The 57671-nt window shown below is 71.1% G+C and carries 47 protein-coding genes (2 of these 47 only partly in view); 18 read left to right on the top strand and 29 right to left on the bottom strand.

Annotated features, from left to right (window positions below; genetic code table 11):
* Positions 1-271, bottom strand: partial view of an ankyrin repeat domain-containing protein gene (locus EV139_RS01290; RefSeq protein WP_237465641.1) — the beginning only. Its footprint begins 350 nt before the window's first position; 271 of the gene's 621 nt are visible here — the first part of the coding sequence; its start codon is at positions 269-271; its stop codon lies beyond the left edge, outside the window.
* 294 nt (positions 272-565) lie between these two features.
* Between EV139_RS01290 and EV139_RS01285 the strand changes: the two genes are divergently transcribed.
* The 3 genes from EV139_RS01285 to EV139_RS01275 all read left to right on the top strand — a co-directional run bounded on the left by EV139_RS01285 (position 566) and on the right by EV139_RS01275 (position 3550).
* A complete protein-coding gene (locus EV139_RS01285; RefSeq protein ID WP_130452506.1) occupies positions 566-1834 on the top strand; it encodes a sensor histidine kinase in 1269 nt (422 codons plus the stop codon).
* Positions 1831-2472 (top strand): response regulator, encoded by a 642-nt coding sequence (locus EV139_RS01280; RefSeq protein ID WP_130452505.1) that lies wholly within the window; start codon positions 1831-1833, stop codon positions 2470-2472. The genes EV139_RS01285 and EV139_RS01280 overlap by 4 nt, the downstream gene beginning before the upstream one ends.
* Before the next feature lie 106 nt (positions 2473-2578).
* Positions 2579-3550 (top strand): ankyrin repeat domain-containing protein, encoded by a 972-nt coding sequence (locus tag EV139_RS01275; protein ID WP_130452504.1) that lies wholly within the window; start codon positions 2579-2581, stop codon positions 3548-3550.
* 38 nt (positions 3551-3588) lie between these two features.
* Here EV139_RS01275 and EV139_RS01270 read toward each other — a convergent pair whose 3' ends face one another.
* A complete protein-coding gene (locus EV139_RS01270; RefSeq protein WP_130452503.1) occupies positions 3589-6699 on the bottom strand; it encodes an efflux RND transporter permease subunit in 3111 nt (1036 codons plus the stop codon).
* A gap of 143 nt (positions 6700-6842) precedes the next feature.
* Here EV139_RS01270 and EV139_RS01265 point away from each other — a divergent pair, with 143 nt between their 5' ends.
* Complete coding sequence (locus EV139_RS01265; protein ID WP_198677405.1) at positions 6843-7475, top strand: MarR family winged helix-turn-helix transcriptional regulator; 633 nt, start codon at positions 6843-6845, stop codon at positions 7473-7475.
* On the opposite strand, the gene EV139_RS01260 is transcribed toward EV139_RS01265, so the two are convergent.
* On the bottom strand, positions 7472-8872 hold the full coding sequence (locus tag EV139_RS01260) for a PhoH family protein (RefSeq protein ID WP_237465723.1): 1401 nt from the start codon (positions 8870-8872) through the stop codon (positions 7472-7474). The genes EV139_RS01265 and EV139_RS01260 overlap by 4 nt on opposite strands.
* 342 nt (positions 8873-9214) lie before the next feature.
* On the opposite strand from EV139_RS01260, the gene mtnA reads away from it, so the two are divergent.
* The 7 genes from mtnA (at position 9215) to EV139_RS01225 (ending at position 16414) form a co-directional block, all read left to right on the top strand.
* Positions 9215-10264 carry an S-methyl-5-thioribose-1-phosphate isomerase gene (gene mtnA / locus EV139_RS01255; RefSeq protein WP_130452501.1) on the top strand — a complete coding sequence of 350 codons (1050 nt, stop codon included), beginning with the start codon at positions 9215-9217 and terminating at the stop codon, positions 10262-10264.
* A 55-nt stretch (positions 10265-10319) separates the two neighbouring features.
* Positions 10320-11375 (top strand): BMP family ABC transporter substrate-binding protein, encoded by a 1056-nt coding sequence (locus EV139_RS01250; RefSeq protein WP_130452500.1) that lies wholly within the window; start codon positions 10320-10322, stop codon positions 11373-11375.
* 89 nt (positions 11376-11464) lie between these two features.
* Positions 11465-13039 (top strand): ABC transporter ATP-binding protein, encoded by a 1575-nt coding sequence (locus tag EV139_RS01245; RefSeq protein WP_130452499.1) that lies wholly within the window; start codon positions 11465-11467, stop codon positions 13037-13039.
* Complete coding sequence (locus tag EV139_RS01240) at positions 13036-14271, top strand: ABC transporter permease (RefSeq protein WP_130452498.1); 1236 nt, start codon at positions 13036-13038, stop codon at positions 14269-14271. The genes EV139_RS01245 and EV139_RS01240 overlap by 4 nt, the downstream gene beginning before the upstream one ends.
* The gene (locus EV139_RS01235) at positions 14268-15182 is read left to right on the top strand and encodes an ABC transporter permease (protein ID WP_130452497.1); all 915 of its coding nucleotides are present in this window, start codon (positions 14268-14270) and stop codon (positions 15180-15182) included. The genes EV139_RS01240 and EV139_RS01235 overlap by 4 nt, the downstream gene beginning before the upstream one ends.
* Positions 15179-15763 (top strand): cupin domain-containing protein, encoded by a 585-nt coding sequence (locus tag EV139_RS01230; RefSeq protein WP_241988932.1) that lies wholly within the window; start codon positions 15179-15181, stop codon positions 15761-15763. Before EV139_RS01235 ends, EV139_RS01230 begins: the two co-directional genes overlap by 4 nt.
* Before the next feature lie 27 nt (positions 15764-15790).
* Positions 15791-16414, top strand: coding sequence for a TetR/AcrR family transcriptional regulator (locus EV139_RS01225; RefSeq protein ID WP_130452496.1), 624 nt, complete (start codon positions 15791-15793; stop codon positions 16412-16414).
* A 108-nt stretch (positions 16415-16522) separates the two neighbouring features.
* Here EV139_RS01225 and EV139_RS01220 read toward each other — a convergent pair whose 3' ends face one another.
* The 8 genes from EV139_RS01220 to EV139_RS01185 all read right to left on the bottom strand — a co-directional run bounded on the left by EV139_RS01220 (position 16523) and on the right by EV139_RS01185 (position 28209).
* Complete coding sequence (locus EV139_RS01220; protein ID WP_198677404.1) at positions 16523-17689, bottom strand: CPBP family intramembrane glutamic endopeptidase; 1167 nt, start codon at positions 17687-17689, stop codon at positions 16523-16525.
* The gene (locus tag EV139_RS01215) at positions 17686-18858 is read right to left on the bottom strand and encodes a DUF1648 domain-containing protein (protein ID WP_130452495.1); all 1173 of its coding nucleotides are present in this window, start codon (positions 18856-18858) and stop codon (positions 17686-17688) included. The genes EV139_RS01220 and EV139_RS01215 overlap by 4 nt, the downstream gene beginning before the upstream one ends.
* Entirely contained in the window at positions 18855-19286 is a 432-nt protein-coding gene (locus EV139_RS01210; RefSeq protein ID WP_130452494.1) for a GntR family transcriptional regulator, read from the bottom strand. Before EV139_RS01210 ends, EV139_RS01215 begins: the two co-directional genes overlap by 4 nt.
* Positions 19287-19768: 482 nt before the next feature.
* A complete protein-coding gene (locus EV139_RS01205; protein WP_198677403.1) occupies positions 19769-20986 on the bottom strand; it encodes a class C sortase in 1218 nt (405 codons plus the stop codon).
* Between the two features lie 177 nt (positions 20987-21163).
* Positions 21164-22639 (bottom strand): SpaH/EbpB family LPXTG-anchored major pilin, encoded by a 1476-nt coding sequence (locus tag EV139_RS01200; RefSeq protein WP_157992961.1) that lies wholly within the window; start codon positions 22637-22639, stop codon positions 21164-21166.
* Positions 22640-22754: 115 nt separating this feature from the next.
* Positions 22755-25562, bottom strand: a complete 2808-nt coding sequence (locus EV139_RS01195; RefSeq protein ID WP_130452492.1) for an Ig-like domain-containing protein — start codon at positions 25560-25562, stop codon at positions 22755-22757.
* Between the two features lie 246 nt (positions 25563-25808).
* Complete coding sequence (locus EV139_RS01190) at positions 25809-26972, bottom strand: acyl-CoA dehydrogenase family protein (protein WP_130452491.1); 1164 nt, start codon at positions 26970-26972, stop codon at positions 25809-25811.
* A 40-nt stretch (positions 26973-27012) separates the two neighbouring features.
* Positions 27013-28209, bottom strand: coding sequence for a CaiB/BaiF CoA transferase family protein (locus EV139_RS01185; protein WP_130452490.1), 1197 nt, complete (start codon positions 28207-28209; stop codon positions 27013-27015).
* A 110-nt stretch (positions 28210-28319) separates the two neighbouring features.
* Here EV139_RS01185 and EV139_RS01180 point away from each other — a divergent pair, with 110 nt between their 5' ends.
* Positions 28320-29924: a PucR family transcriptional regulator gene (locus EV139_RS01180; RefSeq protein ID WP_130452489.1), complete on the top strand. Its 1605-nt coding sequence runs from the start codon at positions 28320-28322 to the stop codon at positions 29922-29924.
* A gap of 28 nt (positions 29925-29952) precedes the next feature.
* On the opposite strand, the gene EV139_RS01175 is transcribed toward EV139_RS01180, so the two are convergent.
* Both EV139_RS01175 and EV139_RS01170 read right to left on the bottom strand, forming a co-directional pair.
* Complete coding sequence (locus tag EV139_RS01175; RefSeq protein ID WP_237465643.1) at positions 29953-30897, bottom strand: LysR family transcriptional regulator; 945 nt, start codon at positions 30895-30897, stop codon at positions 29953-29955.
* A 2-nt stretch (positions 30898-30899) separates the two neighbouring features.
* Complete coding sequence (locus EV139_RS01170) at positions 30900-32072, bottom strand: MalY/PatB family protein (protein ID WP_157992960.1); 1173 nt, start codon at positions 32070-32072, stop codon at positions 30900-30902.
* Positions 32073-32475: 403 nt separating this feature from the next.
* Between EV139_RS01170 and EV139_RS01165 the strand changes: the two genes are divergently transcribed.
* Genes EV139_RS01165 through EV139_RS01145 form a run of 5 tightly spaced genes read left to right on the top strand, consistent with a single transcriptional unit; the run spans position 32476 to position 38846 of the window.
* Positions 32476-34134, top strand: coding sequence for an ABC transporter substrate-binding protein (locus EV139_RS01165; protein ID WP_130452486.1), 1659 nt, complete (start codon positions 32476-32478; stop codon positions 34132-34134).
* Between the two features lie 5 nt (positions 34135-34139).
* Positions 34140-35129: an ABC transporter permease gene (locus EV139_RS01160; RefSeq protein WP_130452485.1), complete on the top strand. Its 990-nt coding sequence runs from the start codon at positions 34140-34142 to the stop codon at positions 35127-35129.
* Positions 35126-35992, top strand: a complete 867-nt coding sequence (locus EV139_RS01155) for an ABC transporter permease (RefSeq protein WP_130452484.1) — start codon at positions 35126-35128, stop codon at positions 35990-35992. The genes EV139_RS01160 and EV139_RS01155 overlap by 4 nt, the downstream gene beginning before the upstream one ends.
* Positions 35989-37686 (top strand): ATP-binding cassette domain-containing protein, encoded by a 1698-nt coding sequence (locus EV139_RS01150; RefSeq protein ID WP_130452483.1) that lies wholly within the window; start codon positions 35989-35991, stop codon positions 37684-37686. Before EV139_RS01155 ends, EV139_RS01150 begins: the two co-directional genes overlap by 4 nt.
* Positions 37683-38846 (top strand): peptidase C39 family protein, encoded by a 1164-nt coding sequence (locus EV139_RS01145; RefSeq protein WP_130452482.1) that lies wholly within the window; start codon positions 37683-37685, stop codon positions 38844-38846. The genes EV139_RS01150 and EV139_RS01145 overlap by 4 nt, the downstream gene beginning before the upstream one ends.
* Here EV139_RS01145 and EV139_RS01140 read toward each other — a convergent pair.
* The 5 genes from EV139_RS01140 to EV139_RS01120 form a co-directional block, all read right to left on the bottom strand.
* On the bottom strand, positions 38840-39469 hold the full coding sequence (locus tag EV139_RS01140) for a hypothetical protein (RefSeq protein WP_130452481.1): 630 nt from the start codon (positions 39467-39469) through the stop codon (positions 38840-38842). The two genes, EV139_RS01145 and EV139_RS01140, sit on opposite strands and share 7 nt — an antisense overlap.
* Positions 39470-39492: 23 nt before the next feature.
* The gene (locus EV139_RS01135) at positions 39493-40014 is read right to left on the bottom strand and encodes an amino-acid N-acetyltransferase (RefSeq protein ID WP_130452480.1); all 522 of its coding nucleotides are present in this window, start codon (positions 40012-40014) and stop codon (positions 39493-39495) included.
* Between the two features lie 153 nt (positions 40015-40167).
* Positions 40168-41193: a magnesium and cobalt transport protein CorA gene (locus EV139_RS01130; protein WP_130452479.1), complete on the bottom strand. Its 1026-nt coding sequence runs from the start codon at positions 41191-41193 to the stop codon at positions 40168-40170.
* A gap of 258 nt (positions 41194-41451) precedes the next feature.
* A complete protein-coding gene (locus EV139_RS01125) occupies positions 41452-42897 on the bottom strand; it encodes an MFS transporter (RefSeq protein ID WP_130452478.1) in 1446 nt (481 codons plus the stop codon).
* 467 nt (positions 42898-43364) lie between these two features.
* Positions 43365-45893 (bottom strand): ATP-dependent Clp protease ATP-binding subunit, encoded by a 2529-nt coding sequence (locus EV139_RS01120; protein WP_130452477.1) that lies wholly within the window; start codon positions 45891-45893, stop codon positions 43365-43367.
* A 117-nt stretch (positions 45894-46010) separates the two neighbouring features.
* Here EV139_RS01120 and EV139_RS01115 point away from each other — a divergent pair, with 117 nt between their 5' ends.
* Positions 46011-46616 (top strand): histidine phosphatase family protein, encoded by a 606-nt coding sequence (locus EV139_RS01115; protein ID WP_130452476.1) that lies wholly within the window; start codon positions 46011-46013, stop codon positions 46614-46616.
* A gap of 17 nt (positions 46617-46633) precedes the next feature.
* Here EV139_RS01115 and cls read toward each other — a convergent pair whose 3' ends face one another.
* The 11 genes from cls to ftsH form a co-directional block, all read right to left on the bottom strand.
* A complete protein-coding gene (gene cls / locus EV139_RS01110) occupies positions 46634-48115 on the bottom strand; it encodes a cardiolipin synthase (protein ID WP_130452475.1) in 1482 nt (493 codons plus the stop codon).
* Between the two features lie 104 nt (positions 48116-48219).
* Positions 48220-48399 carry a hypothetical protein gene (locus EV139_RS01105; RefSeq protein WP_130452474.1) on the bottom strand — a complete coding sequence of 60 codons (180 nt, stop codon included), beginning with the start codon at positions 48397-48399 and terminating at the stop codon, positions 48220-48222.
* 73 nt (positions 48400-48472) lie between these two features.
* Complete coding sequence (gene lysS, locus EV139_RS01100; RefSeq protein WP_130452473.1) at positions 48473-50041, bottom strand: lysine--tRNA ligase; 1569 nt, start codon at positions 50039-50041, stop codon at positions 48473-48475.
* A gap of 886 nt (positions 50042-50927) precedes the next feature.
* Positions 50928-51662: a DUF2520 domain-containing protein gene (locus EV139_RS01090; protein ID WP_130452472.1), complete on the bottom strand. Its 735-nt coding sequence runs from the start codon at positions 51660-51662 to the stop codon at positions 50928-50930.
* Positions 51659-53689 carry a PH domain-containing protein gene (locus EV139_RS01085; protein WP_241988931.1) on the bottom strand — a complete coding sequence of 677 codons (2031 nt, stop codon included), beginning with the start codon at positions 53687-53689 and terminating at the stop codon, positions 51659-51661. The genes EV139_RS01090 and EV139_RS01085 overlap by 4 nt, the downstream gene beginning before the upstream one ends.
* Entirely contained in the window at positions 53686-54216 is a 531-nt protein-coding gene (locus tag EV139_RS01080; RefSeq protein WP_420029129.1) for a PH domain-containing protein, read from the bottom strand. The genes EV139_RS01085 and EV139_RS01080 overlap by 4 nt, the downstream gene beginning before the upstream one ends.
* A gap of 60 nt (positions 54217-54276) precedes the next feature.
* Positions 54277-54789 carry a DUF3180 family protein gene (locus EV139_RS01075; protein ID WP_130452471.1) on the bottom strand — a complete coding sequence of 171 codons (513 nt, stop codon included), beginning with the start codon at positions 54787-54789 and terminating at the stop codon, positions 54277-54279.
* The gene (gene folK, locus EV139_RS01070) at positions 54776-55348 is read right to left on the bottom strand and encodes a 2-amino-4-hydroxy-6-hydroxymethyldihydropteridine diphosphokinase (protein WP_130452470.1); all 573 of its coding nucleotides are present in this window, start codon (positions 55346-55348) and stop codon (positions 54776-54778) included. Before folK ends, EV139_RS01075 begins: the two co-directional genes overlap by 14 nt.
* Positions 55345-56616, bottom strand: a complete 1272-nt coding sequence (folP, locus tag EV139_RS01065) for a dihydropteroate synthase (protein WP_237465645.1) — start codon at positions 56614-56616, stop codon at positions 55345-55347. Before folP ends, folK begins: the two co-directional genes overlap by 4 nt.
* Entirely contained in the window at positions 56616-57212 is a 597-nt protein-coding gene (folE, locus tag EV139_RS01060; RefSeq protein WP_130452469.1) for a GTP cyclohydrolase I, read from the bottom strand. The genes folP and folE overlap by 1 nt, the downstream gene beginning before the upstream one ends.
* A 5-nt stretch (positions 57213-57217) precedes the next feature.
* Positions 57218-57671 carry the 3' portion of an ATP-dependent zinc metalloprotease FtsH gene (gene ftsH / locus EV139_RS01055; RefSeq protein ID WP_130452468.1) on the bottom strand. Its footprint extends 1775 nt past the window's final position, so the window shows 454 of its 2229 coding nt (coding positions 1776-2229); its start codon lies off the right edge, out of view — the gene reads right to left on this strand; the stop codon is at positions 57218-57220.

The following is a 57671-nucleotide window of genomic DNA, read 5'->3' as shown; positions in this document are numbered from 1 at the left end:
GTCCCTCCGCGCCCGCGTACAGGAAGGCGGAGTCGAGCATGTCGTCTTGAAGGTTCGGATCGGCCCCCGCGTCGAGCAGCGCGATCGCCACCTCGGTGCGGTGCGCCTTCGTCGCCGCGACGAGCGGTGTGCGCCCCTGGTCGCCGCGCGCGTCGATCTCCGCGCCGGCCGCGAGGGCGCGGTCAACTGCGGCACGGTCGTTCGCGGCGACCGCCGCGAAGAGCGCGTCGGTCGCGGCTGCGGGGTCGGGAGTGGCGGGTTCGCGTGACATGGGGACTCGTTCCTTCTGGGCGGTCGGTGGGGCCGGGGCGCTGGCCCCGGACGGCGCCGCGCACCCCGCGAGCAGCGCGAGCGCGGAGAGGGCGGCTGCAGCGATCAGCGCGCGCCGTGGGCGGCGGTCGGCGGGTTCGTGAAACAGGCGCATGCGGTAGCCTTTCGAGCATCAACAGCGGAGCATGACCGGGCGAGAGACCCGGTGCGGGACCATTCTGGCTGCTCATCACCCGCCACGCATCAACGTTTTGGCGGGGTGCACCTCAACCGATTGATTGAGAGGGATCAACGCGTGGTACGTGCGGGAATTGATGCGGGCGACCGGTCACCGGGCCCCCGGAGCGCCACTGCGCAGCCGGGGCTGAGCACCGAGGAGCCGCAGCTCCCCGACGAGTCGCGCTCGCCGCTCGCCCGCTTTGCCTGGACCGTCGATCTCGGCTTCGCGGCGCTGCTCGTCGTGTGCGCCGTGCGCTACTACTCGATCCACCCGCTCGCCGGAACCGGCTTGATCGTGCTGGGGCTCGTCATCGCGTGCGGCGTCGCGTACGCGTTCGGCGCGCTGGGCAAATCGAGTCCGGCGCGCAATCGGGCCGGGGTGCTCATCGCCACGGCGATCTGGTTCCCGCTCGTGCTGCTCGCGCCCTCGTTTGGGTGGACGGCGTTCGCGCTGTTCTTTGCCGTGCACCGCGTGCTACCGCGCGGACTCTCGCAGCTCCTCTCGGCCGCCATCGTGGCCGCGGTGTGCGCGGGCATGTACATCCTCTCGCGCGGCCAGGACCTCGGGCTGGTGCTCGGCCCGCTGCTCGGTGGCCTGGTGCTCGCGGTCTCGTTCGCCCAGCTCGATCAGGCGCTGGAGAATCGGCGCCGCCTCATCCGCACACTCGTCGAGACCCGCTCGCAGCTCGCGCGCACCGAGCGGGAGAGCGGCGCTCTCGCCGAGCGAACCCGAGTCGCGAGCGAGCTGCACGACACCGTGGTGCAGCAGACCGCGACCGCGCTGCTGCTGCTCGAAGCGGCCACGGAGACGCCGGCCCGCATCGACGAGGCCCGCGACGTCCTCCGGGCCTCGCTCAGTGAGACGCGCCACCTGATGCACGGGCTCACGAGCGCGCTGGTGTCGGAGGGGTCGCTTGTGGCCGCGCTGCGGGATCTCTCGGCGGAGCACGCCGCGGCGTTCGTGGTGGTCGGCGAGGAACGCCCCCTGCCCGAGGCGACGGCCCACGCGCTGCTGCGGGTGAGCCAGGAAGCCCTCACGAACGCGGCGAAGCACGCCGACGCACCGCGCACGGCGGTGACCCTCACCTTCTTCGACGGCCTCGTCGGCGTCGACATCGCAGACAACGGTGCCGGGTTCGACCCGGCTGCCCGGGCCGGCGCCTCTGACACGGGGCTCGACTCCCCCGAGCTCGCCGGCTACGGCCTGCGGGCTATGGCCTGGCGGGTGGAGAGCCTCGGCGGCACGTTCACGCTCGAGACCGCTCCCGGATCCGGCACGGTCATCGCGGCGGTGATCCCGGACGGCACCGCGGCGACCGCACCCGAGAACGGAGCACGCCGATGATTCACCTCCTCCTGGTCGATGACCACCCCGTGCTGCGGCACGGGATCCGCAGCCTGCTCGACGGCCAGAGCGACCTCAGCGTGGTGGCCGAGACCGGGGACGCCGAGACCGCGGTCGAGATCGTGCGGCGCGAGCGCGTGGACGTCGCCCTCGTGGATCTCGATCTGGGGCCCGGGGTGCCGGACGGCGCCGCCGCGACGCGCATGATCCTGGGGGCGTCGCCCACGACGCGGGTGATCGCGTTCACCGCGTTCGACTCGGACGCCGACGTGGTGCGCATGGTCGAGGCCGGGGCCACCGGGTACCTCGTGAAAGACAGCCGGCCGGCCGAGCTGTTCAACGCGATCCGGCGGGCGGCCGGGGGGTCTCCGGCAATCGCGGATCCGATCGCCCAGCGCTTGCTCGACCGCCTGCAGCGGCCCGACGCGGCGCTCACCGCGCGCGAGCTCGAGGTGCTTGAGCTCGCCGCCGCCGGCCTGTCAAACCGCGAGCTGGCTCGGGAGCTGCTGGTGAGCGAGGCCACGGTGAAGACGCACCTGCACCACGCGTTTACCAAGCTCGGCGCCGAGAACCGGCAGGCGGCGATCGCGACGGCGATCCATCGGGGGCTCATCAGGATGTCGGGGCCGGGCGCGTAACTGGCGCGGGTGCTGCGAGCAGCGCGGCGCGCGGCGCAGCGAACAGCGCGGCGGCTCAACCGATCGGTTGATTCATCGCCGCCGGTCCGGGGTTAGAGTCCGGTGCATGCACCGATCCCCTCTCCCCCGCGGCGGCTCCCGGCTCGCCGCCCCGCTCGCGCTGCTGCTGGCGCTGACCCTGGCGGGCTGCGCCCCGGAGCCCGCTCCGCCGAGCCCGCCCGCGGCCGCGGCGGACGCCCCCGCGGAGCGCGCCGATGACACGAGCGAGGCGCCCCGCCCGAGCGACGACGCGGAGGACGCGGAGGACGCGGAGGACGCGGAGGACGCGGCCAAGTCCGCGCCGGCTCCCCCGGAGAACCCCGGTTTCGACCAGGCAACGCTCGACGACTTGCTGCGCCAGGCGGCCTGGGCGAACGACCTCGACACCGCCGCCGCGCTCATCGCGTGGGGTGGCGATGTCAACGCAAAGGACGACACGCAGCAGTCCCCCTACCTGATCGCCACGAGCGAGGGGCACCTCGAATTCCTCAGGCTCACCCTTGCGAGCGGGGCAAACGTGCAGGATCTCGACAGCTGGGTGGGCACGGGCCTCATCCGCGCCGCCGAGCGCGGGCACTGGGGCGTGGTGGGCGAGCTGATCCGGGCGGGGGTGCCGCTCGACCACGTGAACCGAGTGGGGTACCAGGCGATCCACGAGGACGTCTGGATGGGCCGGGATGACGCGACCTACCACGCCACCACCCGCGTGCTCTTCGCGGGCGGTGTTGACTTCGAGACGCGCTCGCTCTCCGAGGGGCTCACCCCGCTTGAGATGGCCGATCAGCGCGGCTTTCACGGGCAGGCGCAGGTGATCCGCGCGCTGCTCGCCGAGCCCGTGCCCGCCGATCCAGACGCGGCGCTCCTCGCGGCCGCGGCGGCCGGAAATCCATCTGCGACGGCGGCGGCGCTGCGGGCAGGGGCGGACGGATCGGCCGTCGACGCCACCGGGGCGACCGCGTTCGACCTCGCGACCGCGGGCACCCACGTGCTCACCGCGCAGATCCTCACAGCGCTCGGCCACGGGGGCGCCTCGGACTAGCCGAGGGCCCTCCGCGGCCGAGCACCATCGCCCCGGTGCTACTCGGCTTCGGCCCCCGCGGGTACCCCCGCGACCGCGCGCTGCTCGCGTCCCGCCGCGCGGCGCTCGCGCCGCCCCTCAACGAGTGAGTAGAGCACCGGCACCACGACGAGGGTGAGCACGGTCGAGGAGATCAGCCCGCCGATCACCACGATCGCGAGGTCCTGCGAGATGAAGCCGCTCGACCCGGTGACCCCAATCGCCATCGGGATGAGCGCAAAGATCGTCGCGATCGCGGTCATCAGGATGGGCCGCAGCCGCTGCCTGGCACCGTTGTGCACTGCGTCGGCGACGCTCTGCCCCTGGCGCCGGTACTGGTTGATCAGGTCGATCAGCACGATCGCGTTCGTCACCACGATGCCGATCAGCATCAGCATCCCAATGAGCGCCGAGATCCCGAGCGGCCGACCGCTGATGAGCAACAGCGCGATCGCGCCCGTGGCGGCGAACGGGATCGACACCAGCAGGATCAGTGGTTGGATGAGCGAGCGGAACGTCATCACGAGCAGCACGAACACGATGGCGATCGCGACCAGCATCGCCAGCCCCAGCTGCTCGAACGACTCGGTCTGCTGGGTGGCGAGGCCGCCCAGCTCGGCGGCCGCACCGTCGGTCAGCGCGAGCCCGTCAAGCGCGTCCTGCACCGAGGCGGTCACGGCGCCCAGCTCGCCCTCCGCGGGGGTCAGCGAGATCGTCGCGGTGAGGTCTCCGTCGTTGCGGGTGATCGCGGCGGGCACAGTGACCTCCGCGATCGTCGCGACCGCGCTGAGCGGGGTGAACCCCGCGGCGCCGGGGAGGAGGATCTCGTCGAGCTCCGCGACCGTGGCCGGGGCGTCGGTCCCGGCCAGGTAGATCTTGAGGTCCTTGCCGTCGAGCCCGATCTCGCCGATCGACTGGGGCGAGACGGTGTTCGCGACGAGGCCGAGCACCTGCATTTCGGTGAGCCCCTGCTGCAGCGCCGCCGCCCGGTCGACCACCACGGTCACGATCGGCTGCGCGGGGGCGAGGTCGCTGACGATCTCAGTCGCCAGCGGGGTGCCCTGCACCGCCTCGAGCACCTCGCTCGCCGCGGTTGCGAGCACCGCCTCGCTGGGCGCGGTGACGAGCACGTCCACGGCCCCGCCGAAGCCGCTCATCGCGGCGCTGTCCGTGACCGCGATCTCCCCCGGCGCGTCGAGCTCAGAGACCGCGGCGCGCACGGTGTTCTGCAGCTCCGTCTGGTCGGCGTCCGGATCGGTGGTGATCAGGTAGCTCGCCTCGCCCGATCCGCCGAGCATTGCCATCAGCCCGCCGCCGGAGCCGGCCGTGAGCATCACGTCGTCGATCCCCTCGATGTCGAGGAGCGCCTGCTCGACCGCGACAGCGCCGTCAGACACCGTCTCAAGATCGCTGCCGTCGGGGAACGTCTGCGTCACGCTCAGCGAATTCTGGCCCGTGCTCCCGAGGAAGTCGACCTTCAGTAGCGGCAGCATCCCAACGGTGAGCACCAGCAGGAGCGCGGACGCCACGAGCGTGGTCACCGGTTTCTTGAGCGTTCCGCGCAGCACCGGCTTGTACATCCGCTGCAGCCAGCCGGCGTGCTCGCGCTGCTCGGCTTCGGCGCGCACCAGCTCGGGGTCGACCCGGGTGGTGGGCTGCTTCAGGAACCAGTAGGACAGCACCGGCACGATTGTGAGGGCCACGAGCAGCGACGACAGCATGGCGATCGTCACGGTGAGCGCGAACGGCGAGAAGAGCTCGCCCACCATGCCGCCGACGAGCGCGATCGGCACGAAGACGGCGACCGTCGCGAGGGTCGATGAGGTGATCGCGCCGGCAACCTCGCGCACCCCGGTGAGGATCGCCCGCTCCTTCGGTTCCCCGTACGAGAGGTGCCGCTTGATGTTTTCGATCACCACGATTGAGTCGTCTACCACGCGCCCGATCGCGATCGTGAGCGCGCCGAGCGTGAGCATGTTGAGCGAGCTCCCGCCGAGGTTCAGCCCGATGAACGTCACGAGCACGGACAGCGGGATCGAGATCGCGGTGACGAGCGTGGAGCGCACCGAGAGCAGGAAGACCAGGATCACGATCACGGCGAAGAGCAGGCCGAGCATACCCTCGGTCGCGAGCGCGGAGATCGACTCCTCGATAAACGGGGCCTGGTCGAAGAGCACGGTGAGCTCAACGCTCGGGAACTCGTCCCCGAGCTCGGCGAGCGCCTCGGTGACCCCCGCCGAGACGCTCACGATGTCGGCGTCGGCGGTCGCGGAGATCATGATCGAGAGCGCCTCGACCCCGTTCGTGCGGGTGATCGAGGTCTGCTCCTCCGTGACGACGGCCACGTCGGCGACGTCTCCGAGCGACACGATGGTCCCCGGCTGCGTGGTCGAGGCGAGCGGGAGGGCGCGCAGCGCGTCGAGGCTCTCGATTGCCTCGCCGCCCTGGATCGGCATGAGCACGCCGTCGCCGGAGACGCTGCCGAGCGGGAGCGTCATGCCGTTCGCCTCAAGCACCTGGGAGATCTGCTGCGCGCTCAGGCCGTGCACCGCGAGCTGCGCGGGGTCGGGGGTGATGGTGACGCGCTGCGTCTCCGCACCGGAGACCGTCGCCGCGCGCACCCCTGAGATCGCCTCAAGCTTGGGCACCACCGCATCGTCGAGATGCGTGGAGAGCTCGGCGAGGCTCTGCCCCGAGGACGCGGCGGTGAGGAACATCACCGGCATCGACGACGAGGAGATCGAGGTGACGCTCGGATCCGCGTCCGCGGGGAGGGTCCCTGAGAGCCCGTCGATGGCGCCGGTGAGGCTCGCGGTGAACTCCTTCGCGTCGGTGCCGTACGCGTAGGCCACCGCGAGCGAGGAGACCCCGCTGCTGCTCGTCGCGACCACCGATTCGACGTCTTCGAGGTCGCGCAGCGCCCGCGACAGGGGCTCGCTGACCTGCTCGTCGATCACCTCAGGGCTGGAGCCCGGGATCACCGTGACCACCTGCACCTGGGGCAGCTCGATTGCGGGGATGAGCTCCTGCTTGAGCTGGGTCATGCTGAACACGCCGAACGCGGCGATCATGATGGTGACGAGCGCGATCAGCGCCCGGTTCGCGAGACTAAACCGCGTGGGTTGATGCATGGGAGCTCTCCGTCTGGGTGGTGCGGTGGGCACCGGCGCTCGAACCACGCCGGATTACTTAGCTACACGCAAAGCTTAGCTTTGAGCTAAGGACTTGAGCCTGGACAGGCACTGTGAGCGCCGAGACCGGATACGCTGAGTGCGTGCAGAGCAACGAAGTCACCGAGCGCGCGGCGCTGACCGCGGAGGTCATCGAGCTGCAATCGGCGCTTGAGACCACGGCGTTCCCCGCGCTCGTCAAACCGCTGCTCACCATCAACCTCACGATCCAGCAGCTGAAGATCCTGGCAATCATCGTCACCTCGGACGACGGGAGCACCGGCCACGAGCTGGCCCGCTCGCTCGACGTGTCGATGGCGACGATCTCGGGCATTCTTGATCGGCTCGAGGCGCAGCAGCTCATCACCCGCAACCCCGATCCCCGAGACCTGCGTGTCCGCCGCATCTGGGTCACCGAGGCCGGGCGGCGCAGCGTGCAGAAGCTTATTTCGGCCATGCCGCTGTTTCACGGTCACCCGGTGGCGCGACTCGCGACCGACGACCTGCGCGCACTCACCCAGGGCCTGCGCGCCCTGCTGCGCGTCATGACGGAGCCGCCCGGCGCGGAGCCGAGCGGCGCGGAGCCGGGCGGCGCGGAGCCGGGCGGCGCGGAGCCGAGCGGCACGGAGCACGCATCGGCGGCGGGGTCGGGCCACACGGCCGGCGCAGCCGGGCCGACGAACTCCGGGCCCGGTGACGCACCCGCGTGCGCCCCGGGCCCGAGCCCGCGCGCCTAGTCCGCCAGCAGCTCGGTGACGAGGGCGGCGATGTCGCTGCGCTCGGAGCGCGTGAGCGTGACGTGGCCGAAGAGCGCGTGCCCCTTCAGCTTCTCGATCACGGCGGCGATCCCGTCGTAGCGCCCCACCCGCAGGTTGTCGCGCTGGGCGACATCGTGAGTCAGCACCACGCGCGAGTTCTGCCCGATGCGACTCAGCATGGTGAGCAGCACCCCGCGTTCAAGCGACTGCGCCTCGTCCACGATCACGAACGCGTCGTGCAGCGAGCGCCCGCGAATGTGCGTGAGCGGCAGCACCTCGACCAGGTCGCGCGCCACCACCTCGTCGAGCACGTTCTGCGACACGATCGAGCCGAGGGTGTCGAACACCGCCTGCGCCCACGGATTCATCTTCTCCTGGTGGTCGCCGGGCAGGTAGCCGAGGTCCTGGCCACCCACCGCGTACAGCGGCCGGAACACCATCACCTTGCGGTGCTGCCGCCGTTCGAGCACCGCCTCAAGCCCCGCGGCGAGCGCGAGCGCCGACTTCCCCGTGCCGGCGCTCCCCCCGAGCGACACGATCCCCACCTGGGGGTCGAGCAGGAGGTCGATCGCGAGCCGCTGCTCGGCGCTGCGCCCCGTGACGCCGAACACCTCGCGGTCGCCGCGAACGAGGTGCACGCCACCCGGGCCGTCCACCCGGCCGAGCGCTGATCCGCGGGGGGAATGCAGCACGAGGCCGGTGCCGTGGGGCAGCCCCTCGGCGGCCGGAACCCCGTCGATCCGCTCGTCCTCCCACAGCAGCCGCATCTCCTCCTCCTCTAGTTGAAGCGTCGCGGTTCCCGTGTAGGCGTCGTCGCTCGCGAGCTCCGCGCGGTACTCCTCGGACCCGAGGCCCAGCGCCGACGCCTTGAGTCGCATGGGCAGGTCCTTCGAGACCACGGTCACAGCGACCCCCTCCGCCGACAGGTTCTGCGCGACGGCGAGGATCCGAGTGTCGGTGTCGCCGAGCCGCATCCCGGACGGGAGCGCGTCCATGCTCGTGTGGTTGAGCTCGACGCGGAGCGTACCGCCCGCGTCGCCCACGGGCACCGGGAAGTCGAGGCGGAGGTGCGTGGCGCGCAGCTCGTCGAGGATCCTAAGCGCGCGGCGGGCGAAGTACCCGAGCTCGGGATCGTGCCGCTTGCGCTCGAGCTCGATGACCACCGAGACCGGAAGCACCACCGAGTGCTCGGCGAACCTGAACATGGCGCTCGGATCGCTGAGCAGCACCGACGTGTCAAGCACGTAGGTGCGGAGCGCCTGGTCGAGCCCGGCGATCCGCTCGCGTCCCTCACCACTGACGGGTGTGGGGGTGTTCGCGAGATCTTCAACCGCGCCGGCGGCGCGTGCGGGGGCGTGCGTTGCTGGGTGATTCATCTCGGCCACGATGGCTCCTCTGCCCCGGGGTCCAGGCCCCGGATCAGCGCGACGACCGTTCACTCCAATCGAGGTGGCGGGCCGCCTCGATCGGGCACCCTGCCCGATGGCACACACGCTACGCCGGGGGCACGAGGTCGCGGCGGAGACACGCGAAGGACGCTGGTGAACATTTGGGAACAGTCGCGTGTCAGAACGGCGTCGTACCCACGTCTGACCGGGACCTCCGCGTCGCTCTGCGCCCCCGTCACGTGGTCTGACAAGATTCGGGTATTCTGAATGCTGCGATACCACTATCGGGGGATGGCTCGCAGCCCTCGGTGACAGCAGAAGGAGCACCGCTTGCGCACGATCGATTGGATCGATGGGGGCATTGAACTCATCGATCAGACGCTCCTCCCTCACCGGCTGGAGCAGCGCCGGGTGACGGAGCTGACGGATCTCATCTCGGATATTCAGCGGCTCGCGGTGCGCGGGGCCCCCGCGCTCGGCGTGGCCGGGGCGATGGGCGTGGCGCTCATCGCGGCAAACGTGGCAGCGGCAGACACGAGCGGGGACGCCGCCGCCGCGCGCGCCGAAGTTGTCAGACAATCCCTCCTGCTGCGCGAGGCACGTCCCACCGCGGTCAACCTCTCGTGGGGCGTCGACCGCGCCCTCACCCGACTCGACGAGGGCGCCGCGGCGATCCTCGACGAGGCGCTCGCCATCCGCGACGAGGACATCGCCGCCTGCATCTCCATGGGGCTGCGCGGCGCCGACCTCACGCGCGAGCTCACGGGCAAGGACCCCGTGCGGGTCATGACGATCTGCAACACGGGCGGGCTCGCGACCGTTGAGCGCGGCACCGCGCTCGGCGTGATCCAGACCCTGCTCGAGCAGGGCTCGCTCGCCGAGGCGTTCCCGCTCGAGACCCGGCCGCTGCTGCAGGGCGTCCGCCTCACCGCGTGGGAGCTCCAGCGCATGGGCGCCCCCTTCCGGCTCCTCATCGACTCGGCCGGCCCCTTCCTGCTGTCGCGCGGCATCGCGGACGCGGTGTTCATCGGCGCCGACCGGATCGCGGCAAACGGCGACTCGGCGAACAAGATCGGTTCGTTCTCGCTCGCGCTCGCCGCGAAGCACGCCGGCGTTCCGTTCATCGTGGTCGCCCCCGAGTCGACGGTTGACATGGCCACCGCGAGCGGCTCGGACATCGAGATCGAGGATCGCGGCGTCGCCGAGGTCGCCGGTTTTGGCGGCGTCCGCACCGCCCCCGAGGGCATCGAGGCGGTCAACCCCGCGTTCGATGTGACCCCGTACGAGCTCATCACCGCGATCGTCACCGAGCGACGCGTGATCCGCCCGGGGACGGGCGAGACGCTCGCAACGGTTCCCCTCGAGCCGCTGCGCTCCTAGTCTGTAGTTCATCTTCGTATTTCAACTCCGCCGTCACCTCCGAAAGGAACCCCGAATGTTCTTCACCAAACGCCGCGCCCGCGCGGCCCTCATTGCCGGTGCAGCCGCGAGCGCGCTGCTCCTCACCTCCTGCGCTGGCGGGAGCTCGGATGCAGGATCCGACGCGAGCGCCGAGGGCCCCGCGTTCATCTACATCACGAGCGACCCGATCGGGCAGAACGAGTTCCTGAAGTCGGGCAAGGTCGGCATCGACTCGGTCGCGAAGACCTTCGAGGGCTCGGCAAAGACCTTCGAGTCGAAGGACGACGCGCAGCGCCGTTCAAACCTCGAAGCAGCAATCGCTGAGGCCCCCGAGGTCGTCGTGATGCTCGGCTTCCAGTTCGGCGACGTCGCCAAGGAGCTCGCAGAGCAGAACCCGCAGCAGAAGTTCCTGCTCATCGACACCGCTGTCGACGGCGCACCCGAGAACCTCTACCAGGCGACGTTCCGCGAGCAGGAGCCCTCGTACCTCCTCGGCGTCGAGGCAGGCCTCCTCACCACCGCGAACAAGGTTGGCTCGGTCATCTCGGTCGACAACCCGCTGCTCAAGAAGTACTCTGACGGCTTCGCCGAGGGCGCCAAGAGCGTCAACAAGGATGTCGACACGGTCGCACCCCAGGTGATCGGCGGCGACAACCCGTTCGCTGACACCGCCCGCGCGAAGGAGCAGGCGATCGCGTTCGCCGGCACCGGCGTTGACCAGGTCTTCGCCGTCGGCGCTGCCGCAAACGGCGGTATCATGGAGGCCGCTGCTGAGCAGGGCTTCTCGGCGTACGGCGTGGACGCGAACCAGTGCCCGATGGCGCCGGGCAACGTGGTCGACGGCACCGTGAAGTCGGTCAACAAGGTCGTCGAGACCGTCGTCAGCGAGATCATGGACGGCAAGAGCTCCTCCGAGGCGACCAGCTCGTTCGGCCTCAAGGAAGAGGGCATGACGATTGTCAGCCTCACCGAGGACGCCGCAGACTCGCAGTGCACCGTCATGGAGAACGCTGACGTGCTCGATCAGGTCACGCAGGTGCGCGACGACATCGTGAGCGGCAAGGTCAAGGTCACCGACCCCCTCGCGTAACCCCTGATCCCCGTGCGGGGGACGGCGCCGCCGTCCCCCGCACGGGTGTCTTCCCCGCACCGCCACACCGGCCGAACGAAGGAGCCAGGATGACCGTCGAGGTCTCCATGCGCGGCATCACCAAGCGCTTTCCAGGTGTACTCGCCGACGACAACGTCGACTTCACCGTAGAGGCCGGTGAGATCCACGCCCTGATGGGCGAGAACGGCGCGGGCAAGTCGATCCTGATGTCGCAGCTCGCCGGCGTGATGCAGCCCGACGAGGGCGAGATCATCATTCGCGGCGAGCGCAAGACGTTCGCCTCCCCACTCGACGCCATCGACGCCGGCATCGGGATGGTGTTCCAGTCGTTCAAGCTATTCCCGTCGCTCACCATCGCCGAGAACGTGGTGTTCCGCAGTGAGCCGACGAAGCGCGGCCTCATCGACCGGCAGGCTGCAAACCGCCGCGTCGCCGAGATCGCGGATCGCTACGGCCTCCAGATCGATCCCACCGCCCGCGTCGATTCCGTCCCGGTCGGCGTGCTGCAGCGCGTCGAGATCGTGAAGGCCCTGTACCGCGACGCCCGCGTCCTGATCCTCGATGAGCCCACCGCCGTGCTCACCCCGCAGGAGACCGAGCGCCTCTTCGATGTGCTCCGCGCCCTCAAAGCCGACGGCCGCACCATCATCCTGATTACGCACAAGCTGGGCGAGGTGATGGCGATCTCCGATCGCGTCACCGTGCTCCGCGACGGCCGCAACGTGGCCGAGCTCGTCACCGCGGAGAGCTCCCCCGCCGAGATCACCCGGCACATGACCGGCCGCGACGTCGACCTCACCACCCCGCCACCGGCGCTCGCCCCCGGGGACACCGTGCTCGACGTGCGTGAGCTCACCGTGCCGGGCTCGGGCGGCCGCGACGCCGTGAGCGCCGCGAGCCTCACGGTGCGCGCCGGCGAGGTCGTCGGCATCGCCGGCGTGGCCGGGAACGGCCAGGTCGAGCTCGCCGAGGCGATCATCGGGATGCGCCGCGCCAGCAGCGGCCAGGTGTTCGCGAGCGGGACAGACCTCAGCCGCGCCTCGATCGCCCAGCGGCGCGACGGTGGTATCTCCTACATCCCCGAGGATCGGCACGCGGTCGGCTCCGCCGGCTCCGCCAGCGCGGTCGACAACCTCGCCCTCGGCCACCACCGCTCCGCCCCGATCTTGCGCGGCGGCCTGCTCTCCCGCGCCGCGATGGTCGAGCACGCGAAGCGGCTCATCTCTCGCTTCGGCGTCAAGATCGCGAGTCCCGCGACGCCCGTGGGCACGCTGTCGGGTGGCAACCTCCAGAAGATCGTCGTGGCGCGCGAGCTCGATTACCGCGCGCCGATCCTCATCTCCGAGCAGCCCACCCGCGGCGTAGACATCGGCGCGATCGAGTCGATCCACCGCGAGCTCTGCGAGTACCGCGACGGGGGCGGCGCGCTGCTGCTCATCTCCGCGGAGCTCAGCGAGATCATGTCGCTGTCCTCGCGCATCCTCGTGATGTTCGAGGGCCGGCTCGTTGCCGAGCTGCCGCAGGCGGAGGCGACCGAGGCGCTGCTCGGACTGTACATGGCCGGACACGAGCCGGAGGCGCAGCACCGACCACGACCCAGCACGGCGGCTCCCGCCACCCCGCACAAGGAGACCGCACTGTGAAGACTCTGAATAGCGTCGGACGCTGGCTTGCCGGCCCGATCCCGGTCTCGGTGGTGCTCGCGCTCGTGATCGGCGCCTGCTTCATGCTGATCGCCGGCGTCGACCCGATCAGCGGCTACATCGCCATGGTGAACGGCTCCTTCGGCAGCGGCGCCGGTCTCGCGAGTACGCTGCAGCGCGCGGTCCCCATCATCGGGATCGGTATCGCGATCGCCGTGGCTTTCCGCGCCGGCGTGCTCAACCTCGGGACCGAGGGTCAGGCCGGTCTCGGCGCCCTCGCTGGCGGCCTCGTGGCGATCTACGTGCCCGGCCCCGCTGCCCTCATCGTCCCGCTCGCGTTCGTCACCGCGATCGCCGCGGGCGCGCTCTGGGGCCTCATCACGGCCGTGCTCCAGAACCTCCTCGGGGTCCCGATCCTGCTCTCGACCCTGCTGCTGAACTACCCGGCCCGCTACTTCTCGTCCTGGCTGATCCGCTACAAGCTCGACGAGCCCACCTCCGACCTCGTGGCCAGCGAGCAGGTGCGCCCCGAGGTGCAGCTGTCGATGCTCGTGCCGCGCGACTCCGGCTTCGCCGAGATGCTCCGCAACACGCTGGGCGCCACCAACCCCGTCACCGCGGTGCTCACGGGAGTGAACTGGTCGATCGTGATCCTCATCGTCGTCGTGCTCGGCGCGATCTTCGTGAACCGACGCACTCGCTTCGGCTTCGAGTCGGGCCTCGCCGGCCAGAACGCCGAGTTCGTGCGCTACAGCGGCGTGAAGCCCGGCCCGCTGGTGCTGCGCACCATGGCGATCTCGGGCGGCCTCGCCGGCCTCTTCGGCCTCATGCTCATCATCGGCGCACCGAGCACTCGCCTCATCGAGGGCTACTTCGTGCAGACGAACTTCGCGTGGACCGCGCTGCTCGTCACGCTCCTCGCCCTGTACCGCCCGGTCGGCATCGTCATCGCTGGTCTCTTCTTCGCCGCGATCATGGTCGGCAGCGACGCGATGGGCCGCGAGCTGGGGCTCTCCCCCCAGATCGCCGCGATCATCCAGGCGCTCGTCATCATTCTGCTCGCGTTCAGGGTCGCGCTCCCCCGCTTCGGGAAGCGCCGAGCCGGGGGCGCCGAGCCGGCACTCACGGGCACCCCGGACCCCGATCCGGATCCCGGCCCCGCCGCTGACCCGGCGGCGGTCCCCACGCTCGCACCCGTCCCCGCCACCGCACCGAACGGGGACGCCCGATGAACATTCTCGACCTCTTCTCCGAGGATCTCATCTCCTCGGTCCTGCGCTCGCTGATCCCGATCCTGCTCGCCGCACTCGGCGGGATGCTCGCCGAACGCGTGGGCATCTTCAACATCGGCCTCGAGGGCATGCTCCTCGTCGGCGCGTTCGCCGGCGTCGCCGCCTCCTACTTCACGCACAACTGGATCATGGGCGTGATCGTCGCGATGCTCTCCGGCGCCGTGTTCTCGCTGATTCTCGGCTACGGGGCGGTGTATCGAAAGGGCGACCCGATTGTGCTCGCGATCGCGATGAACATCCTCGCGGTCGGCATGACGAGCTTCCTCATCGTCGCAATCTTCGACGTACAGGGCGTGTTCCAGGATCCCGGCATCGACGGCATCCCCACCTGGCGGATCCCGATCCTCGCGGACATCCCCTGGATCGGCGCGCTCTTCGCGCTCACGCCGCTCGGCTACCTCGCCCTGCTGCTCGTTCCGACGCTCTGGATCGTGCTGTTCCGCACCCCACTCGGCCTGCGCATGCGCGGCGTCGGCGAGCGCCCGCTCGCCGCCGCGACGATGGGGGTCAACCCGCAGCGCTACCAACTCGGCGCGGTGATCGCCTCCGGCGCCCTCGCGGGCCTCGGCGGCGCGCAGCTCGCCCTCGGCAACGTGGTCCAGTTCGGCGAGAACATGTCGGCGGGGCGCGGCTGGATCGCCGTGGTGGTCGTGATGCTCGCCCGGGCGCACCCCGTCGGCGTGCTCGCCGCGGCGCTGCTGTTCGGCTTCGCCGACGCGATCGGCTTCCGACTCCAGTCGTTCGGGCTCCCCCAGCAGCTCACCGACGCCGGCCCGTACGTGCTCACGCTGCTCGTGCTGATCCTGATGAGCGGACGCTTCCGCAAGACCCGCGAGGCGGCGGTCGCGTGAGCGAGATCGACGCGGGGCACCCGGCCTCCTCCTCCGCACTGCCCGCGCTGCCCGCCGCGGCCGCCGCCTGGGTGGAGCGACTCGGCCTCGAACCGCTCGAACACGAGGGCGGGCTGTTCCGCCAGATGCACCTCACCGAGCACTCGAGCGCGATCTACTACCTGCTCGCGGATCCTGACTTCTCGGCGCTGCACTCTCTCGGATCGGTCGAGGTCTACCACTGGTACGCGGGCGACCCGCTGCGCCTGCTCCTGCTGCACCCGGACGGCCGGGCCGAGGAGCACCTGCTCGGCCCGGACCCGGACTCCGCCGAGCACCCGGGGCAGCTCCCGCAGCTCGTGGTGCCGGCGGGCGTGATGCAGGGTTCGTCGTCGCTCGGCGCGTGGTCGCTCATCGGCACCACGATGTCGCCGCCGTTCGACTGGAACGGCTTCGAGCTGGGCGACCGCGCCGCCCTGCAGAAACGGTATCCGGCAGCGGCGGAGCGCATCCGGGAGCTGACCCGGGTGGCCGGGGACGAGGCGGCGCCCGCCACCACGGACGCGCTCTCCACCGGTGAGGATCGTCGCGCTCAGCCGTGAGGCAGGCGGGACGGTTACAGTTACACCATGGTGGATGCAAGAATTCTTCGCACTCGCGCCGCGTTGCACCGGGCAATCCTCGAACTCGCGGCAGAGAAGCCGCTCGCCGAGATCACTGTCTCGGAGTTCACGGACCGCGCCGGAATCAACCGGGTCACGTTCTATAAGCACTACGCTGCCCCCGCCGACGCACTTGCGGCGGCGCTCGAGCCCGAGCTCGAGGTGATCCGCGAGCGCTTCGTGGCAGATCCCGACTCGCTCACCGCCGAACCGCTCGAGGTGTTCCAGCACGGCGTCAACGACATCCTCGACCACGTCGAGGCGCACCGCCCAATCTATCTTGGCTCCCCCGCGAGCGGCGGCGACGGCGGCCCGGCCGACGTGCTCTCCAGGCTCACCGTCGGCACGTTCAAGCACTACCTGGAGCGGCGTGCGCTCTGGGAGCCAGCGCTCCCCGACATCGACCACGACGTGGTGTCTGCCTTCTACGGGCACGGCCTCGCCGCCGCGATCCTGCACTGGTTGCAGAGCGGCGACCCGGACCGCGAGGCGTTTCTGCGGTCGATGATCGTGCTCGTGCCCGACTGGTGGTTCCCCGCCGCACACACCCCGCAGGAGGGTGTCGACGCCGTGCTGGCCGCGTCGGCCTAGCGGGCGTCGGGCTCGGCGGCGCCGGGTGCGCGCGCCGGTGTCGGGTGCGACGGCGTTGTCGGGTGCGCGCGCCGGCGTCTGGCGCGCGGCGGACCCTGGTGCGCCCGCCTACACGGCGTCGGATGCGCGCGTGCCGGCGTCTGGCGCGGCCGGCACCGTACCAGCCGCGTCCGCCGCGGTCGGCACCGCACGTGCGCGGCGCGGCGCCAGCTCCGGCTGCCGCTCCTCCGCGAACTGCCCGGTGAGCACGAGCACCACGAGCACCGCCGCGATCGCGATCCACCCGGCCACACCGATCGGCAGCACGAGCGCCGGGTCTGGCGTGGTCCCCGCCGCGATGAAGAGCAGCAGGAGCGAACCCGAGGCGTTCAGCGCCCCGTGTCCCACCACGGCCGGCCACACCGAGCCCGTGCGCAGCCGCGTCCACCCGAGCAGGATCCCCCAGGCCACGCAGCCGACCACCATCAGCGCGACCCCGCGCCAGTCGGTGAGGCCGAAGTTGTAGCCGAGCAGGATGAGCGGCGAGTGCCACAGCCCCCAGATCACGCCCGAGATCACCAGCGCGGGCCAGGTGCCGAGCGGGCGCAGCGCGGGCAGCAACCAGCCGCGCCAGCCGAGCTCTTCGCCGAACGTGAAGATGCAGTTGAACACCGCGCCAAACGGAATCGCCACGAACTGCAGCGCGATCAGGAGGCCGACGGGCGGCATCATCGAGTCAATGCCCTCGGGCAGGGAGGCAGCGATCGTGGCCGCGAAGCCCGAGAACTCGACCAGGTCCAGCTCGGCCCAGCCGAACGCCGCGGCGACGCCAATGCTCGCGAGCACGATCACCACGGGGGCGAACAGTGCCGCAACCGTGAACCAGACCACCCGCTTCGCCGGCCGTAGCGGCCACATCCCGAGGAAGCGCAGCCGCTCCCCGCGCGGCACGCGCGCGACGAACAGGGCGGCCACGGCGGCCAGCGCGGGCGTGAACATCATCGCCTGGGCGAGCGGCGAGAAGAGCGCGGCGAATTCCGGGGAATCCGGGTCGCGCTGCCACAGCGGGAGGGCGACCAGCCAGGCCAGGCCGAGCGCGAGCACCAGGAAGAGCGCGACGGCGCCCCACGGGACGCGCGCGGGCCGATCCGCGCGGGCCGTGCCCGCGGTCGCGGTTGCGGTCCCTGCGGCGGCCTCCGCAGCGGCGGTTGCGGCGTGTCCATTCTCGGCGGCTGTGCGCCCGGCGGCTGCGTTCGCAGCGGCGTCCGCGGCGGCGGGGTGCGGGGTCGATGTCATTGGTCGTCCTCTCGGAGGGCCGGCGGCGCGGCGCCGGGATCGTCGGGTGAGGCGCTGACTGCGCGGGTGGCCGCGGCGCGCAGCAGCGCGGCGGCGGTGTCGGCGTCGTCGACGGTCGCGACGAACGTGCGCCCGCTGCGCCGCGTGACCACGAGCGCCTCGCCCGCGCGCATCACGAGCGCGGTGGTGCCCGGCACCAGGCGCAGCCCCCACCCGCCGAACTCACTGAACGGTTGCACCTCGGCCACAGCCACCTCGGCCACGTCGGCGGCGGGAACGCGCACGCGCGGCCAGCCCGCGAACGAGCGAGCCACGATTCCGGATCCGTCCACCCGCACACGGAACACCGTCATCGGCAGGATCACCGCGATGAGCAGCAGCAGCGTACCCAGCATGATCCAGCCGCCGGCCGGGTCGGCGAAAAAGATCGGGACGGCCAGGGCGGCGATGAGCACGATCGACGCGCCGCCGACCCACAGGAACGCGCGCGAGGCGCGCACCTCACGCACCCACACCGCCTGCTCGGTCGGAGCGAGCGACATAGCCGCGGTCTCGATGCCCTCGGCACCATCGAGCCGCAGCTTCGGCTGCGCGAAAAACCCAATCACCCCCGCAGCCACCGCCGCGATGCCCGACCAGATCAGACCCCACAGGATCGGCCCGGTCGCGCGCGCGTCGCTGGCGTCGAGCTGCGACCAACTCGCGCTCACGCCGATGCCCGCGACCAAGACCACGCCGCTCAGGATCACCGCGGGAATGAGTCGCTGCCCCGAGGACCACCGCGTGGGTTTCGCACCGCGCTGCTGGGCCGCAGAGATCCCGTACATCGCGGTGAGGAGTAGCGCGGTGCCCGGGATCAACACCGGGTTCAGCCAGGGCGGACCGAAGCCGTCCGGCTCGCCCGCTGGGCCCCAGTGCGTGGCCGACGGGTCGGGCATGCGGGGCAGCCACGCGAGCATGAGCGCGGCGGTGCCGAGCGTGATCGCCAGGGGCAGGATCAAGCCGGTGAGGCGCGCGGCTCGGCGTGCGCGGACGATCGCCTCGACGTCAGCCGCACTCAGCGCTCGGGCCTCGGTGCGGTCTGTGCCGGCCGCGCTCGCAGCGCGACCCAATGCGTTGTCGCCGGGCGCGGGCACGAGCTCCGGGTGGAGCTGGACCGGCTCGTTCACGCTGCCTCCCGGTGCGCGGCGCCCCCTGCGGCGTCGACCGCGGTGTCGCCCGCTCGACCCAGCGGCGTCGGCGGTGTCGGCGGCGGCGTCGCGGCGACCACCGCGGCGAGCAGCGCCGGGGACACCCCGAGCTGCGCGGCCCGCGCGAGCAACGCGCTGACGTCGCCGCGGAGCTCGGCGACCGCGCCCGCGGCGTCGGTGATGACGGCGCCGCGGCGGCGTTTCAGGTCGACGAGCCCCTCGTCGCGGAGCAGCTGGTAGGCGCGCAGCACCGTGTGCACGTTGATCTCGAGCCCTGCCGCGACCTCGCGCGCGGGCGGCAGCACTTGCCCCGCGACGACCCGGCCGGCGGCGATGTCGCCCCGCACCGAATTCGCGATCTGCGCGTACAGCGGCAGCTCGCTTGCCTCGTCAACTCGCACCAGCACGGCGACCTCCCTTACTCGAGTTAATTCTAGCCCAATGCAAACTATCCGCAAGGCTGTGCGACCCCGCGCTCGCGCCCCGGGCCGCCCGCCCTGCTCACCCACCTGAGTGGAGCCAAACACCCCCTTCGCCACGGCGGAAGGGGGCATGTGACTCCACTCGAGGAGAGGAGAGGAGAGGAGAGGAGAGGAGAGGAGAGGAGAGGAGAGGAGAGGAGAGGAGAGGAGAGGAGAGGAGAGGTAGGGCAAGGGCAAGGGCAAGGGCAAGGGCCCCTCCTTGTACCCGCATGTCCCCCATCCCGCGCGGCGCGCCACCCCGCCCTCACACCCGAGTGGAGCCAAACACCCCCTTCGTGAGGAACGAAGGGGGTGTTTGGCTCCACTCGGGGGCAAGGGCAGGGGCGTGGCGCGGGCAGCGCAGGGGAAGGGGGGAAAAAGAGCACCCGCGGGCGGGGTTGGGGAAGGGGGAACCCGCGGGGCTCGGCTCAGGGGGCCGCCGCAGGCGGCGCGGGCGCGGGCAGCGCGGGCGCGGGCAGCGCGGGCGCAGGCAGCGCGGGCGCAGGCAGCGCGGGCGCAGGCAGCGCGGGCGCAGGTGCAGCCGCAGCCGCAGCAGGCGGTGCGGCCGCAGGTGCAGGCGACGCGGGCTCGGGGTCAGCCGCAGGGCCAGCCACGGGTGCGGGCGCAGGGGCAGCAACGGGCGACGCAGCCGCGGCGGCGGCCACGGGCGACGCAGGCGCCGCAGGCGCCGCAGGCGCCATGAGACCAGACGGCGCAGGCGGCCCAGGCGCCCCAGGCGCCCCGGGCGCCACATCGGCTGCGGCGCGCCCGCGCGGGCGCGCGTACCCCGCCCGCCAGTACCAGCCCCCAACCCCGGCGGTCACGCCCGCGTAGATCACGAGCCACCACGGAAATCCCGGGACCGTCGGCCGCTTGCCCGCGGCGTCGAGGTCTGCTTTGGGTGTGGGGGTGACCCGCTCCCCCGTGATCAGGATGCGGTGCGTGTTCACGCCGAGCGGGGTGCAGGTGATGAGAGTCATCAGGTCGCGCCCAGGCACGGCGCGGATCTCCTCGGTCGCGTTCGGGTCAACCACCTGGATCTCAAAGACGCGGTACGTGAACACGCGCCCCAGCACCTCGACGCTAAACGTGTCCCCCTCCACCACGCGGTCGAGGTTGGTGAACATCGTCGCGTTCGCGAGCCCGCGGTGCCCGGTGAGCACCGCGCGGGTCCCCTCGCCACCGACCGGCAGCGAGGTGCCCTGCAGGTGCCCCACCCCCTTCAGGAGGGTCGCGTCGCTCGTCCCGTGATACACGGGCAGGTCCAGCTCGATGGACGGGACGCGCAGCCGCGCCATCGATCCGGTCGGGTCCGCGTCGAGCAGCGCCCAGTAGTCGAGCTTCGTATCCGACGCCCCGATGCCCGCGGCAACGTTGGCGCCGGAGGCGAGGATCGCGCCAGACTCGAGGAGCCGGTTGTACTCGTCGGCCTCTGCGATCGCGTCCGCGATCTCCTGCTCGGCCTTCTCACTGTTGGCCCGCGTCTGGTCGAACACGATGTTCGACTGATTTCGCTGCGACACCCACGCGGCGGCGGTGGGGTACATGATGAGCGAGAGCCCGCCGAGCAGCGCCAGGGCGATGAGCAGGTTCAGCCACTCGAACCGCCACCGCCGAGCGCGTGCGCCCGTCGCCCCATCGTTCATCGCAGCTCCCCAGCCCCGTGGTTCATCAATTCTCACACCCGCGGCACTCGCGGCACTCGCGGCACTCGCGGCACAGTCACGTCACACACACGCAGACGCGCGCGGCACCCACCTGCAGCGTGCCGCGAGGGGCGGGGAGCACCGCGGCTCCCCACCCCTCGCAGACGCGCGGTTCAGCTAGTCCTGCAGCTGGTTCCGCTTGCGGCGCGCGTTGAGCAGCACGCCGGCAACCGCGAGGAGCGCAGCCCCGCCGATACCGAGCAGCACGCTGCCGGCAGCACCCGTGATGGGCAGGCTGGGCAGGTCGCCCGGGTCTGCGCCGATCTGCGTGTTCACCACGACCAGCTCGGCGTCCTCACCGGTGACCTCGAACAGCTGGCCACCCACGAGGCCCTTGTAGCCCGCGGGCACCTCGACCTCGTAGACGCAGTACTTGCCCTCGGCAAGCACCTCGTTGGGCGTCATGCCGTCTGCGGCGGACACGTCGCCGTCAACGACCTTCGTTGCGTCCGGATCGGGCTCCGCGGGGCAGCTGGTTGCTCCCGCCGCGGCCGTGTAGACGTCGAACTTCGCGCCGGCGAGCGGCACGTTCGTGGCCGCGCCCTTGTTCTGGGCTTCCTTCAGGATGTGTGCGCCGCCGAAGAACTCCTCGGGATCGACCACCGAGGGACCGGTGCCGGGCCCGGTGCTCGTGCCGTTGATCGTGATCTGCGCCTCGTTCGCGGTCGAGCCGCTGCCGGTGGCGGTCGCTTCGATCGTGAGGATGAGCTTGCCGCCCGTGTTCGCGTCGAGTTTCGCGAGGCCGGCGGGGAGCATCTCCAGCACCACCATGTCGCCGCCCGAACCGCTCGGCGCGGTGAGGGTGTAGTCGACGCCCTCGACGAGCGGCACGTCGGCACCGTCCGAGTCTTCGAGCACCACGCTGCCGGCCGTGTAGGTGAGGAACGCGGCGAGCTGATCGTTGATGCGCACCTCGTCGTAGGTCCCCTCGTCCGCGAGCGGCGGGATCGGAACGGCGATGTCGAACTTCACCTGGTCGCCGATCACCTGACCGTCCTTGGTGGCGCCGCCTCCGACGAGCGTGTTCTTCGGGTAGATGTGCGGATCGTAGTTCCACACCGGGTCGCCCGCGGCGCCCGTGCCGGGGTACGGGATCGTGATCACGGTCGGCGTTGCCGCGGGGATCGCGTTCTCGGCCGGCGTGCTCTCGTAGACCACGTATGCCTTGTCGGCAGGGAGCGTGAACTCCGTCGCACCGTCACCGGCCGCGGTTGTCTGCTCGGGGAGGCACGTGAGCGTGAGCGGGGTACCGCCCTCCTCAGCGACCGGGTCACCGCCGCTGTCGAGCGTCACGGTGATGTTCGCGAGCCGCTCCCAGTCGGCCGGATTCGTGAGGTCGATCTCCTCGATCGTGCAGGCGGTGAAGCCAGCGACGAGGGGGGTGGCCCCGGTGGTCTCAATCTCGGAGCCGTCGTTGGGGCCGAGGTCCCCTGATTCTGGCTGTTCGAGCTTGTGGACGGTCAGGGTGCCGGTGCCCCCGTCGCCCGGGACGGCGGCGGCCGGGCCGGCGAGCAGCAAGACTGAGCCGAGTGCGAGGGCCGCTACTCCCAGGATCGATATCGCTGATGTTCGGCGAGAAAGCGAAGTGTTCACAACAGTTCCTTTCGACGTGCAAAGTGTGCGATGAGTGTGTGGATGAATGACTGCGGAGTCACTGACGGGGGTCGGCCGGATGGCCAGCGGGCCCGAGCGAGGACGCGACGGATGCTCATGCGTTCCCCCGTTCCCGGTCGTGCCCCGCGGGGCCGGATCCGGCCGCGGCGAGCAGGAAGCGGCGGCGGGCGTAGCCGGCCGCGGCGACCGCGAGCACTCCGCCCCCGCCGAGCATGAACACCCACGACCCGAGTCCGCCGGTGAGCGGTAGCTTCGGCATGTCCGCCGGCGCCGCAGCGACCACGCGGAACACCTGGTGGGCGCCCTGTGGCACGGCGGCTGCGCCGCCGGCCACCGCGACCCAGCAGTCGTCGGGCGCCGTCGCCGCGTTCGGCGCCAGCGCCGCGCACTCGGTCCGACTCAGGTCGAGCGCTTCGTAACCGAGCACCGACAGTCCCTCCGGCGCCGTGCCGGTCAGCTGGTAGTCGCCCGGCCGCGCGATCGTCTGGGCGGTCGTGTCGCCGAGCGCGAGGTCAAACCCGGGGGTGTCGCCGGCGCCCGCGAGCGTCCACCCGGCGCTCGGAGCTGTGGTCTGCCCGCCGATGCGGTGGGTGACGAAGCTCGTGTGCGCGGCCTGGTTGGTCACGATGCAGCTGAGCGGTTCGGGGAGTTCGGAGTCGGCCGCGACCGTGATGGTCCCGGCGTCCGGATCAAACACACTGGCGGGAAGCGGGACCCCGTCGGCGTCCACGCACGAGATCTGGCCGAGCTGCAGGTAGCGATCCGCCCCGGCTTGGGCTACCGGATCCGCACGCAGGCGCTCCGCGACCGTGTACGCCACGTCACGGGTCAGCTCCGCCTGGGCGCCGCCGCTCATCACCACGGTCTCTGTGCCGTCCGACAGGGTGATTTCCCAGTTCTCGGCGTCGACCTCGCCGATCCCGGCGGCCGGGTACACGACGGGCGTGACCGCCTTCGCCCCCTCGATCTTCATGGGGATGGCGACCCGCAGCTCGCACGGCGGCGCGCTGAGCTCGGAGACGTTGCCGGCGCGGTCGGTCTGCGTCGCCGTGAACGTGTAGCTGCCGTTCCCGAGCGCCGGGTCAACCGTGTACGACCAGTCACTCCCGGTGACCGTCGCCTCGCCGATCAGCTCTCCCGCCTCGTACACCTGCACGGTGGCGCCCTCTTCGGCGCCCGAGCCCGAGAGGGTTGGGGTCTGATTCTCGGTGGGGCTTGCCGGGCAGGTCATGGTGAGCGGATCCGGCGCTACCGTGTCGACCGTGAACGTGACGCCCCACTCAGTGGGGGCCTCGGGCACGTCGGGGTTTGACGGGTCGCTCGTGAGGTTGAAGTTGCCGGGCTGCTGGTCCGTTTGCACGGCCACGACCGTGTACTGACCGTCGGCGAGCACTGGCGACGGGGTATAGGTGAACGTCCAGTTCCCCTCAGCGTCGACCACCACGTCCCCGGGCTGCACACCCTCGTGCTCGCCGTCGAGGATCAGCGTGAGCGCGGGATCGTTGTAGTCGGTGATTGAGGTGCCCGGCGTCAGCTTGAGCGAGATCGTGTGGCCGGGCGTGCCAGTGCCCGAGATGGTGATCTCCCCGTTCTGGTTGGTGTGCGAGTCGTCCGGCGGCACGGTGACCACCGGGGGGTCCGGGAGCGGGATGTCGTAGCCGTAGTACACGGTCGCCGTGTCCCACCCCTCGAGCTCGCCCAGCGCAGTCATCTGACCGCTCGCGTCGAAGAGGTCCGCGGCTGTGTACGAGATCAGCGGCGAGCCGTTGTAGGCGTTGGGCGTGAGCGGATCACGGGCCTCTGGCCACGCGACGAGCTTGTAGTAGCCGGTGCCGCCCGCCTCGCGGAAGTCGATCGCCCCGTCGACGCCCACCATCTCGGTGAGGCCCTGCGCGGCCTGCTCGGCGGTCCACCCCATCGCGGGCGCGTCGGGCCGATCCGCCTGCGCGAGGTTCTTGATGATGTAGCGCTCGGTCGACGAGCGGCTGTCGCGCGAGACGTTGCCGGTCAGTCGGATCGGCGCCGTGTTGATCGCGTCAACGAGGGAGCCGTCCTCGTGTACCCAGGCGTACCACATGCTCTCGGTGATGGTGCCGCTCGGCCCGGCCTCCGGGTTCGCGTTGCGCGTGGCGTTGTTAACCATGTCGAGGCCCACGGAGTTGGGCGGCAGCACACCGGCGGGCTGCCCGTTGAGCCCGTAATCGAGCACCGATCCCCAGTTCGCCTGCCCGGCGCTCCACAGTCCCTGAATGTTGTCCCAGGGGATGCGGTACTGCGGCCCGGTGATCGCGGTCGAGACGCGGTTGCCGTAGTACCAGTAGAAGGTTGTGGGTGAAACGGTGAGCGCCGAGGAGATCCACCCCGTGGCCGTCGACGGCGCCCCGCTCGCGTAGCTGAAGTAGTAGTTGAGCGTTGACTCGAGGCCGCCGGGAACGTTTGTCTCGGCCGGGGCGTTCGTGATGTCGATGTCGCCCTCGATCGACATCACGAGGAAGTCGAAGCCGCCAGAGACGATCACCTTGTGGATCGTGAAGTACTCGTCCCGGTTCTGGGCCCAGCTGGTCGCACCGGCCTGGCCGCCCGCGATCGTATTGATGTACCGGTGGCTCTTCAGGCCGCTACTGGTGTTGTAGTCGTGCCCCACCCGGAGCTGCTGCCCGTTGACCGTTTGCAGGTTGCCCGTCACCGGGTCGACGTAGCCGTGCGGCACCCGGATCACGATGTCGCCGCGGAGCTCGTCGACGTCGCCGTCGATCCGGTCCCAGAACGCCTGAATCTTGTAGACGACCGGGGGGTCGCCGTCAGCGGCGGCGGCTGGCTCGGGCGCTGCCCCCAGCTGCACTGCCGCGAGGCCGAAGACCGCGACGAGGATCGCGAGCGCGCCGCTCACCCAGCGCTGCACCCAATTCCTCCGAGATTTCACCCGGCCAGAACTGCTGCGTCCCCGCCTCATCACGTACATCAGTGTGACCACCCCCCGGTGTTGATGATCCGAGTATGCCACGCACCTGTTGCCTACGCTACACATGGTGCATAAATTTCTGGGGTGCACTATTGAAGACATAGCAAACGGGCTGGCCCCAGTGCGAAGTGCACTGGGGCCAGCCCGTTTGCGCGGGTACGGGTCGAGCCCGCGGGGCGGCCGCGGCTAGAACGCGGCGATGCCGGTCAGCTCGCGCCCGATCACCAGCTGGTGCACCTCATCGGTGCCCTCGTAGGTGCGCACGGACTCAAGGTTCGCCATGTGGCGCATCACCGGGAAGTCGCTCGTGATGCCATCGCCGCCGAGGATGGAGCGGGCGGTGCCGGCGATCTTGATCGCCTCGCGCACGTTATTGAGCTTGCCCACGGAGATCTGGCCGTAGCTCAGGTTCCCGGCGTCCTTGAGGCGACCGAGGTGCAGCGCGAGCAGCAGCCCCTTCTGGTACTCCAGGAACATGTCGGCGAGCTGCGCCTGGATGATCTGCTTGCCTCCGATGGGGGCGCCGAACACCTGGCGGGTCTGCGACCGTTCAACGGCGACCTCGAGGCAGGAGCGCGCGGCACCCATGACGCCCCAGGCGATGCCGTAGCGCGCCTCGTTGAGGCACTTGAACGGGGCGGAGAGCCCCTTGGCGCCCGGCAGGATCGCATCCGCGGGGAGTCGCACGTCGGTGAGCTCGATCTCGGTCTGCAGCGATGCGCGCATTGAGAGCTTGTTCTCGATCGCGGTCGCGACGAACCCGGGGGTCTCCGTGGGAACCACGAAGCCGCGCACCACGCCCTCCTCGTCCTTGGCCCAGATCACACCCACCTTCGCGATGGTCGCGAGACCGATCCAGCGCTTCTTGCCGTTGAGTACCCAGGAATCGCCGTCGCGCCGCGCGGTGGTAAGCATCGTGTTTGGATCGGAGCCGCCCTGGGGCTCCGTGAGACCGAAGAATCCGACGGCCTCGCCGCGCCCCATGGCGGGCAGCCACTGCTGCTTCTGCTCCTCAGAGCCAAACTTGTAGATCGCGCCCATTGCGAGGGAGCCCTGGACTGAAAGCGCGGTGCGGAAGCCCGAGTCGACCGCCTCGAACTCCATTGCGACGAGGCCGTACGCCACCGAGGACGCGCCGCGGAGGCCGTAGCCCTGCATGTACATGCCGAACGCGCCGAACTCGCCCACCTCGGGAAGCAGCTCGACGGGCAGGCGGCGATCTTCGAACGCCTGGTCAATGATTGGCCGGATCCGCGTCTGCGCAAACTCGCGGGCTTTCAGCTGCCACTCGCGCTCCTCCTCGGTGACGAAGTCGGCGACGTCGAACAGCTGATCAATGGTGGTGGTCATGATGCTCCTTGCGTGGGGGTGGGGAGAGAATCGGAAAGGGTTAGCGTGCCGCGCGCCAGGTCGCGTCCTGGTGCTCGCCCACACCGGGCGGCGGCGTGGAGTAGCGCGCGGGGGTTTCGGAGAGCCCGATCGGGAGCGCCACCGAACGCAGCGTGTGCCGACTGCCGTCGGCAGCCACGGCCGGGGTCTCGGCGACGGGATCGAGGTCGAGGGACTCCGCGAGGTCGAGCGCCTGCGCGATCGTGTTCACTCGGCCCGCCGGGATGTTGGCGGCCGTGAACTCGGCGATCCACTCGGCGGCCGGCCGGGTGCGCAGCGGCGCTTCGAGCGCGGCGCGCAGCTCGCCGCGGTGCGCCACGCGCTGCGGGTTGTGCACAAAGCGCTCGTCGGTCGCGAGCTCGGGCACGCCGAGCACCTCGCAGAGCCGCGCGAACTGGCCGTCGGTGCCCACGGCGAGCGCGATCGACTGGTCTGCCGCGTCGAGCGTTTCGTAGGGCGCGATCGACGGGTGCGCGTTGCCCATGCGGGTCGGCGAGACGCCTGTCTCCAGCGTGGACGAGGTCTGGTTCGCGAGCGCGGAGAGCAGTGAGCCGAGCAGGGTCACCTTCACGTGCTGCCCGCGGCCGCTCGTGGGGCTGTCGGCCGTGTCGCGCGCCCGGAGCGCCGCCTGGATCCCGATCACGGAGTTGAGCCCGGTGAGGATGTCGACCAGCGCGACGCCGACCTTCGTGGGTTCGCCGCCCTCCTGCCCCGTGATGCTCATGAGTCCCCCGACGGCCTGCACGAGCAGGTCGTAGCCGGGCAGATCGGCCCCCGCGGTGTCGCCGAACCCTGAGATTGAGCAGAAGACCACGCCCGGGTTCGCCGCGGCGACCGCGTCGTAGCCGAGGCCAAACTTTTCCATGGTGCCCGGCTTGAAGTTTTCGATCACCACGTCGGCGGTGTGCGCCAGCTCGCGCGCCCGGGCGAGACCCTCCGGGTCGCGCAGGTCGCAGACGACGGAACGCTTGCCGCGGTTGACCCCCGCGAAGTACGTGCTCTGCCCGATCGCGTTGACGGGTGGGCGCCACTGCCGCGTTCCGTCACCCTCGGGGCTCTCGATCTTAATGACGTCGGCGCCCAGGTCGGCGAGGATCATGGTGGCGTGCGGGCCCGCCAGCACCCGGGAAAAGTCGGCGACCCGGATCCCCGCGAGGGCTCCGACGCCGTGCGCCGCGTTCGTGTGCTGATCCGTCACCGGTTCTCCTTTTCGGGGCTGCTGTGGGGCCCAGCCTACGTCCTCCCGCGGGATCGCGCCTGCGCCTCATTGCATAGGCTTCACCGCACACCCTGTGCAAGAATGACCCCATGGCGGTTCTCTCAGACATGCTCGCGCTCCCCCAGCTCAACCTGCAACTCGTGCAGTCGGGGCCGGGCGATCCCGAAATCAGCTGGGTGTCCACCACCGAGCTCCTCGATCTCGGTGCGTATCTTGAGGGCGGCGAGATCATCCTCACCACCGGCCTCTCGCTCGAGGCTGACGATCCGCGCTGGCGCGACTTCGTCGCCAGCCTGAGTCGCGCGCGGGTGGCCGCGATCGGCTTCGGCGTCGGCGTCAACCACGAGCGGATTCCGCCGCCCCTCCTGAGCGCCGCGAGCGCGTACCGTGTTGCCCTGTTCGAGGTCCCGCTGCCCGTTCCGTTCATCGCGGTGAGCAAGGCGATGGCCGAGCTGATCCGCGCCGACGAACTGCGCGCGGCACGCGGCGCACTGCTCGCGCAGCAGCGCATCCTCGACGGTGCGCGCGGCGAGCAGGATCCCGCCGATGTGCTCGCGAGCCTCGCGCAGGCCACGGGCAAGCACCTCGCGCTCCTCGCCTCGGACGGCGCGGTGCTCGCGAGCACCGCCGGCTTCGCGAACGCCGACGGCCCCACCGGTGGCAACGGCCTCGCGGCGCGCGAGACGATCGACCTCGACGTGGACGGCTCGCTCCGTCTCGCGGTCGCGGGGAGCACGCCGCTCACGCCCGAGGGCCGCTCCGTGCTCGCGGCCGGCTCAATCGTGCTCTGGCTGGGCCTCCGGGGCGCCGGGGCCGAGGAGCGGCGCGAGCGGGAGCGCTGGGAGCGCTTCACCTGGGCGATCCTCACCGAAACCACCCCCGTGTCCACCACGGAGATCCTGTCGACGCGCGTGCGCCTCCCCGAGCGGGTGCGGGCGGTGGCCGTCCAGGGCACCGCGGAGGACGTTGCCGACTGGCGGCGGCGGCCCCGCACCGGACTCGAACGCCTCATCACTCCGGGCGCTGCCCCGCCGGGCATCCCCGGGCTCGCTCTCGCCTGGCAGCTGTGCGCCGATACCCCCGCGGCGACCGAGCGCGCGCTCGAAATTGCGGCGGAGTACGGGCTTGACGCGGTGGTGGGGCGATCTGCCGCCAGCACCGAGGCCGGGCTGAGTCGCCGCTCAGCCCACGCACGCCTCCGCGGGCTCTCGCCCACGGCACCGCTCTACGCCGCCCCGCGCGTGCCGCAGGTGATCTGGGCGGATCGCGACACCCCACTGCTTGAAGTCCTGTTTGCCCTCGACCAGCCCGCGTCCGCCGGCCCCGCCGCGAACGGGGCCGGCGGGAACGGCGGGAACGGCGCCACAGCAGTCGGGGCCGGCGGGAACGGGGCCGCCGCGAACGGGGTGGGTGCGCTGAGCGCGCGCGTGCTCGGGCCGCTCTCGCGCACCGGGACCGGCCTCCCGGAGGCCGAGCGCGCGCTGCTGCGGGACACGCTGCGCTGCGTCTACGACGCCGACGGCCAGCGCGGGCCCGCGGCGAGCGCCCTGGGCATCCACCGCAACACGCTGCGCGACCGGATTCTCAGGATCGAGCGGCTCACGGAGCGCTCGCTCGCGGACGCCGACGACCGGGCGGAGCTCTGGTTCGCGCTGCGGATCGAGGACCTCTCGGGCGGCGGGTCGCGGGGCTAGCCGCCGCTCACCCACAGCTCGCCCGCGGCTACCCCGCGGTCTGGCCCTCGATCGGGTCGAGCACGCGCGCGGCCGCGCGCTGCAGGGCTGCCGCGACGTCGCGCACCTCGGCGCGCGCCTCGTCGCGCGCGTGCACGATCATGAGCTGTCGCCCGTCGCCCTCCTCAAGTCCGTAGGCCCGGATACCCGGGTGGCGGTAGCTGAGCAGGCTGAGGCGCGGGACCACCGACACGCTCATGTCGCGCGCGACCAGCTCCTGCACCACCATGTAGTCGTCGGTTGCGTGCCGAATGTCTGGCACGAAGCCCTCGCGCTCGGAGATGCGCAGGAAGTGTTGCCGGCAGGCGGGGCAGCCGGCAACCCAGCGGTCCCGGCGGTGTTCGAGGAGGGTACGGCGCTGCACGCCGGGGGTCCCACGCCGCTGCGAGACGATGAGCTGGAGCGGATCCCACCCGATCGGGGTGACGGCGAGCTCGGCGTCGAGCTCCTGCGGCGGTTCGCCGTCGTAGCGAAAGACGAGCGCGATATCGGCGTCGCCGCGGCGCAGCAGCTCGGGCACGGCGAACGGCTCCTGCTGTTCGAGCTCGATCGTGATGCTGTCGCGCCCATCCGCGCGCGCACTGAGCTCGGACATCGCCGGCGCAACGATGCTGGTGCACGCGGACGGAAACGCGACGACGCGCACGGTGCGGGCGGTGTCGTCGGCGAGCCCAGTCACCTCGCGCAGCGCGCGCGCCAGGTGCCCGTCAATCGCTTCGGCGTGGTGGAGCAGCCGCTCCCCGGCCTCGGTGAGCTGCACTCCCTTGACCGTGCGGGTCACGAGGGTCACCCCGAGGCCCTCCTCGAGTCGGCTGACCTGGCTGCTCAGCGCCGGCTGCGTCCACCCGAGCTCGCGCGCTGCGGCGGCGAAGGACCCGTGCAGCGCGACCGCGCGAAACGACATGAGTGCGCGCGGGTCAATGCCGGCGGCCATGGTCACCCCCGATTCGTGTGCGCGCGCTGCGTGCCAGCGCTCTCTGCGGCCGCGATCAGGCGACGCATCGCTTCTAGGGTAACCGGGCGGGGCAGCGCGGCGTTGAATCTGACGGCGCCGCGGCCGGCGGCGCCGCACTCGCTCCCGTCGGTCACCACGAGGCCCGCGGCCTCGCGCACCGCCTGCGCCGCGGAGACATCGTCGCGCAGCAGCGCCGTCTCCGAGAGGTCGAGCCACAGGAGGTAGGTGGCGTCTGGCCGGATCACGCGGATGCCGGTGCGCGCCGCGGCGGCATCGAGCAACGCGACGGCCTCGGCGATCGTGCCGCGCAAGTAGGCCACGGTCTCGGCGAGCCACTCGCGCCCGCCGCCGTAGGCCGCGCTCGTGGCGACCACGCCGAGCACCGAGGTCTGGTGCTCGTGCCAGTGTCCGATTTCGAGCCACCGCGCCAGGTGGTCCGGGTTCGTGAAGACGAGCTGCCCGCACTTGGTGCCCGGAATGTTGAACGCCTTGGTCGCGGATGTCGCGGTGATCGTGTGCGCGGCGGCGCGCGCACTGCGGGCGGCGTAGACAGTGTGCTGACGCTCGCCGAGCACGAGCGGGGCGTGGATCTCGTCGGAGAACACGATCCCGTCGTACTCGGCGACGAGTTCTTCGATGCGGTCGAGTTCCGCGGCGGTCGCGACCTTGCCGATCGGGTTGTGCGGGTTGCAGAGCACCAGCAGGCGCGCGCCGGCCGCAAACGCGGCCCGCAGCGCCTCGAAGTCGTAGTGCCAGCCGCCCGCGTCGCGGAGCATGGGGACTTCGATGACGGGGTGATCGATCTGTCCCGGCATCGAGATGAACGGCATGTAGCCGGGTGTGGGCACGATGATCGGCTGCCCGGCCGGGAGCAGGTGGGTGAGCACCGCCCGGAAACCGGCAACGAGATCGGAGACCGGCCGGATCGCCGCCCGCTGCGGTTCCCAGCCGTAGGCGTCGGCGAGCCAGCCGCCCACCGCGTCCTGCAACTGCGCGACGTCAGCGGCGGCCAGGTAGCCGAGCTCGCCGCCGCCCAGCGCTCCGTAGAGTGCGCGGGTCACTGCGGGTGGGCACCCGAGCTCCATCTCGGCGAGCGTGCGCCCGATCTCCCCGGTGATGACCTGCTGCGGGACCTCGGCTGCGATCTGCACCACTGCTCCTGACTGCTCTGCGGCCCGACGACCCGGCGTGCTGCGCGGGGCCCGGCATTCCGCCTCTCTGCTCATGCTAGGTCTGTGCTTGGTGCCCCAGTCCCCCGATTCCGCTGGGGTGCTCTCCGTTTTGATTTGGGCTCCCGGCGGTGCCGTGCCCCGGCGGGCTGTGCGCCGCGCCGGTGTCGCGCCGCACCCGGGTACGGCGCGGTGCCGCGATATTTCACCGCGTTACGCGCGGGACAGGGGCGGAAGCGGCCCCGTCGGCGGCTGCGGATACGCTTAAGCCGGCCGCAATTCGCACGGCCCACCGCACCACGGCTCACTATTAGAATCGACCCACCACCCGCCGAGCACGGGGGAACGAGGCCCTGGGGGCCGCGTCAGACGCGAAGGAGCGACACTCATGCAGTTATTGCCCAGCAGGTCCCGGACACTGCGCGCCGCGCCGCGCCTGTCGGCGGGCCGCGGCCTGCGCTTCGGCGCCGCCGCACTCGTCGCCGCCGCACTCACCCTCACCGGCTGCGCGAGCGGCGGCAGCACCGATTCGGCAGCTCCCGAGGTCGAACTCGTGGACACCGGCGCCGAGCTCGACCAGGTCACCGTCGCGTTCCCCGGCTCGCTCGCAAACCTCTACATCGGGCAAGAGAGCGGGATCCTCAACTACAACCTCGCTGCGACCGTGCAGGAGGGCCTCGTCGCGCAAGACCCGAGCGGCGCCGTGGTCCCCGCCCTGGCCGAGTCGTGGGAGACCCCCGACGACACGACGTACGTGTTCACGCTGCGCGAGGACGCGAAGTTCCAGAACGGCGACCCGGTGACCCCTGAGGACGTGGTGTTTAGCCTTGAGCGCGCCAACGATCCCGAGGCCTCGCCCGGCATCTACTACTACCTCACGAACCTCGACTCTGCGAAGAAGACGGGCGACCGCGAGGTGACGATCACCAGCAAGGCACCCGACGCCACGTTCCTGGTGAGCCTCTCGAACGCCGGGGCGCTCGTGGTGACGCAGCAGAAGTTCTGGGAGGAAGCCGCCGGCAACGTGGGCACGAGCGACTCGCTGATCATGGGCACCGGCCCGTACCAGGTCACGGAGTTCCAGCCGGACTCGCACGTGCTCCTCGAGCGGGTCGACACCTGGTGGGGCGGCACACCCAAAGCGAAGTCGATCCGCGTGAACTTCATCCCTGACGCGAACACGCGACTCGCTGCGGCGCAGAAGGGCGACATCGACATCGCGTTCAACGTGCCCATCAATCAGGCGGCCGAGTGGGGCAAGATCGACGGGATGCGGGTTGAGTCGATGAACGACCTCTCGTACGTCGGACTCCTCTTCGACCAGAACGTTGCCCCGTTCGACGACGTCGACGTGCGCACCGCAATCGCGCAGAGCATCGACCGGGCGGCCATCTCCGAGAAGCTGCTCCGCGGCTACGGTGAGGCGGCCACGGCGATCATGACGCCAGAATCGCTCTCGGGCGCCTACACCGGCGACGAGGCACGCGCCGCGCTCGCCGAGGTGCCACAGCACGACTACGACATCGAGGCGGCGAAGCAGCTCATCGCCGGCACCGACGCGGAGGGGCTCAAGACCGAGCTCACCTACCCCAACACGGGGCCGCAGCTCGGGATCGCCGCACAGGCGATCGCCGAGAGCCTCGGCGAGATCGGCATCGAGCTCGCCGTGCGCGAGGTGCCCATTGAGGAGTGGCTCGCGACGATCGGCGACGGCGAGCACGGGCTCGGCTTCATGTGGTACTTCTCCACCACGGGCGACCCCGCCGAGATCAACAGCTACCTCGTCGGCCCCGGCAACCCGAACGGCTTCGAGAGCGACGAGGCCGCGGCACTCATCGCCGAGGCGAACGCGCTCACCGAGCCGAAGGCGCGCGCCGAGAAGCTCATCGAGCTCGAGACGCTGAACGCCGAGCAGGCCGTCAACGCACCCATCTGGTGGGGCAAGTCAGTCACCGGGTTCTCAAACACCGTGGGGATCACCGACTACGGCCCCTACACGTTCACCGGCCCCTGGGGTGCGCAGCTCTTCGCCGCTGAAGCGAAGTAGCGGGCATGCGCTCCGACGTCGCAGCCGGCCCCCGTCCCGGGGGCCGGCTCGCCCGGACCGTCGCGCTCCGCATTGCGGGCGTGCTGGTGATCCTGCTCGTCATCTCGTTCCTCACATTCACCCTGCTCTACCTCGCGCCGGGCGACCTCGTGAAGAACCTGCTCGGCAACCGCCCCAGCACCCCGGAGGCGATCGCCGCGGTTCGCGCGCAGTACCACCTCGATGACCCTTTCTTTGTGCGCTACGTCGACTGGCTCCTCGCGGCGCTGCGCGGCGACTTCGGTGTCTCAATCCGGCTCCAGCAGCCCGTGACCACGGTGATCGCGAGCCGCATGGGTGTCACCTCGCTGCTGATCGGGCTGTCGTTCGTGTTCGCGGTGATTACCGCGATCCCGCTCGGGATCCTGAGCGCCGCGAAGGCCGGCACCCGCGTCGACCGGGTCGCGAGCGCCACCGCGCTGTTCGGGCTCTCGGCACCGAGCTTCGCGCTCGCGATCCTCGCCATCACGGTGTTCGCGATCATGATCCCCGTCTTCCCGGCCTACGGGGCAGGCGACGGCTTTTTCGACCAGCTCTGGCACCTCGTGCTCCCCGCCGCGGTGCTCGCCGCCGGGATTGGTGCGATCCTCATGCGCATGACCCGCGCCGCGGTGCTGCGCGAGCTCGAGAGCGACGCGATCACCTTCGCGCGCGCCCGCGGCATCGCCGAGTCCCGCGTGCGCCGGATCGCGCTGCGCGCGGCACTCATCCCCATCGTCACGAGCGCCGGGCTGATCCTCACGTTCGTCATCGGCGGCACCATCATCGTCGAGACGGTGTTCGCCCTGCCCGGCATCGGGCAACTCCTTGAGGAGGCGGTCATGTTTAAGGATCTCCCGGTGGTGCAGGCAATCACGCTGCTCGTCGCCGCCGCGATCGCGCTCATCACGATCCTCGTCGATCTCAGCTACGTGCTGCTTGACCCGCGGATCCGAGCGCGGGAGCTGAGCGCATGACCCCGCGCACCAGGCAGATTACGCTGCTCAACCGCGTGCAGGTTGGTACCGGGCGCTCGCGCGACTGGGTCGTCGTCATCGCGACCGTGTTCCTCGCGCTCGTGGTGCTCGCGGCGCTCGCGTCGCCGTTCATCACCGACGCGGCAACGAAGCAGAGCATCCTCGATTCGCTCCTCCCCCCGGGCTCCCCCGGGCACCCGCTCGGCACCGACGAGCTCGGCCGCGACGTGCTGCTGCTGACGCTCGCCGGGACCGGGTCCGCTGTCGCGGGTCCGCTCGTGATCGCCGCCGGCTCGATGGTGCTCGCGATCGCCATCGGCACGCTCGCCGGGTACCTGCGCGGCTCGGTCGACTGGGTGGTCGGCCGCGTGGTCGACGTGCTGCTGTCGCTGCCGGTGATGCTCGTCGCGCTCGTCGTCGCCGGGATATTCGGTGCCGGCTACTGGGTCACGGTGGTGATGCTCGTGCTGCTGTTCAGCCCGTCCGACATCAGGATCGTGCGGGCCGGGGTCACCGAGCAGGCGCCGCGGCCGTACGTCGAGGCCGCGCAGATGCTCTCGCTCTCTCCGGCGCGCATCATGTACCGGCACATCGTGCCGAACGTGTGGCCGCTCATCATGACCAACTTCATGCTCAATCTCGCGGTCGCGCTCGTGACACTCTCGTCGCTGTCGTTCCTGGGGATCGGGGTCGCGCCGGGCACGCCCGACTGGGGCCGGCAGATCACCGATGGCCGCGGCATCATCGGGGACAATCCGGCGATGCTGCTCGTCCCGGCGATCCTCATCGTGCTCGTGGCGATGGCGATCAACGTGCTCGGCGACCACCTGGGCGAACGCCTCCGCGAACGGGGAATGCAATGACCCACACCTCTTCCACACAGCCGGGCCTCGTCGTCTCCGAGCTGCGAGTTATCGCCGGCGAGCACGGCATTGTCGCGCCGCTCTCGTTCGAGGTGGCGCCCGGCGAGATGCTCGCGATCATCGGGGAGTCCGGCTCCGGAAAGTCGATGACCGCGCGCGCGATCACCGGCCTCCTCCCCCGCGGCGTGCGCGCCGCGGGCACCGCCACCATCGACGGCCACGCGACCGAGCTCGGCAACGAGAGCGACGCGAACTGGGCGGCGGTGCGCGGCCGGCTCGCGGTACTGCTGCTGCAGGATCCGTTCACCAGCCTCAGCCCCGTCATCCGGTGCGGCGCGCAGATCGCGCTCACGATCGAGGCACGGCTCGCCGCGGCCGGATCCCGCGCAAGCCGCGCCGAGATCCAGGCCGAGGTTGAGCGGCGGCTCGCCGAGGTGCGACTCCCCGCCCGGGTGGCACGGCAGTATCCGTCGGAGCTCTCGGGCGGCATGCGGCAGCGCGTCGCGATCGCCGCAGCCCTCGCCGCGGAGCCGCGCCTGCTCATCGCCGACGAGCCGACCACCGCACTCGACGCGAGCACGCAGGGCGAGGTACTTGATCTGCTCCGCGAGCTTCAGATCGCGCACCGCATGAGCCTCATCCTCATCAGCCACGACCTCGGGGTGATCGACGGGCGCGCCGACCGCGTGATCGTGATGCGCGCCGGCGTCGCCGTTGAGCGTGGCGAGACCGCGCGCGTGCTCGGCGCCCCCGAACACGAGTACACCCGGGAGCTGATCGCGGCGAACCTCTCGGTTGCCGACGCGACGCGCGCCGCGCAGTCCGCCGCGCCTCCGCTGCTCGAAGCCGAGGACGTCTCGAAGTCGTTCGGCGCCACCACCGCGCTCGCGCACGCCTCGGTCGCCGTGGGCGCGGGAGAGGTGCTCGCGATCGTCGGCGAGTCCGGCTCGGGCAAGACCACGCTCGCCCGCGCGATCGCCGGGCTCGAGATCCCCGACACCGGGGAGATCCGGCTCGCCGGGCGCGTGCTCCCCCGCGGCCGAAAAGGCCGCCGCCCCGGCGAGATCCAGGTCGTGTTCCAGGACCCGTACTCGACGCTCAACCCGGTGTTCACGATCCGTGACTCACTCGAGGAAGCGCTGCGCGCCGGCTCGGATCGCACGCGCACGGCGGACGAGCTGCTGCGGCTCGTTGAGCTCGACCCGGCGCTCGGCGACCGCCGCCCGGCCCAGCTGTCCGGCGGCCAGCGGCAGCGCGTGGCGATCGCGCGCGCGCTCGCCCCCAACCCGCGCGTGCTGATCTGCGACGAGAGCGTCTCAGCGCTCGACGTGTCCGTGCAGGCGCAGATCCTCGCCCTGCTCGCCAGGCTCCGCGACGAGCTGCAGCTCGCAATGCTCTTCATCACCCACGACCTCGGTGTCGTGACGCGGATCGCGGATCGGGTCACCGTGCTGCGACTCGGCGAGATCGTGGAGCACGGCACCACCGCAGAGGTGCTCCGCACGCCCCAGCACCCGTACACCCAGCTGCTCGTGGCCGCAGCAGAGCGCGATAGCGTGGCAGTGGGTGCGGCCGCCGCGACCGCCGCCGAACCCGCGGCACCGGCAACACCGGCCGCACCAGCTACACCAACTACACCGGCCGCACCAGCTACACCGGCAACACCAGCAACGTCCCGAGAGGAGTCGGCATGACCAACACCAGCGCACCCCAGCAGGTCCGCATCGACGCGAGCGCGGGCGGCACGCTGCCCGCGGCGCTCGCCCGCGACGCGGCACCCGAGCGCCTGGCGGTCTGGGAGACGGAGCGCGCGCTGTGGGCGCCGCGCACCCTCACGGCCTACGACCCCGCCGGCGCGGCGGTCGGCGCGGCGCTCACCGCCGGGCGGCCGCACTCCGCCTACCGCAAGATCGTTGACGTCGCCGCGGCGGACGACGCCGTGTGGGCGGCGCTCGTCGCCGCGGCCCGCGACGACGCCGCGACCGACGACGGCACCCGCCCGGCCCCCATCGCCGTGCACTTCGAAGAGCACCCCGCGTTCGCTCCGCTGAGCGACGCGCGCCGCGCAGCGCTCGGCGCCGCCGGGTTCGCCGCGGTCGCAGCTCCGGTACCGTCCATCCCGAGCACCCGCGCAGACGACCCGGCCGGCGTGGCCGCGTGGTCGTTCTGGCGCGGGGCGGCGCCGACGCGCAGCGCCCCCTACTATGGGCAGACCACCGACGTGACCTGCGGCGCGGTCGCGTCGCTCATGGCGCTGGAGCAGCGCGGCAACCACGCGTTCAGCCCCGACAGCCTCGTCGACAACCGGGCCGCGGAGATCGCCTTCTGGCGGCGGGCCACCAACCTCCCGGCCTGCGAGCCGATCGGGCTCGCCGTCGAGACCGCCAAGCTCGGCGCCGAAACCGGGGTGTTGCCCGCTCTCCCCCGGGTGTTCCTCAGCACCCCCGATCCGGTGCTCATCGAGGAGTTTTCCTCAAGCGAGGGCGAGCGCGCGCTCCGCACCGACCTGCAGCTCGAGTCGCTGCGGCAGGCGGAGGCGCTCGGGCTGCCGATCGAGCGCCGCTGGGTCGACGTGCCCGAGATCTTCGAGTTCGTGCGCGGCGGCTCGCAGGTGCTGCTGCTCATCGACCTCACCGAGCTCATCGCAGACCCGACGCCGCACTGGGTGCTCGCCACCGAGGTCGTGGGCGACACCCTGCTCATCTCGGACCCGTGGGTCAATGCCCCCACCGGGGAGTCGTGGGTGGACACGTTTGCGCTGCCGCTCCCCGCGGCGACCGTCGACCTGGTCACCCGGTGGGGCGATCCCGCCTACCGCGGCGTGATCGTGCTGCCCGGAGCGTCGGATCAGTAGAGGATGAACTGCGCGGTGCCGCTGCCGTCGACCCCGGCAGCGGTGACCCGCAGGTGGTAGGAGGCGCCGTCGGCGCTCACCGGGTCGCGCGTGATGTCGCACGTCTCCGGACTTGAGCGGGTGCGATCCCACGCGACCGACTCGGTGGCAAGCGCCTTCCCCGGATCGAGGATCACGGCGAGCGCCTCTGGATCCTGCTGGCAGTCGACCGAGCGCCACACCTCGTCGTCGCCGCTCGACACCACGAACTGCATGCCCGCGGTGCCGAGATCGGCCGAGCAGGGGTCCGCCCCCGTGTTCTCAATCGTCATCGCGAGCTGCGGCAGCTCGCCCGCCGCGTAGTCGGTCTTGTCGCTCACGGGCGTGACGGTCAGCTGCCCGGCCGCGCAGGCGGGCACGCCATCTGCGTCGGTCGCGGCCTCGTCGGCCGTCGCCTCGGTGTCAGACTTCAGGTCACTTGGCACCTCGACCTGCTGCGCGTCGCGCGGCCCGCCCTGCCCCGGCTTGACGATCACGAGCACGATCACGGCGATCACCGCGAGCAGCCCGGCGAGCACGAGCAACCGCCGGCGAATGTAGACCTTCCGGTCCTTCGGTCCGACGGGATCTCGCAGGGTCGACATGGCGCCAGCGTAGCCCGGATTCGCTACGAGAGCTGCTTCACCATCCGCGTGTTGCCGAGGGTGTTCGGCTTCACCCGGGCAAGGTCCAGGAACTCCGCAACGCCCTCGTCGTTTGAGCGCAGCAGCTCGGCATACACGTCCGCCGCGACGAGCTCGGCGTTCTCGCCCACCTCTGCGAATCCGTGCCGCCCGAAGAAGTCGGTCTCGAACGTGAGGCAGAACAGCTGCGACAGACCCAGCGCTCGCGCACGCTCCTCAAGCGCGTCGAGCAGCAGGTGGCCCACGCCCCGGCCAAGCCACTGCTCCGACACCCCCAGCGTGCGCACTTCGCCCAGCTGCTCCCACATCACGTGCACGGCGCCGTAGCCGATCACGTGCTCCTCCGCGTCGACCGCGACGATGAACTCCGGCACCGCGGCGTAGAGGTCCACGAGGTCTTTGCCGAGCAGGATCCGGCGCGCCACCAGGGGCTCCATAAGCTCGACCATTCGGAGTACGTCTCCCGTACGCGCGTTACGAATACGGATCTCGGGGGAAGCACTCATGGATCGAGTCTAGTCGCGGGCGCCGGGTGCGCGGGGCATGTGCCGCGGGGCATGTGCCGCGGGGCATGTGGGTGGTGCGCCGGGCGCGGGGCGGGTGTGCGGTGCGGTGCGCGCCGACCCCTGCCAGGCAACGCCCCGTGCGTCAGTTCGCGCTTAGAGCCAGTCCTTCTTCTTGAACACCGCGTAGAGCGCACCCGCGAAGCCCGCCATCGCCAGCAACGCGAGCGGGTACCCGGCGGCCCAGTCAAGCTCGGGCATCAGGCGGAAGTTCATCCCGTAGATCCCGCTGATGAGGGTCGGTGCGAAGATGATCGCCGCCCAGCTTGAGATCTTCTTCATCTGGTCGCTCTGCCGCACGCTGATCTCGGTCATCTCGGTCATGCGGTCGTTGCGATCCTGGCTCACGAGTCCCATGTGCACGTTCAGCAGGTCGCGCAGCAGCTGCCGAAACCCGTCTGCCCGCTCGGTCACCACAATGAGGTGGTCGATCACGTCGCGCAGGTACCGCCGCAGCTCGGGGTCCACCGCCTCGCGCTCGGCCGCCCGGTGGCGCGCCTGCGTCGCCTCAAGCAGGGGCCGGGTGGCGCGCTGAAAGTCGATCACCTCGCTCGAGAGCAGGTAGATGCGCTTCGCCAGCTCGGGGCTCACGCCCGCTCCGTTGAAGAGCTCGTCCTCGATCTCGGCGATGTCGTTCTCAAGTCCGAGCACCACCGGCTCGTAGTCGTCGACCACGCGGTCGAGGATCGCGTACAGTGCGGCGGCCGGGCCGAGGCGCAGCAGCTCCGGCTCAGCCTCGATCCGGGTCCGCACCTCCGAGAGCTCAGGGTTCTCGGCAAGCCGCACGGTGATCACGAAGTTGTCGCCCACAAACAGGTGCAGCTCGCCAAACTCGACCAGCTCGGGCTCGTCGAGGTAGCGGGCCGGCCGCAGCACCATGAACACGGTGTCGCTGTACTGCTCAAGCTTGGGCCGCTGCTTGCCCAGTAGCACGTCCTCGATCGCGAGCGGGTGCAGCTCGTACGCGGTCGCCAGCTCGCGCAGCTCGTCGGCCCCCGGCCGGAGCAGCCCCACCCAGGCGAAGCCGCCGATCTCGGCCGCGATGCGGCGCGCCTCGTGCGGGCTCGGGTTCCCCGGCAGCCGCTTTCCCTCGTGGTACACGGCAACGTCGACGAGTGACATCGGCTCCCTTTCCCGCGCCCCAGCGGCGTGGCCCCAGCGTAGCCGACCAGAGCCCCGCGCGGCCAGGGCGCGCGGTGCTCGGGGCGACCGGGGCGCGCGGGGCTGGCGCGCGGGGCTCGGGGCTCGGGGCTGGCGAGGCTGGAGCTGCCCGGGTGGTGCTGGGGCTGGTCGGGCGGGCCGGGGCTGCTGGAGTCGCTGGGCGCAGGCGTTCCCAGCGCAGCTGAGCGATCCCGTTCCGGCCCGACCGCGGGACCCCACCTACCCGTGGCTCGGCAGCAGCTCCTCCTTCGTGCCGCGCACGCAGACCGCGGCGACGGCAGCGCCGATCAGCAGCACGATTGCCGCGGCGAGGAACACCGCGCCGTAACTCTCGGCGAGCACCTCCGCGGGCGCTGCCCCGGCGGCAGCGGCGCGCGTGGCGCCGCCGGTAGCGGCGAGGGCGAACACCGAGAGCCCGATCGATCCGCCTAGCTGCATCGACGCGTTGACCGCGGCGGAGGCGGCCCCGGCGTCCGCCGGCGCGATCCCCACGAGCGCGAGGTTCTGCAGCGGCACAAACGTGATGCCCACGCCCGCGCCCACGAGGAGCAGACCGGGGAGCACCTGCAGCGCGTAGCTTCCGTCCGCGGTCACGCCGCTGAGCCAGAACATGCCGCAGGCTGCGGCGAGCGGACCCGCGATCAGCATCGCGCGCGGCCCCCAGACGGGCAGCAAGCGCGTGAAGAGCGGCACGACGACGAGGGTGGCGGCCGTCATCACAACCGTGGCGAGGCCGGCGACCAGCGGGGCGAGGCCGAGCACCAGCTGCAGGTGGAATGCCAGGTACATGGTCGATCCGATCAGCAGGGCACCGAGCGTGGCCTGCACGATGAACGCGCCGGCGCGCACCCGGTTGCGCAGGATCCGGAGCGGCAGCAGCGGCTCGGCGACGCGCGCCTCGATCCACACGAATGCCGCCAGCAGCAGCACGCCGGCGGCGATGAAGCCGATCGTGTCGACGCGCAGCCAGCCGCCCTCGGCGAGCGTGAGCCCATACACAAGGAAGCCGAAGCCGAGCGTCACGGTCACCGCACCCCACATGTCAAACTTGGGCCGGCCCTGCGCCCGGCTCTCGCCGAGCACGACCGCGCCGATGGCCACGCCGATCGCCACGAACACGAGGTTGACGAGCAGGCACCAGCGCCAGCTCGTGAACTCCGTGAGGAAGCCGCCGAGCAGCAGGCCAACGGCAGCACCCGAGCCGGCGACCGCGCCGTACACGGCGAAGGCTGTGTTGCGCTCCCGGCCGCTCGGGAAGGTCACCGTGAGCAGCGCGAGCGCGGCGGGCGCGAGCAGCGCGGCGAAGAGCCCCTGCAGCCCGCGCGCGATGATCAGGTCAGAGCCGCTCTGCGCGAGGCCGCCGTAGAGCGAGGCGAGGCCGAACCCGACCATGCCGAGCATGAACGCGCGCTTGCGGCCCCAGAAGTCGGCGATCCGCCCGCCGAGCAGCAGCAGGGCACCAAAGACGAGCGCGTAGGCGGTGACCACCCAGCCGCGCTGGGCGTCGCTCATGCCGAGCTCCTGCTGCGCCTGCGGCAGGGCGATGTTGACGATCGTGCCGTCGAGCACCACCACGAGTTGGGTGAGGGCGATCACGGCGAGCGCCCACCAGCGGCGCGTGGCCGGTGGGGTGTTCGTCGTGGTGGGGGCAGCAAGGCGCGTCATGAAACTCTCCAGACGTCAGTGTGATGATGCTGGAGGTTTCGAGCCTCGGACCGAGCGTGCGCGCATCACGCGCGTCGACACTCGACCACCCCGCGGAACTGCCGCGGACAGATCCCCCATTCTACCCGGCCGCGGGCCGCGCCGCACGTTTGGCCGCTGCGGGTTCGCGGACCGGACCCTGTTTAGACCATGTCCGGTCCCGAGGCGGGACCCAGACCCCACGAGTGTGCGGCTTCAGCACGAGTGTGCGGCTCCACACCCGGTGCCGAGCCGCACACTCGTCGCCGAGCTGCACACTCGTGGGCCGGATACCGCGCAGATCGGGCAGAACCGCGGCCGGGCGCCCGGCGCACGCACCGCACCCGCCACACGTATCCCGCTCCACGCGGAAGTCCCACCCGCCTCCCCACACACGACAACGGCCCCGCTGCTCGCGCAGCGGGGCCGTTGGGGCCAGCGGGTACCGGTTACTCCGTGGTGTTCGGCGTTGCCGCCGTGGACGCCACCGCGGCGGCGGCGGTCGCGGAAGCCGCACCGTGCGACCGCTCGGACCGGGGCTCGGTCTCGAAGGTGAACTGGCCATCGACCAGGTCGACCTTCACCAGGTCTCCGGCGAGCAGCTCGGCGTTCAGGATCTTCTCGGAGAGGCGATCCTCGATCTCCCGCTGCATCGCGCGGCGCAGCGGCCGTGCTCCGAGCGTGGGGTCGTAGCCGATCTCGGAGAGCCGCTCGCGGGCCGACTGCGAGATCTCGATGTGCATGTCGCGGTCGAGGAGGCGATCCTTCAGCTGCTTCACGAACAGGTCGACGATCTGCAGCAGCTCCGGTTTGGTGAGCTGCGGGAACACGATCGTGTCGTCGACACGGTTCAGGAACTCGGGCTTGAAGTGCTTCTTGAGCTCCTCGTTCACCTTGCCCTTCATCATGTCGTAGCCAACCGAGCTGTCGCCCTCAAGCTGGAAGCCAACGGGGCCGCCGGCGATCGCCGACGAACCGAGGTTCGTCGTCATGATGATCACCGTGTTCTTGAAGTCGATGACGCGACCCTGACCGTCGGTCAGGCGCCCCTCTTCAAGGATCTGCAGCAGCGAGTTGAAGATGTCCGGGTGAGCCTTCTCGATCTCGTCGAACAGCACCACGGAGAACGGCTTGCGGCGCACCTTCTCGGTGAGCTGGCCGCCCTCTTCGAAGCCGACGAACCCGGGAGGTGCACCGAACAGTCGCGAGACCGTGTGCTTCTCGCCGTACTCGGACATGTCGAGGGAGATCAGCGCGTTCTCGTCGTCGAACAGGAACTCCGCGAGTGCCTTCGCGAGCTCGGTCTTGCCGACGCCCGTGGGGCCAGCGAAGATGAACGAGCCGGACGGCCGCTTCGGGTCCTTGAGCCCGGCACGCTGACGACGGATCGTCTTTGCGAGCGCCGAGATCGCCTCGTTCTGGCCGATGACGCGCTGGTGCAGCGCCTCCTCCATGAAGCGGAGACGGCTCGTCTCCTCCTCGGTCAGCTTGAACACGGGGATGCCCGTCGCCTGGGCGAGCACCTCAGCGATCAGTCCCTCGTCGACCTCGGCCTTGGTCGCAACGTCGCCGGAGCGCCACTGCTTCTCAAGGCGCAGGCGCTCAGCAATTAGCTTCTTCTCTTCGTCGCGCTTGTTCGCGGCCGCCTCGAAGTCCTGGTTCTCGATCGCCTGTTCCTTGTCGGCACGGACGACCGCGATCTTCTCATCGAACTCGCGCAGCTCGGGCGGGCTCGACAGGATCGAGAGGCGGAGACGGGCACCGGCCTCGTCGATCAGGTCGATCGCCTTGTCCGGCAGGAACCGATCCTGCACGTAGCGATCCGCGAGGTTGACCGCGGCGACGATCGCGCCATCCGTGATCGATACCTTGTGGTGCGCCTCGTAGCGATCGCGCAGCCCCTTGAGGATGTTGATCGAGTGCGGCAGCGACGGCTCGGCGACCTGAATCGGCTGGAAACGCCGCTCAAGCGCCGCGTCCTTCTCGAAGTGCTTGCGGTACTCGTCAAGCGTGGTCGCGCCAATGGTCTGCAGCTCGCCGCGGGCGAGCATCGGCTTCAGGATGTTCGCGGCGTCGATCGCACCCTCAGCGGCACCGGCACCGACGAGCGTGTGGATCTCGTCAATGAAGATGATGATGTCGCCGCGGTTGCGGATCTCCTTGGTGACCTTCTTCAGGCGCTCCTCGAAGTCACCGCGGTAGCGGCTGCCCGCGATCATGGAGCCGAGATCGAGGACGTAGACCTGCTTGTCCTTCAGCGTCTCGGGCACCTCGTTCTTGACGATCGCCTGCGCGAGGCCCTCGACGACGGCGGTCTTGCCCACGCCGGGCTCGCCGATCAGCACGGGGTTGTTCTTCGAGCGGCGCGAGAGGATCTGCATGACCCGCTCGACCTCTTTCTCGCGCCCGATCACGGGGTCGAGCTTGCCCTCGCGGGCGGCCTGCGTCAGGTTGCGGCCGAACTGGTCCAGCACCTGCGAACCCTTGGCATCGCCACCGGACTGCTCCGGGGCACCGACGGTCGCGTTCTCCTTGCCGGCCTGGTAGCCGGAGAGGAGCTGGATCACTGTCTGGCGCACGCGGTTGAGATCCGCACCGAGCTTGACGAGCACCTGTGCGGCGACGCCCTCGCCCTCGCGGATGAGGCCGAGCAGGATGTGCTCGGTGCCAATGTAGTTGTGGCCCAGCTGCAGCGCCTCGCGCAGGCTCAGCTCGAGCACCTTCTTCGCGCGCGGCGTGAAGGGGATGTGCCCGGCCGGGGGCTGCTGCCCGGTGCCGATAATGTCGGTCACCTGCGCACGCACTGCGTCAAGCGAAATCTCGAGCTGCTCAAGCGCCTTGGCAGCGACGCCCTCACCCTCGTGGATCAGGCCGAGCAGGATGTGCTCAGTCCCGATGTAGTTGTGGTTGAGCATCTTCGCCTCTTCTTGGGCGAGGACGACAACGCGACGAGCGCGGTCGGTGAATCTCTCGAACATCTATAACCTCCCAGGCGGATCGCGGTCCAGATCTGCCGATGCACCCAGATTACGTGGTGATCCCTCATTGCGGGGGTGTGTTCGCCAGCGGCGTGACGCGGGGGCTAGCGTAGGGGTATGCCCACCACAGATCCCGCCCCCGCGCTCGCCACAATTGCGCTGGTGAGACACGGTGAAACCGACTGGAATCGCGCCGGCCGCATCCAGGGCCGCACGGAGGTGCCGCTCAACGATACGGGCCGCGCCCAGGCGGCGGCCACGGCCCGCGCCCTCGCGGAGGCGACCGCCGACCCCGGCGGGTGGCGCGGCATCCGCGCCTCGCCACTCGGCCGCGCCATCGAGACCGCGCGGATCATCGCCGCCGGCCTCGAGCTCGCGGGTCCGCACATCGACGACGGATTCTGGGAGCGCGACTTCGGCGCCGCCGAGGGCGTCGACGTCGCCACCGCGCAGGAGCGCTGGCCCGGCCTACACATCCCGGACGCCGAACCGCTCGACGTGCTCGCGCAGCGCACCTCAGACGCACTCGACCGGGTGCTCACCGAGGCACCCAACACGATCGTCGTCGCGCACGGTGCGATGCTGCGCTGGGGGATCTCGCGGATCACCGGCACGGAGATGCCGCGGATCATGAACGGCGAGGTGTGGCTGCTGCACCGCACCGCGGCGGGCGCGCGCACCGAGCGGCTGCTCGATGCCCCCACTGACCGGCCGCTCGCGTAGCGCGCGGGCGTCCCCGCCTACTGCAGGGCGGAGGTGAGCCGGGCGAGCCCGTCGAGCAGCTGCGAGCGCAGCGGCTGCTTCAGCCACTCCTCAAGCGTGAGCTCGCGCGAGTTCTCGCGGTAGTAGTCGCTCACCTCGTCGAGGTCGCGCACGAAGCTCTCGCCGTGCACCACCATCGAGATCTCCATGTTCAGCCCGAACGAGCGCTGATCCATGTTTGATGACCCAACCACGGCGACCGAGTCGTCGACCGTGAAGTGCTTCGAGTGCAGGATGTACGGCGGCCGGTACATCCAGATCCGTACCCCGGCGCGCAGCAGTTCCTCGTAGTACGAGCGCTGCGCGTGATAGACGACGGCCTGATCCCCCGTCTCGGAGACGAACAGCTCGACGTCCACGCCGCGGGCGGTCGCCGCCCGGAGCGCGTTCATGATCGAGCCGTCGGGCACGAAGTACGGGCTGGTAATACTGATCCGGCGCTGCGCGGTGTAGAGCAGGGCCACGAAGACCTGGAGGTTGTTCTCCCCCGCGTAGCCCGGTCCGCTCGGCACGATCTGGCAGTCGAGCTCGCCGGGCTTGTCCGCCTCGAACGAGACCTCGGAGAGGTGGGTGAGGTACTGACCGGTCTCGAGGTACCAGTCGCCCTGGAACACCGCTTCGAGCCCGAGCACGATCGGTCCCTCTACTCGGACCATCAGGTCCTTCCAGTGGAGGCCACGGCGCTGATTCGAGGGCTTGTTGTAGCTCGAATCGACGAGGTTCTGCGAGCCCATGAACCCGATCCGGCCGTCCACCACGATGAGCTTGCGGTGGTTGCGGAGATCCGGCCGCTGGTACTCCCCGCGCCAGGGCCGCACCGGGAGCATGTAGGCCCACTCGGCGCCGAGATCATCGAGGCTCTGGGCTGTGCGCCGGGTCCCCGGGTTGCGCACCGCGGAGACGTGGTCGAGCAGCACGCGCACCTGCACCCCGCGCGCGACGGCCTCGCGCATTGCCACGAAAATGTCGTCGGTCGCGTCGTCGTGCACCATGATGTAGAACTCAATGTGCACGTAGTCGCGCGCCTCGCGGATCGCCGCGGCCATCTCGGCGAAGGACGCCTCGTAGTCGATGCACAGCGTCGCCGAGTTGCCGAGCAGCATCGGCTGCGCGCCGAGCGATCGGCCGAGCCGAGCCACGCTGTCGATCCCGGGCGGCAGGTGCCGCTCCGCGGTGACGAGCCCGCGCTCCTCGCGCTCCGCGATCTCGGCGACGAACAGATTGATCGCCTCCTGCTTCTGCTCGCGCGCCCGCGGCAACCGCTTACTCCCGATGATGAGGAAGAGCAGCAGCCCGGGAACGGGGAGCAGGAAGATCGCCATGAGCCAAGCCATGCCCGAGGTTGGGCGGCGGTTACGGGGAACCACAAACAGTGCGATCACGCGGATCAGGTTGTCGATGACGAGCAGCGACAGCGTCCACGCGAACGGCCAGTTCACACCAAGCCAGCTGAGATCCATACGCGCCCTTTCCGCCACACTCCTCGCGGCGGCGGCGCCGCGGACGGAGAGTCATGCGCGCTCGAGGCGCACCCTATGAGCGTACTGTATCGGGCGAGTGGAGTTTAGGTGTCCTTACGCACCGGAAGGCCGGCCTTCGCGCGCTCTTCGTCCTCGACGCGCTGAAACACCTTCCGCTCCGTACGGTCCGCGCGCAGAATGAGGCGCAGCACCATCCAGAAGAAGAGCCCGATCAATACGGTCGGGGTCAGCGACCAGATCGCGTTCGTCCACCAGTTATCCATGTGAGCAGTCTAACCGGTGCGGGCCGGGGAATCCTGAGCGATCCCCCGGCCCGCGCGTCGCCGCGATCGGTCGCTATTTGACCAGCGGAAAGAGGATCGTTTCGCGGATCCCGAGCCCGGTCAGCGCCATCAGCAGCCGGTCCATCCCCATGCCCATGCCCCCGGACGGCGGCATCGCGTGCTCGAGCGCGCGCAGGAACTCCTCGTCGACGCCCATCGCCTCGACGTCGCCCCGCGCCGCCTCGGCCGCCTGCTGCACAAAGCGCTCGCGCTGCACGACCGGGTCCACGAGCTCCGAGTACCCCGTCGCGAGCTCGAAACCGCGCACGTACAGATCCCACTTCTCGACCACGCCGGGGATCGAGCGGTGGTGCCGCGTCAGCGGGCTCGTCTCCACCGGGAAATCCATCACGAAGGTCGGCTTCGTGAGGCCGTCCTTCACGAAGTGCTCCCACAGCTCCTCGACCAGCTTGCCGTGGTTTGGCAGCGGGACCTCGACGCCCTCGGCATCGGCGATCGCCTGCAGCTCGGCAACGCTGGTCTCGGGCGTGATCTCGCGCCCGGCGGCCGCTGAGAGCGTGCCGTACATCGAGATCCGATCCCAGTCCCCGCCGAGGTCGAAGAGCGTGCCGTCGGCCCACTCGACCACGTGCGTGCCCTCGCGGTCGGTGCCGACGTTTGCGGCGAGCGCCGCGTTCTGCACCAGATCCTGGGTGAGGTCGGCGATGCCGTTGTAGTCGGTGTAGGCCTGGTACGCCTCGAGCATCGCGAACTCGGGGCTGTGCGTCGCGTCGGCACCCTCGTTGCGGAAGTTGCGGTTGATCTCGAAGACCCGCTCAAGTCCGCCGACGACGGCGCGCTTGAGGTAGAGCTCCGGGGCGATCCGGAGGAACAGCTCGGTGTCGAACGCGTTCGAGTGCGTGACGAACGGGCGGGCCGAGGCGCCGCCGTGCATCGTCTGCAGCATTGGCGTCTCCGCCTCGATGAAGTCGCGCTCGGCGAACGTCTGGCGCAGGCTCGCCATGGTGCGTGCCCGGGTCACCACGTTGCGGCGCGCCTGCTCGCGCTGGATCAGATCGAGGTAGCGCTGGCGCACCCGCGTTTCCTCGTTGAGCTCCGCGTACATGTTGGGGAGCGGGGCGATCGCCTTCGCGGCGATCTGCCACTCGCTCACCATGATTGAGAGCTCGCCGCGACGGCTCGAGATGACCTCGCCGCTCACGAACAGGTGGTCGCCCAGATCGACGAGCTCCTTGTAGGCGGCGAGCGACTCCTCGCCGACGCCGGCGAGGCTCACCATGGCCTGGATGCGGGTGCCGTCGCCGGCCTGCAGCGAGGCGAAGCACAGCTTGCCCGTGTTGCGCTGGAACACGACGCGGCCGGCGATGCCGACGGTCACGCCAGACGCCGTGTCCGGGGTCTCCTCGAGGTGGCCCCACTCGGCGCGCACGGCCGGGATCGTGGTGGTGACGGGGACCGCGACGGGGTAGGCCCCGCCCGCGAGATCGGCGCCTGCATTGAGTTTGTCGCGCTTCTCCAGGCGCACGCGCTTCTGCTCGAAGATTTCCTCGGCGCTGACGGCCGGGGTCGCGTCGGTCTGGGGTGCCTCGGCGGGTGCGTTGGCGGCGCTCTGATCGCTCATTGGGGGTGGATCCTCCGTGGGGTCTGACGTACCGCCCCATCCTACGCCAGGCCGCGGGGCTGGCGGGCCGGTGGGCTGTGGTCTGGGCGGTGGGCGGGGCGGTGGGCCGGTGGGCTCGGCGCAGGCGCAGGCGCGGGCGCAGGCGCGGGCTCAGGCGCAGGCGCAGGCGCAGGCGCGGGCTCAGGCGCAGGCGCAGGCGCAGGCGCAGGCGCCGCCCACGAGTGGAGGCTTCATGCACGAGCGTGCGGCTCCACTGCGACAGCGAAGCCGCACACTCGCCACGAAGCCGCACACTCGTCGGGGGTGGGGGCGGCCGGGGCGGGGGCGGGGTCAGGGCGGACCGGGCTGCGCGTGGCGTGGCGTGGCGTGGGCCGATCGCAGCGGGTGCGGCGCGCGGCGCGGGGCGCGGGGCGCACGGTCGATGTCTCCCTGGGCAGTTCGCTGCGGTCACCTCCCCCCCCACGAGTGTGCGGCTTCACTCTCGTCTCCCCCTGCGAGTGGCGGATCCGTGCACGACCGTGCGGCTCCGCTGTCGCGACGCCGGCCCGGCGCAGCTCAGCCCAGCCCGGCCCGGCCCGGCCCGGCCCACGAGCGTGCGGCTCCACGCACGAGCGGGGAACTCTGTTCCCACCGCGGAGGCCCTCACCTCCCACGAGCGTGCGGCACCGCCCTCACCCCGGAAGCCCTCACCTCCCACGAGTGGAGGATCCGCGCACGAGTGTGCGGCTCCGCTGTCGCAGCGAAGCCGCACACTCGCCACGAAGCCGCACACTCGTCGGGCAGGGTGCGGCCGGGGCAGGGCGGCCGGGGGCAGGGGCGGCCGGGGGCAGGGCGGCCGGCGCGAGCACGGCGGGCCGGGGCAACCGCGGGCAACCGCGGAGCGGGGTCAGTGGTTCGGCAGGTCCGGCGGGAAGTCCTCGCCGGCGTCGCGGGCCGCCGCGGCAAGGAGCTCCTCTTCGACCGCCGCCCGCACCACCCCGCCGGCGAGCTGGTCCGGGCGCTCGATCCCGAGCTCGCGCAGCGCGTCGGTCGCCTGGCGCACCACGGCCCGGGACAGCTCACCCGCCGCGGCGATCGCGTCCGCGTACGCCGCGCGGTCCTGCTCGCGAACGATCACGGGCTCCGCCCCCATCTCCACCGCGAGCGCCTGCCCGATCGGGAGCACCGGCGCGGGCGCCGTAACGGCAACCGTCGCGCCGGACAGCCGCGCGAGGTCAAGGCTGGTCCCGGTGAACACGATCGCGGGGTGCAGCGCGATCGGAATCACACCAATCGCGAGCGCGGGCGCGAGCACCGCCGTGCCAAACTCTGGCGCGGTGTGGATCACCAGCTGGCCCGGCTGCCAGGCCCCAGTCGCGGCGAGGCCAGCGACAAGACCGGCAAGCTCAGACCCGGGAACCGCGAGCAGCACGAGTTCCGACCGGCGCACCACCTCCGGCACCTCGAGGATCGGCACCCCCGGGAGCATCCCCTCGGCGCGCTCCCGGCTCTCCTCGCTGACCGCCGAGATACCGGTGATCGCGTGACCGGCTCCGGCCAGCGCACGCGCGAGCACGGGGCCCACCCGGCCGGCGCCGACGACCCCGACGCCGAGGCGCGACTCCTGCACGCTCCCGCTCATCGCTCGCCCATCTCGGGCGTCTCCGAGCTCCCGTGCGCGGCCGCCGGAGCCTCCGGGGCCGCCGCACCGTCCGCCCCCGGGGCCGCCGCACCGTCCGCAGCCGGAGCCTCCGGAGCCGCCGCACCGTCCGCCGCCGGAGCCACCGGCGCGCTCGGCAGCACCGGGTCGCTCGGCAGCTCCGGCGCGGCAGACGGATCCGACACGGCGAGCGCAACCGGCATTCCCGGCATTCGCGGCAGCTCGGGCGCGGCAGGCTCGGGGCCGTCGGCCACCCCGGCGTGCGCCCGCGCGATGCGCTCGGCCTCCGCGCCCTGGATGCGCAGCACCGCCGCCGCGAGCGCGTCGAACGCGCCCTGCGCCGCGGGCAGCGCAAGCCCGCGCAGCTCCATCCGCACGGGCCCCAGCAGCGTGTGCGCCTGCACGGACGCGAGCCCGAGCATGCGGTGCACGAGCGGGCGGCGCAGCTGCACTGACTGCGCGCGCACGATTGGCATGATCGACAGCGAGCGGGTCAGTGCTCCGCGGCGAATCCTGAGCGTCGCGTCCTCGCTCCCGAGCCCCTCAAGTTTGAGGCCCGCGCGCGAGCGCCCCCACCAGAGCACCCAGCCCGAGCTGTGTCCGGCGCCGAGGAAACCGGTGCCGGGCCCCGAGAGCGCGTCGCGCAGCGCGGCGATCTCCGCTTCGTCGTCGCCGATGCCGGGCAGCAGCGTGTCGAGCACGCGCAGCACGTCCGCCTCGGTCCCGACGGGGAGCACCACGTTCTGCGACGCGTTTTGCCCGGCCTGCGCCGCGGAGTGCCCCGCGGTGGTGATCCGCACCTTCCACCAGCCGAGCGGGCGCCAGAACAGCGGCTGGCGCGCCTCCACCGCGTGGATGCGGCCAAACGGGATCGACTCGGTCATCGTTGAGGTGAGGCCGGCGCCCGTGCGCACGGTGTCGCGACCGCGCGAGAGCGTGAAGTTGAAGCCCTTGTTGAACTGTCCGAACATCACGCCGGCCATGACCAGGATCATCGGGATGATGCCGAGGATCAGCACGGGCGAGAGCAGCGCACCGCCCACGATCACCACAACCAGGATGCCGACGAGCCAGACGGCCTCCCAGCTCAGCGCGATGCTGCCGAGCAGCCGGCCGACCGGCACCTTCACGAGCGTGTTGCGGGCGAGGGCCGCCGGGTCCACGTCCGAGTCCGCGAAGTCCTGCGCGCGCGCCGCGAGGCCCGCGGCGTCTGGCGCGTACACGTAGCCGTCGTACCCGACCGCCCCGGGCGCCTGGATCTCGGAGATCGGCTGGGCGGCGGCCTCGTCGCCACGGCGTTTCTCGGCGGCGCGGCGCAGGATCTGCTCGCGCACCGTCTTCGCGTCCTGGTGGCCGAGGTAGGCGAGCTCCACGGTGCCGCCCTGCCCGCCGGTCACCACCTCAATCTTGGTGAGGCCCAGGGCGCGCGCGAGCAGCGGCCGCTGCAGGTTGACGCTCTGGATCCGCTCGAGCGGCGCCCGACGGTGGTTGCGGAACAGCACGCCGTTGCGCGCCTCGACAGCCTCCGCTGCAATCCGGTAGGTGGTGAAGCGCCACGACACCCAGGAGAACGCAACGATGAGCACGATGACGAGCAGCACGCCGCCGAGCACGAGCAGCAGCAGCCCGCGCTCGATCACGTAGTCGATCATGTCCGACTCGTTGATGATCTCGGACTGGCCGCCCTCCTCCACCAGCTGTCCGGCGAAGAAGAACTCGACGAGCCGGTCACGGAAGTTCGCGATCACGATGCCGGCGACCACGAGCAGCGCGAGCCCGCCGCGCAGCAGCGGCGACAGCGGGTGCATGCGGCGCCAGCCGTCGGCGTCTGCCTTGCCGCGCGGGGCCGCCACCGAAGCGGCCGCAGCAGCGAGATCCGCGGACGGGGCGGTCGCACCGGCGGGGTCCGCGGACGGAGCGGCCGCAGCAGCGGGATCCGCGGCGACGGGCACCGGCTGGGATTCCTGGGTCGACTCCGGATCCCCCGGAAGATCGTGCGGGGTACTCACAGCCCGGACCGCCGGGTCTCTGCGAGCGCCACGAGCCGGTCGCGCAGCGCCTCCGCCTCGGCGACGCGCAGGCCCGGGAGCTGCACGCCCGTGGCCGCGGACGCGGTCACGAACTTCAGCGTGGCGAGCCCGAGCGCGCGCAGCAGCGGGCCGCGGGTCACGTCAACGAGCTGGAGCCGGCCGTAGGGCACCGCGACGATCCGCTCGAACATGATGCCGCGCCGGAACAACAGGTCGTCCTCGCGCAGGATGTACCCGATCGCGCGCACCCGCCGGAACGCGAAGAGCGCGTTGACGAGCAGGAGGAGCACCACGGCGGAGAGGATCAGGAGGGGCACGAGCGGCTGCTCCCCCGCGTTGGTGAGGATGATGATCCCGATCACCAGTCCCGCGCCGATCACGAGCGCGAGATTGACGATGAGGTCTGCCCACGCGTAGGAGGGCGATACCCGCTGCCACTCGGCATCGCCGTGCGGCCACGCGGGGTTCGGGGCGGTCTCGTCCTGCGGCATGGCGTCTGTAGTCACGCTCCCCAGCCTAGAGCCTGGCGGGCCGTTTGGTTCCGCCCCCGGAATCGGGGCTGCGGCCTAGGGCTTGCGGTAAGCCGCCTGCCCCGTGGGCCCCGGCTCGGCCTCGCCGGAGTCCGTGCCGTCGCCGTCGCCGGGCGGGATCCGGCAGAGGTGCTCGGTGATTGCCGCGCACACCACGAGCGCGATCCCCGAACCCAGCACGAGCAGCATGGGCAGCCACAGCGAGATCGGGGCGGGCACGGTGCGGCCGAGCAGCGAGAGCGCGAGGCCCCCACCGAACCCGCCGAAGAGGCCGCCGACGAGCTGCGCGGCGCGTGCCGTCGCGAGCAGGCGCACCGCCGAGAACGGGTTGACCGGCCGGGCGCCCTTCACGACCGCGCGACGCAGCCGGATCCCGAGGGTGAGCAGCAGCGCCGCGATGAGGGTGAGCATCACCGCGAGCGAGAGCGGCGGCACGAACGGGGCGGCGCCGCGGCCGGACTGGGCGAACTGCACCACGAGCCCGATCGCGATGCCCATTGCGGCCGCGGCGATCGTGGCGAGTGGCCGCATCGGCTCATCGCTGCGCATCGCGCTCCTCAGCATGGGCGGCGGGATCAGCGTGGGCGGCGGCGGACGCGGCAGCCGGGTCGCTGAGCGGCAGGGTGGTGTCGCCCACGCGCGCGAGCAGCTCGGCCACGCGGCCGTGCCCCATGAGCACGGCGTTCGGATCGAGCGCGAGCCACGGCGAGAGCACGAAGTCCCGCTCGTGCGCGCGGGGGTGCGGCACGGTGAGGCGGTCGTCGCGGACGACGCGGCCGCCGTAGAGGATGATGTCGATGTCGAGCGTGCGCGCCCCCCAGCGGACGTCGCGAACGCGGCCGTGCGCCGCCTCGATGCGCTGCAGCTCGTCGAGGAGCGCGTGCGGGGAGAGCGTGGTCTCCGCGGTCGCAACCCCGTTGAGATAGCGCGGCGCGTCCGGATCCGGCCCGGCGCTCGTGAGCGCGATGGTCTCGCGGAGCGGGGACGCGCGCAGGTTGCGGATCCCCGCGGCGCGCGCGAGCTCCCGCTGCGCCGCCTGGATCGTCTCGCCGCGGTCGCCGAGATTTGCCCCGAACGCGAGGAGCACGGGAACGAGCTGCGCGATCACGAGCTGGCCTCGCGCTCGACGGTGACGGCGACGTCCGCGAAGACGGCGTCGATCGGGGCGTCCGGCTTGTGCACGGTGATCCGCGCCGCGCGCACCCCGGCGAAGCCGAGCGCGACCCCGGCCACCCGCTCGGCCACGGTCTCGATGAGGTCGACCGGATCGCGTTCAACGGCGCCAACGATCGCCTCGGCGAGCTCGCCGTAGTGGACCGTCTCGGCGAGGGCGTCCCCCGCGGCGGCGGCGCGCAGGTCGACGCGCACCTCTGCGTCGATGATGAAGCGCTGGCCGCGGTCGCGCTCGAAGTCGAACACGCCGTGGTGCGCGAACACCTCGAGGCCGGTGAGGGTGATGCGGTCGTTCGAGGCGGAACCCGCGGGGACCGACGGCGCGGCCGAAGCCGCCACGAGGCCCGGGCCCGCGGGGGCGGGTCGCCCGGCCCGCCACGCCGCCGTCACGGCGAGCGCCTGCACGGTGCCGGGGACATCGTGGACGCGCACGCCCCAGGCGCCTGCCTGAGCGGAGAGCGCGCTCACGACCGCGGTTGCCAGGTCGCGCGGGTCGCTGCCGGTCGACGCTGCTGCCGGGGTCGCGGCGAGCACCTCGGTGAGCATGCGCTTGCGCGAGGCGCCCACCAGCACGGGGTAGCCCAGCGCGGCGAGCGTGTCGAGCTGGGCGAGCAGCCGCCAGCCGTCGGCGCCGGTCTTGTCGAAGCCGAGGCCCGGGTCGAGCACGATGTGCTCGGCCGCCACGCCGGCCACGATCGCCGCGGCGGCGCGCACGGCCAGCGCGTCGCGCACCTCCGCGACCACGTCACCGTAGTCTGAGCGCGCCTGCGCCGGGTCGGGGATGCCCCGCCAGTGGCCAATGATGAAGCGTGCCGCGTGCTCTCGGCTCGCGGCGGCCGCGACGCGGAGCATGTCCGGATCGTGCGCGCCGCCGGAGACGTCGTTAATGAGGCGCGCGCCCGCGGCGATTGCCGCAGCCGCGGTCTCGGCATGGATTGTGTCGATCGAGATCGTGACGCCCTCGGACGCGAGCTGTTTGATAGCGGGAATCGTGCGCGCAAGTTCCGCCGCGACGGGAACCGGGGTGGCCCCGGGGCGAGTCGATTCGCCCCCAACATCGACGATGTGGGCGCCCTGGGCGACGAGCTGCCGGCCGCGGTCGATCGCCGCCGCCGTGGAGTCGTAGACGCCGCCGTCGCTGAACGAGTCAGGGGTGACGTTGAGCACCCCCATCACGAGGGTGGGAGCGAGCTGGTCCGGCATCACGCCGCGCCGCTTCCGCCTGCCGCCCCGCGTCCAAGCAGCGCGAACACCGCGGCCTGCTCGCGCGGGTCTGAGAGCGAGCCGCGCGAAGCGACGGTGGCGACCGTGGCGTCGATCTGTCGCACGCCCCGGTCGGCCACGCAGCCGTGACTGGCTTCGAGTACCACGAGTACGCCGAGCGGGTCGAGCCCGTCGGCGAGGGTCTGGGCGATCTGCTCGCCCAGGCGCTCCTGGACCTGCGGCCGCGCGGCGAGCACGTCGACCACGCGCGGGATCGCGCTGAGGCCAACCACCCGCTCACCGGGCCGATACGCGATGTGCGCCCGGCCGCGGAACGGCAGCAGGTGGTGCTCGCACACCGAGCGCAGGGAGATGTCGCGCACGAGCACGAGCTCACCCGTGTCTGCGCCCACCGGGACCGCGTCGCTGAGAAGGGCCGCCGGATCCTGCCCCACGCCAGCGAAGAACTCCGCGTACGAGTCGGCAACCCGGCCCGGTGTGCTCGCGAGCTCCGCGCTGTCCGGGTCCGAGCCGATTGCGCTCAGCAGCTCCCGCACCGCCGCAACGATGCGCTCACGATCGACGGTCTCACCCATCTCGTCTACCGGGAGTCGCCGCGGTCGTCGGCGTCGTCTGCGGGGCGCACGCCAAGGTTGCGCGGCGGCTCCGTCGAGTCGGGTGCGGCGGGCGCCGACGTCGGCGCTGTGTCGCCGAGGGGCGGCACGGGCTGCCCCGGCGCGGCGGGCGTCTGGTCGCCGTAGGGCGACGGGTCCGCGGCGCGCTCGCCGGCATCCGGTGCGGGGGCTGCGGTGGCGGCGTCGGCGGGCGCAGCGGGCGCAGCGGGATCGCTGTCCGCGGGCACCTCGGCGTCGGCGACGGCGAGCACGCCGTCGGTGCGCAGCACCGCAGGCACGTCGATCGGGGGCCGGTTCGAGACCGGCCGGTCGCCGTGCGAGAGCCAGATCGGCCGCTCAGGGAGCTTCTGCACGTCGTGGAAGATCTCCGCGATCTGGTTGTGATCGAGCGTCTCCTTTTCGAGCAGTTCGCGGGCGAGC

This window comes from Leucobacter luti (assembly GCF_004217175.1).
Taxonomy (GTDB): Bacteria; Actinomycetota; Actinomycetes; order Actinomycetales; family Microbacteriaceae; genus Leucobacter; species Leucobacter luti.
Note: the sequence above shows the minus strand (reverse complement) of the source record. Positions and strands in the feature narration are given on the sequence as shown.

Excerpts from the sequence above, each read along its gene's own strand:
- EV139_RS01280 (WP_130452505.1), top strand. The coding sequence starts at position 1,831 with ATGATTCACCTCCTCCTGGTCGATGACCACCCCGTGCTGCGGCACGGG.
- EV139_RS01275 (WP_130452504.1), top strand. The coding sequence starts at position 2,579 with ATGCACCGATCCCCTCTCCCCCGCGGCGGCTCCCGGCTCGCCGCCCCG.
- EV139_RS01270 (WP_130452503.1), bottom strand. The coding sequence starts at position 6,699 with ATGCATCAACCCACGCGGTTTAGTCTCGCGAACCGGGCGCTGATCGCG.
- EV139_RS01260 (WP_237465723.1), bottom strand. The coding sequence starts at position 8,872 with ATGAATCACCCAGCAACGCACGCCCCCGCACGCGCCGCCGGCGCGGTT.
- EV139_RS01250 (WP_130452500.1), top strand. The coding sequence starts at position 10,320 with ATGTTCTTCACCAAACGCCGCGCCCGCGCGGCCCTCATTGCCGGTGCA.
- EV139_RS01245 (WP_130452499.1), top strand. The coding sequence starts at position 11,465 with ATGACCGTCGAGGTCTCCATGCGCGGCATCACCAAGCGCTTTCCAGGT.
- EV139_RS01235 (WP_130452497.1), top strand. The coding sequence starts at position 14,268 with ATGAACATTCTCGACCTCTTCTCCGAGGATCTCATCTCCTCGGTCCTG.
- EV139_RS01225 (WP_130452496.1), top strand. The coding sequence starts at position 15,791 with ATGGTGGATGCAAGAATTCTTCGCACTCGCGCCGCGTTGCACCGGGCA.
- EV139_RS01220 (WP_198677404.1), bottom strand. The coding sequence starts at position 17,689 with ATGACATCGACCCCGCACCCCGCCGCCGCGGACGCCGCTGCGAACGCA.
- EV139_RS01205 (WP_198677403.1), bottom strand. The coding sequence starts at position 20,986 with ATGAACGATGGGGCGACGGGCGCACGCGCTCGGCGGTGGCGGTTCGAG.
- EV139_RS01190 (WP_130452491.1), bottom strand. The coding sequence starts at position 26,972 with ATGACCACCACCATTGATCAGCTGTTCGACGTCGCCGACTTCGTCACC.
- EV139_RS01180 (WP_130452489.1), top strand. The coding sequence starts at position 28,320 with ATGGCGGTTCTCTCAGACATGCTCGCGCTCCCCCAGCTCAACCTGCAA.
- EV139_RS01175 (WP_237465643.1), bottom strand. The coding sequence starts at position 30,897 with ATGGCCGCCGGCATTGACCCGCGCGCACTCATGTCGTTTCGCGCGGTC.
- EV139_RS01165 (WP_130452486.1), top strand. The coding sequence starts at position 32,476 with ATGCAGTTATTGCCCAGCAGGTCCCGGACACTGCGCGCCGCGCCGCGC.
- EV139_RS01160 (WP_130452485.1), top strand. The coding sequence starts at position 34,140 with ATGCGCTCCGACGTCGCAGCCGGCCCCCGTCCCGGGGGCCGGCTCGCC.
- EV139_RS01155 (WP_130452484.1), top strand. The coding sequence starts at position 35,126 with ATGACCCCGCGCACCAGGCAGATTACGCTGCTCAACCGCGTGCAGGTT.
- EV139_RS01150 (WP_130452483.1), top strand. The coding sequence starts at position 35,989 with ATGACCCACACCTCTTCCACACAGCCGGGCCTCGTCGTCTCCGAGCTG.
- EV139_RS01145 (WP_130452482.1), top strand. The coding sequence starts at position 37,683 with ATGACCAACACCAGCGCACCCCAGCAGGTCCGCATCGACGCGAGCGCG.
- EV139_RS01140 (WP_130452481.1), bottom strand. The coding sequence starts at position 39,469 with ATGTCGACCCTGCGAGATCCCGTCGGACCGAAGGACCGGAAGGTCTAC.
- EV139_RS01135 (WP_130452480.1), bottom strand. The coding sequence starts at position 40,014 with ATGAGTGCTTCCCCCGAGATCCGTATTCGTAACGCGCGTACGGGAGAC.
- EV139_RS01130 (WP_130452479.1), bottom strand. The coding sequence starts at position 41,193 with ATGTCACTCGTCGACGTTGCCGTGTACCACGAGGGAAAGCGGCTGCCG.
- EV139_RS01125 (WP_130452478.1), bottom strand. The coding sequence starts at position 42,897 with ATGACGCGCCTTGCTGCCCCCACCACGACGAACACCCCACCGGCCACG.
- EV139_RS01120 (WP_130452477.1), bottom strand. The coding sequence starts at position 45,893 with ATGTTCGAGAGATTCACCGACCGCGCTCGTCGCGTTGTCGTCCTCGCC.
- EV139_RS01115 (WP_130452476.1), top strand. The coding sequence starts at position 46,011 with ATGCCCACCACAGATCCCGCCCCCGCGCTCGCCACAATTGCGCTGGTG.
- cls (WP_130452475.1), bottom strand. The coding sequence starts at position 48,115 with ATGGATCTCAGCTGGCTTGGTGTGAACTGGCCGTTCGCGTGGACGCTG.
- EV139_RS01105 (WP_130452474.1), bottom strand. The coding sequence starts at position 48,399 with ATGGATAACTGGTGGACGAACGCGATCTGGTCGCTGACCCCGACCGTA.
- lysS (WP_130452473.1), bottom strand. The coding sequence starts at position 50,041 with ATGAGCGATCAGAGCGCCGCCAACGCACCCGCCGAGGCACCCCAGACC.
- EV139_RS01090 (WP_130452472.1), bottom strand. The coding sequence starts at position 51,662 with ATGAGCGGGAGCGTGCAGGAGTCGCGCCTCGGCGTCGGGGTCGTCGGC.
- EV139_RS01075 (WP_130452471.1), bottom strand. The coding sequence starts at position 54,789 with ATGCGCAGCGATGAGCCGATGCGGCCACTCGCCACGATCGCCGCGGCC.
- folP (WP_237465645.1), bottom strand. The coding sequence starts at position 56,616 with ATGCCGGACCAGCTCGCTCCCACCCTCGTGATGGGGGTGCTCAACGTC.
- folE (WP_130452469.1), bottom strand. The coding sequence starts at position 57,212 with ATGGGTGAGACCGTCGATCGTGAGCGCATCGTTGCGGCGGTGCGGGAG.